The sequence below is a fragment of the Achromobacter sp. RW408 genome, assembly GCF_003184165.1.
Classification (GTDB): domain Bacteria; phylum Pseudomonadota; class Gammaproteobacteria; order Burkholderiales; family Burkholderiaceae_B; genus Achromobacter; species Achromobacter xylosoxidans.
The window spans coordinates 249,964-307,634 of sequence record NZ_QHHO01000049.1; the positions used below are offsets into that span (position 1 = coordinate 249,964).

The window sequence follows — 57,671 nt, forward strand, 5'->3', positions numbered from 1 at the left end:
CTGGCCAGCTTGAAGCGCGAGTTCTGATAGTCGATGACGCGGCGGCCGAAGACTTTGCGGTTGCGGGTGTACTCGGCGGCTTCGTCGATCATGCCTTCGAGCGAGGCGCCGGCGCGCAGCGCGATCGCCAGGCGCTCGCGCGCGAGTTCCTGGGTCAGGTATTCGAAGGCGTTGTTCTCGCGCCCCAGCAGGCAATCGACGGGCAGGCGCAGCCCGTCGAAATAGAGCTCGCAGGTGTCCTGGCAATGCTGGCCGATCTTGCTCAGCGGCGTGCCTTTGGTGAAGCCGGGCTGGTTTTCCTCGACGCAGAACAGCGACAGGCCGCGCGCGCCCAGGTCGGGATCGGTGCTGGCCAGCACGATCGCCAGACCGGCATTGACGCCGTTGGTGATGAAGGTCTTCTGGCCGTCCAGGACGTAGTGGTCGCCGTCGCGGCGCGCGCGCGTGCGCACCGCCTTCAGGTCGCTGCCCGCGCCCGGTTCGGTCAGGGCGATCGCGCCTATGATGTCGCCGCGCGCCATGGCGGGCAGCCAGCGTTCCTTCTGCGCGGTGGTGCCGAAGGCGTCCAGATACGGCGCCACCATGTCGGAATGGATCGAGAAGCCGATGCCGAGGAAATTCGCGCGCGCCAGTTCCTCGATCACGACGGCGGCATGGCCGAAATCGCCGCCGGCACCGTAGGGTTCGGGCAGGGCGCAGTTGAGCAGGCCTTCCGCGCCGGCGCGGCGCCACAGCGAGCGCGGCACGATGCCGGCCTTTTCCCATTCGGCGTAGTGCGGCGCGATCTCCTGGGCGACGAAGCGCCGGACCTGGTCGCGAAAGAGTTCGTGGTCGTCCCGGAATACGCGGCGCATGCGGCCTCCTTACTTGCCGTAGGAGTCCGTGGCGCTGGCCTGGCCGTGCAGGGTGGGCGCGGTGGCGCTGCCGGTCAGGAACAGGCTGTAGTGATCGCCGGGTTGCAGGGCCGGCAGGGCCAGCGAGGGCGAGAGCACGGTGCCGCAGCCCGCCGCCAGCGTGGCGCTGACGGGGTTGATGGCGCGCGCCATCGATGCACCCGGCTTGACGTCCTGGAACAGCGTGGGGCCGGTCGGGCTCACCTCGAGCTTGGCGCCGGGACAATCGGCCGCCAGGTTGTAGAAGCGCAGCTCGGCCTTGAGCGCGTCCTGGGCGCCATTGCTGTCGTCGATGGCCGTGTAGCTGACATTGACGCCGTCGCGCCGCACCACCAGCGTGGTGAAGGTGTCGGGCTTGACCTGCAGGCTGGCCGCCGGCTTGCCGTCGATCAGCAGGTTGAACGGCTGGTTGCCCTTGACGATGGCGTAGGTGCTGGCGGGCTGGGTCGGGCTGATTTCCTGCGATGGACCGTTGGCGATCTGCACGCGCACGGGGCCCGTTTCGGGATTGACGACCCGCACGAACGATGAGCCGGCCGGCGGACGGGCGGCATACAGCTGGGCGAGCACGCCTTCGGCCTGCGTGGCGGCGCTGGCGCCGGCCAGCGCCAGCGTCAATGCCAGGATGGGGAAATGGGTGCGACGGATCATGCTTGCGGCTCCGGTTTCTTGCTGAGGCGGGCGTCGAGATACATGCGCTCGAGCTGCTTGCGGTCGGCCTTGTCGGTGCTGGTCGTCGGGAAGCGGTGGCAGGCCACCAGTTCGGACGGGATCATGTAGGGGGGCAGCTTGCGGCCCAACAGGGCTTTCCAGTCCGCCAGCGCGGCGGGCAGCGGCTGCAGGCCCGCGGCGCCGGGCTCGGCCGGTTCGACGAATCCTATGAGACGGATGATAGCGCCATCGGGCCGCCGCAGCGCGACGGTGGCGCCCGCGCGCGCGCCGGGCAGGGCGGCGATGGCGGCATCGATCTCGGCCAGTTCGATGCGGTAGCCGTGCAACTTGATCTGGTCGTCGATGCGGCCGCGGAACGTCACCAGGCCGCGCGCATCGATCTCGCCCAGGTCGCCGCTGCGATAGCCGCGCTTGCCATTGCGCGTGAACATGCGCGAGGCGTTCAGGTCCGGGCGATTGAGGTAACCGCGCATGACGTGGTCGCCGGCAATGCTGATTTCGCCGTTCTCGATGAAGACCTCGGCATACGGCTTGGCGCGGCCGATGGGAAAGGGGTTGGGCGCTTCGGCACGCAGGGCGGGGTCGATCTCGACCCAGGTGGTGGAGCAGGTGGCCTCGGTGGGACCGTACGAGTTGATGATGCGAACGTCCGGAAAACGCTGCCACAGCTCCTCGGCCAGCGTCGGCGTGAGCGACTCGGCGCCGAATACGAAGGCGCGCAGCCGCGGCAGGTGGGCGTGGTCGAAATCCGGGTTGAACAGCTGCTGGCGCACGAACGACGGCGTCGAGGCCCAGACGTTGATGCCGGTGTCGGCCAGGTATTGCACGAAGCGGTCGCGCTGCGCGATCGTCTCGCGCGGGCACAGCACGCAGGCGCCGCCCAGTTCCAGCGCGCCGACCCAGTTGAACAGCGAGAAGTCGAAGCTGAACAGCATCTGGTCCATGAACGCGGGCGCCGGGCCGAGGTTCAGGCAGTCGCGGATCCAGCCTGCGAAGAGGGTGACGCTTTCGCGGCCGATCTGCACACCCTTGGGGTCGCCGGTGCTGCCCGAGGTGAACATGATGTAGGCCAGTCCGGCCTCGGCCAGCGGCGCGGGGCTGGCGCAACCGGCAGCGAAGGTGTTGGCCTGGGCGTCGTAGCGCAGGCCGGCGCGCACCAGTTCGCCGATGCGGGCGATGCGTTCGGGCGGGTTGATGACGTCGACCGGCACGAAGGGCACCCGCAGCCGCAGGCACCCCAGGATCGCCACCAGGAAGGCGGCTTCCTTGTGGCCGGAGATCACCAGCGGCACGCCGGCGGTGACCCCGGCGCGCAGCGCGTCCTGTTCCCAGGCCTGCGTGGCGGCGCGCAGCGCTGCCCAGGTCAACGCGCCCTGCGCGTCGACCACCGCGATGGCGTCGTCAGCGATGGCGGTATCGGCGAAATCGTAGGCGTTGAAATCGAAACGCATGATGCTGCCCCCAGGAAGACGTCAGGCGCGCGCGTGCTCCGCGATGAAGGTCGCCAGCGTGTGCACCGACTCCAGGTGCACGTCGATCTCGGTCGGCGGGATCTTGCAGCCGAACTGGCGTTCCACCGCCAACGCCACGTCCACCGCGGCCAGCGAATCCACCAGCCCGGATTCGATCAGCAGGGTATCGGGATCGACCTTGGTGAGGATGATGCCTTCGATCAGGTCGGCCACCTTGGCTTCGATATCGTTGATGTCCATAGCGTACTCCGCGACCGCGCCGCGGTCAGAATTGGAAATAGAGGAACCGGGTTTCCTTGTGCAGGTTGACCAGGCAGAAGAACAGCAGGGCCAGCATCGCGGCCAGCCAGGGCAGGTTGGGACGCCAGCGCATCCAGGGCGAAGGCGCTTCCTGCGGCTTGAACAGCGCCGGCGAGTAGCGGCCCAGGATCTGGTGCGCATTGGGCGCGAACCAGGCGATGCCCAGCAGCACCACAGCATAGATCAACTGCAGGTGGTGGCCGACCAGCACGCGCCAGGCATCGCCCCAGGCCAGGCCGCTGACGTGGGTGGCCAGGTCCAGCGTTTCCATGCCGCGCAGGCCGATCATGCCCTGCATCAGCAGCATGGCGTCGCCGACCCCGTGGGCGCGGAAGAACGCTTGCGCCACCAGCACCGCGACAAAGGTCAGCAGCACGCAGGCGGCTCGCTTGACCACGTTCAGGTTGCGCGCGGCGGCGGGCTTGCGGCCCACCACGAAGATGCGCCAGGCGTGGTTCACCGACAGGTACATGGCGTGCAGCAGGCCGAATACCAGGAACTGGAAGCCGGCGCCGTGCCAGACGCCGGCCAGCGCCATCGTGAACAGCGTCGGCGTGACGATGCTGGCCAGGAAACCGCCCACCGTGGCCACGCCCTGCGCCCCGACCGGCAGATTGCGATCGGTGCGCCATTTCGAAATGGCCATGGCCACCGGGTAGTAGAGATAGGCGGTCAGGTAGCGTGTGAGTGTCATGTGCCAACGCGCCCAGAATTCGATGATGCTGCCCGCCTTGTAGGGCGAGTTGAAATTCAGCGGGAAGCGGATGCCGAACATCTTGGCCAGGCCTAGCGCCATGTCCGAATAGCCGGAGAAGTCGAAATACAACTGCAAGGCATAGCACAGGCTGGCGCCCCACGAGCCCCAGAACTGCAGTTCGCCAGGCGCGGCGAAACCGGCATCGGCGTAAGGCGCGATGCCATCGGCCAGCAGCACTTTCTTGGCCAGGCCGATCACGAACAGCATGCCGCCCACCGACAGGTTCTCGGCCTTGAAGCGGTAATTCTCGGGCTGCGCGAACTGCGGCATCATCTCCTTGTGATGCAGGATCGGGCCGGCGATCAGATGCGGGAAGAAGGTCACGAACAGCACGTAGCTGAGCAGGCTGCGTTCCTTGACCACGCCCGCGCGGCAATCCAGCAGGTAGCCGATCTGGGTGAAGGTGAAGAACGAAATGCCCAGCGGCAGGATGATCGCGTCCATGGTCGAACTGGTCATGCCCAGGTCGGTCAGGAAATTGAGCAGCGTCGCGAAGTATTTGTAGTGGAACAGCAGCGCCAGGTCGGCGCCCACGCCCAGTCCCACGATCAGCCCCTGCAACCGGGGCCGTGCCGCGGTGTGCAGGATCAGCAGGCTGACCAGGAAGTTGAAAGCGATCGAACCCGCCAGCAGCACCACGAACTGCGGGTTCCACCAACCGTAGAAGACGAACGAGGTCAGGCACAGCCACAATGCCGCCAACCGCAGATTGAAGCGGCCCGCGCCGTAGTACACGGCCAGCGTGATGGGCAGGAAGATCAGCAGGAACAGATAGGAGTTGAATAGCATCTTCGGTCAGGGCAGTCGGGCCAGCACGGATTTCTCGTCGTCGGTCAGCGGCAGCGACAGCGCCATTTCCGAAAACTCCCAGATCACCAGCTTCAGGCTCTTGGGCCATTGCTCGCGCTGCTTGAGGGCCACCAGCAAGGCCCCGGAGAACTGCCCGCCATCCAGGCTCAGGTTCCAGACCTCGCGCCCCAGTCCCATGCCCAGCCGCTCGGCGAAATTGCTGCGGCGGCCGTTGGAGCTGCCAGCCAGCAACACCTCCACCGGTGGCGTGTCATCGAGCAGCCCGCCGCCGCGCACCGGTTCGATCTTCCGCGGCTCGGCCAGGTCCAGCTCGGGACGCCAGCCAGGTCGTGCCTGTTCCAGCCCTGCCAGCACGATCAGGTCGCCCATGCGCGGCTGCGGCGCACCCGCGGGATCTTCCTTGAAGGCCTGGGTGCCGGAGCCGCCCAGCAGCGGCAGGGCGGCCTGCGCCACGCGCGCGGCCGCGGCCTGCGCGCCGGTGGCGTTCATGTGCACGTCGGTGCGGAAGTAGCGCGGCGCTTCGGCCTGTGCCAGGGCGTCGCGCAGATCGACGAACGGCACGCCCTGCGCACGCAGGGCGGCATTCCAGTCGTCCAGCGTGCGCTGCATCGGCAGCGAGACGGTCTGGCCGCACAGGTGATCGGCCTCGATGCGCGACTTGTCGGGCACCGCCACCACCAGCAGTTGCACCTGCCGCTGGCGCAGTTGTTCGACCCAGTGGCGCATCAGGCGCAGGCGCTCATCGAAGACATGCACCCCGGGTTGCGGCCGCAGGCCGTCACGGTAGAACAGCCATTGCGGGCAGCCCATGGCCACCTGCTCGCCCAGGTCGCCGAGCAGGCGGTAGCGGATCGCGGCATTCCAGGTGTTGACCGCGCCCTGCGCCGGCAGCCGCAGCGACTGGTTCAGCACGGTCCCCGCGGTGCCGTTCATCCAGGCCGTGGGCGCGACGTCGGCGGCCCCCAGCCTGGCTTGCGCCAGGCACCAGGCGCCCCAGCCCAGGCCGAGCGCCAGCAGCACGCCGATCACGATCGCGTTGCGCCGATGGCCCGTCTCGGGCGGCGCCGCCTTGTCGGGTTGCGCCACGGCGCTATTGCCCCACCGCCGCCTTCATGCGGCCGCGCCAGGCGTCGGCGGTCATGATGGAGGCGTTGTCCCACAGCCCCTTGGCATCGGGGCCCTGCGCATAGGTGGGCTCGAACATCTGCCACACCAGCACCTGCGGCCTGTTCTGCTTGAAGGCGGGCGACTCCAGGTATTCCAGCAGCATGATCCAGTGGCCGACGTTGCCGGGCTTCCAGTTCACGGAAACCGGGCGATCCAGCAGATTGGACAGCTTCTGCGGAAAGCCGAAGTAGGGTTGCACCATGCTGTGGCCGGTCACGTGCACCGGGGCGGGCGCGTCATCGATCAGGCTCTGGTTGTCGGCCTGGCGGCGCACGGTGAAGGTCTCGCGCCCCGCCTGCTTGCGCTGTTCGGGCGTCAGGAACAGTTCGGCCAGATCGCCATAGCGGCGTTCGTTGACCACGCTGCCCAGCGCCATGCCGGTGCCCGGCTTGCCGGCCAGCGTCTTCACGTCCTGCCTGATGCGCTGGGCCAGGGCCTCGGCGGTGGCGTCGGCGGCGGCCTGGGTCCAGTGCTGGTCCGTGCGATAAAACACATCCTGGCCGCCATCCTTCAGGCGGCGCAGCACGGCCTCGTCGTCGATGGTGGAGATGCCGGCGGCCTTGAGCTTGTCCTGTATGGTCTGGTAGCGCTTCCTGACATCGGCGCTCAGCGTCGTGCCGTCCGGCAGCTTGTCCTGGTAGAACAGCGTTTTGTCTGGCAGTACCAGCACTTCCAGCTGGACGCCCCTGGCGGCGAGCGCGTCGCGGGTTTCGCGCACCAGCTGGGTGGCGGCGTCGATGCCGCGCGTATCCACCTGGGTCAGGCTGCCCCAGCCCGGGAACAGCCAGTTGTCCTTGCCTTGGATGACGATGGACGAGGCTCGCTGCGCCTGGGCGCCCGCGGCGGCCAGCGCCAGCAGCAAGCCGCACAGGGCCGACGCCAGGCGCGGGCGGCGGGGCAGGGGGCGGATAGCGGTAGTCATGTTTGCGGATTCCTTCATGGATACGGATCGGCGGGGCTCAGTAGGACAGGGTCAGGTTGATGAACAGGCCCTTGGCCCGGTCGGCCTGGCCGCCGCCGATGTTGAAACGGTATTGGGTGGTCAGGTCCAGGTAGGACCGTGGCGCGTTGTAGTGATCCTCGCGGAACCAGTAGCGCAGGTTGAAGCCGGGGCCCGCGCCCAGCGACCAGCTCGATCCGTTGCCTTGCAGCGGATGGGTGCTGCTGTCGCCCAGCTGGACACCGGTCACCTTGTTGTTGGTCCACAGCCAGTCGGCGCCGATCACCCCATAGGGAAAGAACACCAGCTTTTCGCTGATGGCGTCCAGGCGATAACTGCGCCCGATCCGCAATTCCCCCGCGCCGAACGCCTGGTCGCGCTTGAGCTTGCCGCGGACGCTGTCCGTGTCCTTGCCGGTGGCGTTGTCGCGCAGCCAGAACCGGGCCGGCATGTCCTGCCAGGAATACCCGGCCTGCACATAGCCTTCCATCGTGAACCAGTCGGGCCGGTCGATGCGCAACGTCGTGCCTTCGTACAGGCCGTAGGTGACGTAGGCGAGCCAGCCTCCGCTGCCGGCGTCCGCCTTGTAGTGGGCGGTCTGGTTGGCGCTGTTCAGGCCGCAGAACGTATCGGTCGAGCGCGGAGTGAGGATGCCGGTGCGCGTCGCCGTTCCGAGGTTGAACTGGCGCTCCAGGCCGAAGGTCAGCCCCACCTCGGTGGATGGCGTGAAGCGCATGCCGAGCGAGCCGACGGTGGTGGGGATGCCGGCGATGCCGTCGTTGTTCTGGCCCGCGACATCGATCACCCCTTCGCCGCAACGGTTCCTGACGGTCTGGCTCTTGGTGCGGCTGCCGTTGTCGTACAGCGTATTGGACAGCCGTCCATACAGTTCGAACGTGCGCGTCGATGAGTTGAGGAACTCGGACGGCCGCCAGAAAATCTCGGCGGTGCTGAACACCGCATCGCCCGGCACCGTGATCGCCGCGCCCCCGAGCCCGGAAGACGCCGGCCGCGCGCCGCGATAACCGGCGGAAACGTAGCCGCCCCATTCGCGCGACAGGCCGGCGATGCCGCTGCGCGTGTCGTAGCGCTGTTGCGGTGTCAATTCCAGTTTGCCGGCATCGGCCTCGTCGATGGCCTGTTTCAGTTTCTCCACGGCGCCGCGTTTGTCGCCGACGCCCGACAACGCATAGCCTTCGTCCAGGATCACGGTCGGCGGCGCCTTCCCGGTGGCGCGGGCCGCCTGGAAGTCCTCCAGCGCCAGCCGGGGTTTGCCCATGCGCTGGTGCAGGTAGCCGCGCTGCATCAGCAGGGCGGGGTCGTCGGGCTGCGCGGACAGCGCTTCGCCCATGCGTTTCTCGGCCTCGGCCAATTGCGCCGCGTTGCCCGCGGCCAGCGTGGTGGTCAGCAGGCGCTGCAATTCCTTGTTGGCGGGATCCTGCTCGGCGGCCTTGCGCGCCTGCGCAATGGCTTCCTGGTAGTCCTCGCGCGCATAGGCGGCGTAGGCCAGCGCCGCGGGGCCGCCGCTGCCGGCGGCGTCCGACGGCAGCAGTTCGCAGGACGTGCCGTAAGGCGTATCGCGGCAATCCTGCAGCGGCGCCGGGTAGTTGGCCAGCGTCAGCGTGGCCGGCACGGTGGGCGCCGAGCGCGCCCGCTTGATACGGGCTGCGGCGGCTTCGTCCTTGGCCCCGAGCGGCTCCAGCAGCGCCAGCGCGCGCTTGGTCTCGCCGCCGGCGAGCGCGGCGTCGGCCGCGATCAGGCGCACATTGCGGCGCTGGTCGTCGTCCAGCCAGTCCTGCTTGAGCGCGGCATCGAAATCGGCATTGGCCTCGTCGGTCTTGCCCTGGCGCTGGCGCAGGTAGGCGCGCATCACCAGTGCCACCGTGTTCTCGTCATCCTGCCCGAGCGCGTCGGTGGCGGCGTCCTCGGCCGCGCCCAGCTGGTTGTCCAGCATCAGCGCGGTCATCAACAGCAGGCGGTGGCTGGCGGTATCCGGGGCCAGCGCCACGGCCTCGCGCGCCAGCGGCACCGCGTCGCCGGGTCGGTTTGCGATCAGCGCCTGGTAGCCCTGTTCGGCGGGCTTGATGGCCAGGCGGCGTTGCATCGTGGCGCGGCGCGCGGTCAGGTCGTTCTTGTTGGGGGCGCCGAGCGCGATGGCCTTGTCCGCGGCGGCCTGCGCCTCGGCGTACTTGCCCTGGGCTTCCAGCGCATCCAGCCACAACATGGCCCACGGCCCCTGTTTGGGGTCGATGCTGAAGGCCTGCTCGGCGCCGCGCTGCGCGGCAACGTAGTCGCCGCGGTTGTAGTCGGCGTAGGCGCGCGTGGCTATCGGGAAGCCGCGACGATAGGCGGCGGTGGCGCCGGGCGCGCCGCCGCCCGCGGCGGCGGCCGGCGCGGTGCGCGGTCGCAGATTGGCGCGCGCCTGGCGCAAGGCGGGGGTATCGAGGCCGCTCTTGATGGCGTCGGCGGCGGCCTTGTCCGCCTCCCGCAGCTTGCCCTGCTTCTGCAGCGCGTAGATCAGGAGCAGGCGCAGCCGCTCCACGTCCGGGCGCAGTGCGATGGCCGATTCGGCCTGCTGCTGGGCCTGCGCGTAGTTGCCCGCGTCGTAGCTCTTGTAGCCCTCGTCGGCGAACTGATAGGCGGCGCCTTCCAGCGGCGCCTCGGCGGCGCGTGGCGCCGACTGCGCGGCGGCGGGCCCGGCGTGGCCGGCGCAGGCCAGCGCGGCGGACAGCAGGAAGGAACGGGTCAATGGCTTCATGGAGTCGCGGGTTTGTTTTCGCCGTGCGTCGGCGCGATATCGGCCTGGCCGCCTTGCTGGAAGTGGATCGCCTCTCTGAGCGTGCCTTCGTCCAGCCAGCCTTGTTCCATCAGGATTTCGCCCAGCGGCCGCTTGTCGCGCGACTGGATCTCCAGCGCCCGCGCCAGCTTGTCCTCGTCGATCGCCTGCCAGGACAGCAGCAGCTCGCCCAGGCGCTGGCGCTGTTGCGCCAGCTGGTCGGTGGACGGGAAATCGTGCATGGTCTTGTCCCAGGCAAGCCGCTTGCCCGTGATCAAGTGGCCGATGAACAGTTTCCAGGCGCGCGCCGCGGCCATGGCATTGATGAAGTTGCCGACGATCATGCGCGGGATCGACAGGATTGCGTGTTCCCAGCCATACATGCGACCGACGAAATAGGCGCGCTGCACCACCCGCAGCAGCAAGGCCACCGCGTTGATCCACATCAGCGTCACCAGCCAGCCGCCCGGGCGGAAGTAGGACGGGTAATACACGGTCCACCAGCCGAACAGGTCGGCCAGGTAGAACAGGAAGAAGTTGGCCAGCAGCAGGTATGCCAGGATCGCGATGAACGAGGTCACCAGGCCCTTGCGGTCGCGGAACAGCAGGTATTTGGTCGCCAGCGAACCGGTCCAGCCGACCTGCTGCCAGCCCTGCAGCCCGATGCCCAGCGTCCAGCGCGCCTTCTGCCGGTAGGCGGTGCGGAAGGTGTTGGGAAAATACTCCCGCACCCCAAGCGGCATGTGGATGGTCGACACCTTCTCCTTGCCCAGTCCGAACCAGGCGCGGCGCCGCGTCACGTACTCGACGCCGAACTTGCCGAAGATCTGCCGCATGCCGCGCTGCGCCAGCCGCGCGCCGATGTCGTAGTCCTCGGTCAGCGTGTCGGTGTTGAAGGGCTGGTTGTCGGTCTCGGCGGCCAGTTCGACCAGTGCGCGACGCGAGAAGCAGGTGCCCACGCCAGCCGAAGGCACCATCTTCGACAGGCTCTCGCGCACCACCAGGTCCTTGGTGTGCCATTCCGCGAACTCGTCCATGTAGGTGCCGGCCACCAGCTCGTACCAGTGGCGTTCCAGCGACGTCACCGGCAGCTGGATGAAGTCGATGCGCGGCAGCAGGTAGTTGTAGTACTTCAGTTCCAGCGGGTGCAGCACGTCCTCGCTGTCGTGCAGGATGACGCCGGCGAACGGCACGGGCTGGCGGGCGTCCTGCGCGAAGATGGCCTGCACGATCCAGTTCAGGCAGTCGGCCTTGCAGGTCGGGCCATCGTGCGGCACCTCCACCCTTATCAGCTGGCGATATCGCCGCCGCATGCGCTCGACTTCCTTGATGGTGCGTTCGTCGTTCTGGTAGGTGCCGGCGAAGATCATGTAGTTCTTGTATTCGAGCGTCGACACCATCGTCTCGAGCATCGAGGCGATGACGTCGTACTCGAGCCAGGCGGGCACCATGATCGCCAGCGGCTGTTCTTCCTTGGCGCGCAATTGCGCTGCCGTCAACGGCGTGTAGCGGCGCTTGACCGTCAAGGCGCGCCGCAGCTCGCGCACCCAGTACCAGCCGTCGATGAACAGGTCATCCAGGCTCGAAAGCAGGATGATCACGCCAACGACGGCGGTCACGATCTCGAGGCCGCGGTAGTAGTCGGCGATGAGATAGGGCCAGTAGAGCGAAGACATGGGCGGGCCGATCCGGGTTTATCGGGTTTCCTTGTTCTTCCTGCGGCTGACGCGCATCGCGACAATCAGGATAAGCAGCAGCACCAGCAGGCCGACGCTGATGGCGGGCACGCTCCACGAGATGTAGCGGCGCCATTCGAAGAAAGCGCTTTCCCCGGCGCCCGGCGGATGGCTGGCGTCGGGGTTGGCGCTGTCGATCCAGGCCACCGGGCCGGCGGCGCCAATCAGCGCGACGTTGCCGCGGTTCAGCACGAACGGCGCGTCCAGCATGCCGGCCCGCTGCCCCAGGGTGTGCCACAACACGCCGTCCTGGCCCGCGGCGCTGACCACTTCGGCCGAGCTCAGCTGTTCCAGGCCCGATATGTCCAGCCAGGTCGTGTCCTTGCCGTCCACGCGCAGTTGCTTGCGATCGGTGACCGTCACCATCGGCTTGGCGCCTTCCACCGGCACTTCCATCGCCAGGAAGGGGCGCGTCGGCTTGAAGGCCTGGCCGCCGGCGGCCACGGACAGTTCGGCGCGGGTCGTCGAAATGCCGCTGGCCGAAGCGATGCCGATCAGGCGCTTGAGGTTGTCGGGCGCGCTTGCCAGATAGCTGTCGGGTACGACGACCTGTGGCGTGCCGGCAAGCAGCGGCAGCAGGCCGACGAAGGTGCCGTCCGGTTCGGCCTTTTCCGGCTTGACGTAGCTGGTCGGCAGCACGTTCACCGGATACCCTTGCGGGATCTCGTTGCAGTCCACCGACACCGGCTGGCGCTGGAACGTGACGCGCACGGCGTTGGTGACCCCCAGCACGTAGCCGGGCACCCGGGCGGTCAGACGCTCGGGGCGACCGTCGGCATCCAGCTGTTTGGCGGCCAGCAGGATGCCGTTCCAGAAGACGGAGGCCACCGGGCGCGTCGACGAGGCGCCGGGCGCGGCCGAGACGTCCATGACCAATTCGCCGGGCATGCGGCCGTCCGCCGACACAGCGGCCAACGGGAACGTCGTGGTCCAGTCGCCGCTGGCGACCACGTTGAAGCTGTTGGGCGATCCGCCCAGCGCCGTCAGGCGCAGGCCGCCGTCCTTGAAGGTTTCCGGCGGCATCGCGGCCTTGACCCGCACCTGGCGCGTCACCAGGATGCGTCGCCAGGCCGTGTCGAACGCGCCCGCGCCCTGCGCGCCGGCATCGGCGGCCAATGCGATCACGGCTTGGCGGCCCATCGCGGCCAGGCGGATTTCCTTGGACTGCATGTCGGCGTTGGCCAGCGGCACGCGCCGCTCGCGCCAGGACTTGAAGGCCGCCGCGGCGTCGGCATCGTTGGCCAGCTGCGATTGCAACGCGTCCAGCGCTTCGTTCAACTTGCCGCGCAGCGTGGCATCGGCGATCACCACGTCACCGGCGACGGCGGGCGCGCCCATCACCAGCAAAGCGCCGATCTCGGCGGCATTGGCGATCTTGTGCTTGCCGTTGTCCGCCAGCGCGGCGAAGGCCGGCACCTGCGCCAGCCCGGCCGGCGCCTGCAGGCCGCGCGTGTCGATCTCGTCGCCCACCGAGGGGAAGGCGCGCACCGCGACGCGCTTGCCGGCGCGTTCCAGCGCCACGCCGACACGCCAGGCGCTGTCGAAGGCCTGCTGGTCCAGCTTGGCGCCGGCCACGATCAGGGTCGGCTTGCCGGGCAGCGTGCCCCAGGCATCATCCAGGTTGCCGATGGCCGAGGCATCGTAGCGGTAGGTCAGGCGCGTCTGCGGCGAGATGGTCAGCGCGTTGGCGGTGGCGCGGTTGCTTTCGCAGTGGCGCAGCGCGATTTCGGATTGCCAGTCCACGCCCACCCGCAGGAAGCCGGTCTCGCGGCGTCGCGGGTCCACCGTGTAGCCGTGCGCGATGCTGCCGTCGCCGTCGGCGATGCGTTGCGCATTGAGCGGCACGCCGTCGGCCCACAGCACCAGGCTGGTACGGCCCGGCTCGCCCTTGGTGTATTTGGCATCGAAGTTCAGCGTGGCGTCGGCGATCGGCACGCCGCGCGGCACCGGCACGTAGAACTCATGGCGCGCGTCGCTGTTGCTCAGGACCACCGGCTCGCTGATGCCCAGATCGGCCAGCGTGGTGTTGCGCGTCACCCAATCGTCGCCCTGCAACTGGCGCAGTGCGTCGCCGGCCGGGCTGGCCAGCGTCCCCAGCGGCAGCAACAGGCCGGCGGCCATCAGCGCGCGTCGAAGCGTCAGGGCGGAAAAGGAAGAGGGTTTTGGCATGGGAACTCCGGGCGGATATGCAGGGCAGGGCGTCAGGCCGCGGTGCCGGCGGCCGGTCCATGAGGATCGAATTCCGAAACCGGCCGGCTGCATAGCGCATCGACGATGCGCCCGCTGGCCTTGCCGTCCCCGTAGGGATTGATGCGGCGCGAAAACGAGGCATGCAGGGCGGGGTCGTCCAGCAGCCGGTTGACCTCGGTCAGGATGCGCTGCGTGTCGGTGCCTACCAGCGCCACCGTGCCCGCCTGCACGGCCTCGGGGCGTTCGGTCACATCGCGCATCACCAGCACGGGTTTGCCCAGGTAGGGGGCTTCTTCCTGCACGCCCCCCGAGTCGGTCAGGATCAAATAGGCGCGTTGCATGAACCAGACGAAGTCCAGGTAATCCAATGGGTCGATCAGGTGTACGCGTTCCAGTCCCGCCAGGTCCTTCATCACGACGTTGCGCACTTGCGGATTCAAATGCACGGGATAGACGATCTGCAGATCCTCGCGTCTGGCCAGTTCCGCCAGCGCGGCGCAGATGTTCTTGAAGCCGCCGCCGAAACTCTCGCGCCGGTGGCCGGTGACCAGCATCAGGCGGCGCCGCGCATCGAGCCAGTGGTAGCGGGCCTCGAGTCCGCGCGCCAGCGGCCCGTCCGGCGCCAGCTTGGCGCAGGTCAGCGCCAGCGCGTCGATCACGGTATTGCCGGTCACCGTGATGCGCCCGGCTAGGTTTTCGCGCAACAGATTGGCGCGCGACTCGGCGGTCGGGGCGAACAGCGCGTCGCCGATCGCATCGACCACGCGGCGGTTCATTTCCTCGGGGAAGGGCATGGCCAGGTTGCCGGTGCGCAAGCCCGCTTCGACATGGCCGATGCGTATCCGGCGATGGAATGCGGCCAGCGCGCAAGCCGACGCGGTGCTGGTGTCTCCATGCACCAGCACGTAGTCCGGTTGTTCTTTTTCCAATACCCCGTCCACTTGGCTGATCAACCGCGCATACAGACCGTTCAAGGTCTGGTTGGGCACCATGATGTCCAGGTCATGCCGGGTGCGCAGATCGAACAGTGCGAGCACCTGGTCCAGCATCTGGCGATGCTGTCCGGTCACGCAGACCACGCTGTCGATCTGGGATTCTTCCTGCAACGCGGCGACCAGCGGAGCCATCTTGATGGCTTCAGGACGCGTTCCGAATATGGAAAGTATCTTCATCGCAATCAAGCGGCCGGAGCCGGTGGCATTTTCTTGCGTTTATTATGTCTTGAAAGTATTCGTAATATGTGTCGGAAAATTTCCCGGACTTCCGTTCAGCTGACAGTGATTTATCGAAGCGCCCCGGGGGAAGATGAAAGCGGCCCACTCTCTCGACCCGTAAAATGGGGTCACATCATCTTTCAATATGCTGTCTATGACATATCGCCCCATGTCCCTGCGAGTTTCCTTTGGTTACGAACACGACAGGTCGTGTGCATCTACGTGATTCCTTGAAGGCGAAGTCGAAAATGCCTTGACCCCGTAGCGGCTTCACGCTTTTACATACATCCGGCGCGCCCTCATCTCCTGGCCGGCGCGGCAGCAACCCGGAGCGCCTGTCATATGAAGCCATCGAAACCACGATCCGCCGGCGGTCAGCGCCGCACTCGCGGCGCGCATGTCCGCGCCATGCCGGCCACGTCGGCAGCGCGGCGCCGAGGCCGCGCATGAGCGGCAATCACGAACACGGTGACGTGCGCGCGTTGCCCGAATCGCGTCTCTGGATCGCCTTCGCGCTGACCGGCACGTTCATGGTGATCGAGATCGTCGGAGGCCTCTGGACCGGCAGCCTGGCGCTCATCTCCGATGCCATGCACATGATGACGGACGCCATCGCGCTGCTGCTGGCGCTGATCGCGATCCGCGCGGGCCGCAAGGCCGCCGATCTGATGCGCACCTACGGCTATGCCCGCTTCGAGATCCTGGCTGCCGCGATCAATGCATTGGTGCTGCTGGGCGTGGCCTTCTACATCCTGTACGAAGCCTGGCGCCGTCTGGAGGCGCCGCCAGATATCCAGTCCGCCGGCATGCTGGCCGTGGCCATCGCGGGGTTGGCGATCAACCTGGTGTCGATGCGGCTGCTGGCCGGTTCCAAGGACGACAGTCTGAACGTGAAGGGCGCCTACCTCGAAGTCTGGGCCGACATGCTGGGCTCGGTCGCCGTCATCGCCGGGGCCGTGATCATCTGGTTGACGGGCTGGCGCTGGGTGGATTCGGCGCTGGCCGTGGCCATCGGCTTCATGGTCTTTCCCCGTACCTGGGTGCTGCTGCGCGAATGCATCAACCTGCTGCTCGAAGGCGTGCCGCCCGGCATGAGCCTGAGCGCGGTGCGCGACGCCATCGCCGGCACCGACGGCGTCGCCAGCGTGCATGACATTCACCTGTGGGCGATCACGCAGAAGCAGCCGCTCCTGACCGGCCACGTGGTGTTGGCGGCGGGCGCCGACGGCGAAACCGTCCGCCTGGAGATCGAGCGACGCCTGCAGGAAGATTTCGACCTGCACCACACGACGCTGCAGGTCGAACGTTCGGATCGTTCCGAGCAGGAACACATCCACTGAGCGACGCGAAAAAAAATGGCCGACCCGTGAAGGTCGGCCATTTGGCGCTATGGCGGAAATTTGGTGGAGCCGGGGGGAATTGAACCCCCGTCCGCAAGCCCTCCGCAACCAGTTCTACATGCGTAGTCGATCTATTTGGTTTTAACCCTGGACTTAGCCAACCGACAGGCCGGACCAGAGCGATTCACGTAATTTAAATTTGAACCGTGTGACCCCAGTTCAAACCGATTCCTTGTGAATGTCGCTGCTGCGGTTCGAGGGTTGCCCCCCTGGGAAGTTGCCTTCCTCCGCCTGACCCAAGGACAGATCAGTGCAGCGGCTCACCGCTTAAGCGGCGAGAGCGAAACGCTCGTCGTTGGCGTTTGTAGTGTTCCAGTGGTTTAACGAGCGTACTGGTGCTCGGCATGCCCTGAGTTGTTTCGCGACCCACGTCGAATCCGGATCGGCCCCAAGAACTTCTATTGTACTGGTAAACGCGATAGTCCGCTGCCTTTCCGCGCCCGCCCGCCCGAGCGTGGCGCGGATGCCTCAACGCCGTCCCGCCCGGGAGGGTGCATGGGTGGAGCAGGTGGCCGGCGCCACGCTTCAGGCGTTGGCGCAGGCCGCCTTGGAGGCAGGCCGCGCGCGCGAGGCCGCCATCAGCGCGAAAGCCAGGGCCACCGACAGGGCCACGATGACCGCCGCCGCCCAGCCCAGCGATGCCAGGCCGTACTGGTCGATCACGTGGCCGCCCACCACCGCGCCCAGGCCGATGCCGATGTTGGCGCCGGAGATGTTGAGCGAGGCGGCAAAGGCGGGCGCCTCGGGGGCCGACTTCATCAGCCGCACGTGGCAGACGATGAAAAGCGCCGCCTGGGCGATGCCCCAGACCGTCAAGGCCACGGCCAGCAGGCCATGCGACTGCATCACCGGGCCCACGAATGCCAGGCCCGCCGCCATCAGCGACGAAAACAGCGCGGTGGCGCCCAGCGGGCTGCGGTCGACCATGCGGCCGCCCAGCGTGTTGCCGACCAGGCCAACGGCGCCGAATGCCATCATGGTCCAGCCGACGATCTGGCCGTTGAAACCGGCCAACCGCTCCAGCATGTCCGCTAGATAGGTATAGGCGGTGAACATGCCGGTGAACACCAGCAGCGACAGCAGCACGTGGCCGACCACGATCGGGTTGCGCAGGATGCGCAGCTGCGTCACCAGCTTGACGCTCTCGGCGCGGATGCGGGTACTGGGGAAGGCCAGCAGCAGCAACAGCGCCTTGGCGAATGCCACCGCCGAGAGCACGCCGAAGGCCGCGCGCCAACCAAACGCATCGGAAATCAGCACGCCGATGGGAATGCCGAACACGGTCGCGGCGACGATGCCGAACGCCACCATCGAGATGGCGCGTCCGGCGCGGGCCGGCCCGACAAGTTCCACCGCCGTGGCGCTGGCCAGCGACCAGAACACCGGCAACGCCAGGGCGGGCACGAAGCGGGCCACCGCCATGACCCAGATGTTCGGCGCCGCCGCCGCCAGGGCGTTGGACAGGCCGAACAACACCAGCACGCTGATGAACAGGCGCTTGCGTTCGATGTTGGCCATCAGCGCGGTCAGCAGCGGACCGGTGGCGGCCACCGTGAAGGCGAACAGCGACACCAGCAGCCCCGCCTGGGATACCGTCACGTCGAGGTCGCGGGCCAGGCTGGGCAGCAGGCCGACAATCAGGAATTCGGTGGTCAGAATGGTGAAACCGGCGGCAGAAAGTAGCAGGATGGGCAAAAGCATAGGCAATTCCAGGTGCGCGCGACGCCGTGAGGCAACGCGCGGTGGGCGGATGAATGGTCTAACAGGTCTAGGTTGCGCGCCGGGGAGACGTCGGCGCGCGGGCGCATGAGGGCGGCAAACCGTCGATGCGTAACGAGAAATGCCGTGCGGGCGTTGCCACGCGGCATCCGGCATTGGCCGGGAAAGGCAATCGGGAGGCACCCGGATTGCCTTGCATGAAACGTACTTTAATTCACCGGCGGGTAGGGATAAACCCTTTTGCACCGGATAAATTGTTCGGTCAGGTCAACCAATCCGACCGAACCCTTGTCATCCGGACCGCGCGTCGCCGTGACGGGCGGCGATGCGGGTCGCGGGGGATCGGCGCGGATGCCGGTGCATCAACGCAGATCGCGCGGCAGCAGCGGCTCGATCGCGGACCACAGCTCGGCCGGCGTGTTGGCGCAGGTTTCCGCTTCCCAGCTGATGATGTCGTCGTCTTCGCCGACGTAGCCGTAAGCTGCCGCCACCGCCGGCATGCCGGCCGCGTGCGCGGCCTGGATGTCGCGCAGGTCGTCGCCGACGTAGACGCAGCGGTCGGTGGCGAAGCCGGCCTCGCGCGCGGCGTGCTGCAGGGGCAGCGGGTGCGGCTTGGCGTGGGCGGTGGTGTCGCCGCAGACGAGCACGGCGCTGTCGCGGGTCAGGTTCAGGTGCTCGACGATCGGCAGCGTCAGGTAGGTGACCTTGTTGGTCACGATGCCCCACGACAGGCCGCGCTGGCGGATGTCGGCCAGCAGCGCCTCGATGCCGGGGAACAGCTTGCTGTGGACGGTGGAACTGGCGGCGTAGTCTTCCAGGAACTGCAGGCGGGTCGGTTCGTACTCGTCGTCGCCCGGCTTCAGGCCGAGCGCCACGCGCAGCAGGCCGCGCGCGCCCTGCGAGGCGACCGGACGCAGCGTTTCGTAGGGCAGCGGCTCCAGGCCGCGGCGGGTACGCTGCTGGTTGGCGGCGGCGGCCAGGTCAGGGGCGGTGTCGGCCAGCGTGCCGTCGAAGTCAAACAGGATCAGGGCGCTCATTTGCGGGTAGCCATCAGGTAGTTGACCGAGGTGTCGGAGGTCAGCGAATAGATTTGCGTGATCGGGTTGTATTCCATGCCGCGCATGCCCACCGGTTCCAGGCCGGCGCCGCGGGCGGCGGCGGCCAGTTCGCTCGGCTTGATGAACATGTCGTAGGTGTGGGTGCCGCGCGGCAGCAGGCGCAGCACGTATTCGGCGCCGATGATGGCGAACAGGAACGACTTGGGGTTGCGGTTCAGGGTCGAGAAGAACACCCAGCCGCCCGGCTTGGTCAGCGCCGCGCAGGCGCGCACGATGGAGGCGGGATCCGGCACGTGTTCCAGCATTTCCATGCAGGTGACCACGTCGTACTGGCCGGGCTGCTCGGCCGCCAGCTGTTCCACCGGCACCTTGCGGTACTCGACTTTCACGCCCGATTCCAGCCCGTGCAACTTGGCGATCTTGAGCGACTTGTCGGCCAGGTCGATGCCGGTGACCTGCGCGCCGCTGCGCGCCATGGCCTCCGACAGGATGCCGCCGCCGCAGCCGACGTCCAGCACCTTCTTGCCGGCCAGGCTGCCCACGCTTTCCTGGATCCATTCCAGGCGCAGCGGATTGATGGCATGCAGGGGCTTGAACTCGCTTTCAGGGTCCCACCAGCGGCTGGCCAGCGCGCCGAACTTGTCCAGTTCGGCCTGGTCGGCGTTGACGGTGGCTTGGGCGGTATCGGAGGTGTGGGTGCTCATGGGCGGTCCAGCGTAAGGCGGCACTCTATATATAGAGCGGGACGGCGGCGCCGGTGGGCGCCGGGGTGATTGCACCGCATTGGTGCAAGCCAGGCGAAAAAAAGGGCCTCGCTATGCGAGGCCCTTTATTGTAGCTAGTCCGGCAATTACTTGCGGCTACCCACGATTTCGATTTCAACGCGACGGTTCTGGGCGCGGCCTTCCTTCGTCTTGTTGGAAGCGATCGGGTTCTTTTCACCCTTGCCTTCCGTGTAGATACGGTTCGGATCGATGCCCTTGCTGACCAGGTAGGCCTTGACCGAAGCGGCACGACGCTCGGACAGCTTCTGGTTGTAGGCGTCCGTGCCGATCGAGTCGGTGTGGCCAACGGCGATGATCGTTTCCAGCTCGATACCGCGAGCTTGCTGGGCGACTTGGTCCAGCAGCTGACGGCCTTCGGGCTTCAGCGTCGACTTGTCGAAGTCGAAGAACGTGTCAGCGTTGAACACGACCTTGGCCGCCATCGGGGCCGGCTTCGCCTTTTGTTGGGCAACCGGAACGCCGTCGCAGCCGGGGATGCCGGTGGCCGGGGTCCAGAACGCATCGCGCCAGCACAGTTCGTTCGTACCGTTCTTCCAAACGTTACCGAACGGATTGCGCCAGTTGTCCACCGTCTGGGGATAGGTCTGGGCCGAGGCTACACCCGAGGCCGTGACGGCGGCGAAGGCGAGCGCCAGAGCGAATTTGGAGGGTTTGTTCATGTTTCTCCTCGTTGAGCTTGAAGCTGGATAAGTGACTCGCAGCGAACCCCCGCCGCATATCAGGAAAACGGGGCCAGTATAGCAACGCCAAGAGCTGGTTCAAAGGAATAGCTACTGGGTTTCCTGCGTGCTGGAAACAATCTTAAGGCATTTGGGGGGCTTTGGCTTCCCTGGACAGCCGCATTGGTGCTGGATATGACGTTTTCCGCGCTCCATCCGTTTGCCATGTTGGTTTTTGACAACAGGCTCGCGGGACCTTGGCGAACGCGTCGGTGCCGCTTGCCGCCGACATCCGGTTGCGGGGCCGCGCCGATGGCCGCTCGGGGCCCTTGGGGCCGCGATCCCAATCGAATGATAGAATTTCCTGTTTACCCGGCCCGGGTTCCTCCTTACACGATTCTGTCGTTATATATATGGATTCCTTTGCCAAGGAGACGCTTCCGGTATCGCTGGAAGAAGAGATGCGCCGCAGTTACCTCGATTACGCGATGAGCGTGATCGTCGGGCGGGCGCTACCGGATGTGCGGGACGGGCTCAAGCCCGTCCACCGGCGCGTGCTCTACGCGATGCACGAGCTCAACAACGACTGGAACCGCGCCTACAAGAAGTCGGCGCGTATCGTCGGGGACGTCATCGGTAAGTACCACCCCCACGGCGACCAGTCCGTCTACGACACCATCGTCCGCATGGCGCAGGATTTCTCCATGCGCTACATGCTGGTCGACGGCCAGGGCAACTTCGGCTCCATCGACGGCGACAACGCCGCGGCGATGCGCTACACCGAAATCCGTCTGGCCAAGATCGCCCACGAGCTGCTCGCGGACATCGACCAGGAAACGGTCGACTTCGGTCCCAACTACGACGGCAGCGAGCAGGAACCGCTGCTGCTGCCCTCGCGCCTGCCGAACCTGCTGGTCAACGGCAGCTCGGGCATCGCCGTCGGCATGGCCACCAACATCCCGCCCCACAACCTCCAGGAAGTGGTCGACGGTTGCCTGTACTGCCTGCGCAATCCGGCGTGCTCGGTCGATGAACTCATGGAGATCATCCCGGCGCCGGATTTCCCCACGGGCGGCGTCATCTACGGCATGTCGGGCGTGCGTGAAGGCTATCGCACCGGTCGCGGCCGCGTCATCATGCGCGCCAAGACCCACTTCGAAGACATGGAAAAGGGCAACCGCCAGGCCATCGTGGTCGACGCGATTCCCTACCAAGTCAACAAGAAGACGCTGCAGGAACGCATCGCCGAGCTGGTCAACGACAAGAAGATCGAAGGCATCTCCGACATCCGCGACGAGTCCGACAAGGACGGCATGCGCCTGGTGATCGAGCTCAAGCGCGGCGAAGTGCCCGAGGTGGTGCTGAACAACCTCTACAAGAACACGCAGCTGCAGGACACCTTCGGGATGAACCTGGTGGCGCTGGTCGACGGCCAGCCCCGCCTGCTCAACCTGAAGCAGATGATCGACTACTTCCTGCAGCATCGCCGCGAAGTGGTCACGCGCCGCACGGTGTTCCAGCTGCGCAAGGCCCGCGAACGCGGCCACGTGCTGGAAGGCCTGGCCGTGGCGCTGGCCAACATCGACGACTTCATCGCCATCATCAAGGCCGCGCCGACGCCTCCCGTCGCGCGCCAGGAACTGATGGCCAAGTCGTGGGATTCTTCGCTGGTGCGCGAAATGCTGTCGCGCGCCGACGGCGACACGCCGGGAGGCCGCGCGGCCTTCCGTCCGGACGACCTGGGCGCCGAGTTCGGCCTGCAGGGCGACGGGCTGTACCGCCTGAGCGATACCCAGGCCCAGGAAATCCTGAACATGCGCCTGCAGCGCCTGACCGGCCTGGAGCAGGACAAGATCGTCGGCGAATACAAGGACATCATGTCCACCATCGCCGACCTGCTGGACATCCTGGCCCGTCCCGAGCGCATCACCACCATCATTGGCGAGGAACTGCAGGCGATCAAGGCCGAGTTCTCGACCGGCGCCAAGGACACGCGCCGCTCGGAAATCGAGCTCAACGCCACCGAACTCGACACCGAAGACCTGATCACGCCCACCGACATGGTCGTGACGCTGTCGCACGGCGGCTACATCAAGAGCCAGCCGCTGTCCGAGTACCGTTCGCAGAAGCGCGGCGGCCGCGGCAAGCAGGCCACGGCGATGAAGGAAAACGACTGGATCGACCAGCTGTTCATCGCCAACACCCATGACTTCCTGCTGTGCTTCTCGAACCGCGGCCGGGTCTACTGGCTCAAGGTCTGGGAAGTGCCGCAAGGCACGCGCAACTCGCGCGGCAAGCCCATCGTCAACATGTTCCCGCTGGCCGAAGGCGAGAAGATCACGGTGGTGCTGCCGGTCAAGGAATTCAGCGAAGACCACTATGTCTTCATGGCGACCTCGCGCGGCACGGTCAAGAAGACCCCGCTGTCCGACTTCTCCAACCCGCGCAAGGCCGGCATCATCGCGGTCGACCTGGACGACGGCGACTACCTGATCGGCGCCGACCTCACCGACGGCAAGCACGACGTCATGCTGTTCTCGGACGCCGGCAAGGCCGTGCGCTTCGACGAGAACGACGTGCGCCCGATGGGCCGCAATGCCCGCGGCGTGCGCGGCATGATGCTCGAGGACACGCAGAACGTGATCGCGCTGCTGGTGGCCGGGGATGAAACGCAGAGCGTGCTGACGGCCACCGAAAATGGCTACGGCAAGCGCACCCCGATCACCGAGTACACGCGCCACGGCCGTGGCACCAAGGGCATGATCGCCATCCAGACCAGCTCGCGCAACGGCAAGGTGGTTGGCGCCGTGCTGGTGATGCCTTCGGATGAAATCATGCTGATCACCACCGGCGGCGTGCTGGTGCGTACCCGCGTCGCGGAAATCCGCGAAATGGGCCGCGCCACGCAGGGCGTCACCCTCATCAACGTCGATGACGGCAGTTCGCTGTCCGGCGTGCGCCGGGTCGTCGAAAGCGATGCCGACGATGACAGCGAAGACCTGGACGACGGCCAGGAAGAGGGTCAGGAAGAGGGCAACGGCGACGCCGGTGCAACGGATTCGACGGAACCTACGGAGCAATAATGGCCCGCCCCTGGAACTTCTCGGCAGGCCCCTCGGCCTTGCCCGAGGTGGTACTGCAGCAAGCCGCTGCGGAAATGCTGGACTGGCACGGCAGTGGCATGTCCGTGATGGAAATGAGTCATCGCGGCAAGCACTTCGTGCAGATCTGCGACGAAGCGGAAAGCGACCTGCGCGATCTGCTCGGCCTGTCCTCGGACTACGCGGTGATGTTCATGCAGGGCGGAGGTTCCGGGGAGAACGCCATCGTTCCCATGAATCTCATGGGACGGCGCGGCACGCCGGCGGCCGACTTCGTCGTGACCGGCCACTGGTCGTCGCGTTCCCACAAGGAAGCCGGCCGCTACGGTGACGCGCAGGTCGCGGCCACCAGCGGCCAGGCGACGCAGCTGGACGGCCGCGAGCAGGCGCCGTACACCTGGGTGCCGCCGGTCGACACCTGGAAGGTGCGCAAGGAATCGGCGTACCTGCACCTGTGCAGCAACGAAACCATCGGCGGCGTCGAATTCCTGGATTGGCCCGACACGGCCGCGCTCGGCGCGCCCGACGTGCCGCTGGTGGTCGACGCTTCCTCGCATTTCCTGTCGCGTCCGATGGACGTGAGCCGCTGCGGCATGATGTACGCGGGCGCCCAGAAGAACGCCGGCCCGGCCGGCGTCACCATGGCCATCTGCCGCCGCGACCTGATCGGCCACGCGCTGCCGATCTGCCCGTCGGCGTTCGACTACGCCAACGTGGCCGCCGAGCATTCGCGCTACAACACCCCGCCGACCTTCGCGATCTACATCGCCGGCCTGGTGTTCAAGTGGGTCAAGGCCAATGGCGGCGTGGCCGGCATGGAAGCGGCCAACAAGGCCAAGGCCGAACTGCTCTACGGCTACCTCGATAGCACCAGTTTCTACCGCAATCCGATCCACGCCCCCGTGCGTTCGCGCATGAATGTGCCGTTCGTGCTGCGCGACGAATCGCTCAACGACGCCTTCCTGCAGGGCGCCGACGCCGCCGGCCTGACGCAGCTCAAGGGCCACAAGAGCGTGGGCGGCATGCGCGCCTCGATCTACAACGCGGTGCCGCTGGCCGCCGTGGCCGCGCTGGTCGAGTACCTGAAGGAATTCGAGCGCCGCTATGGATGATGACCTGCAGCGCAAGCTGCGCCCCCTGCGCGACCGCATCGACGCCATCGATGCGCAAATCCTGGATCTTCTTTCGCAGCGCGCCCGCGCCGCGCAGGAAGTGGGCGAGGCCAAGCATGCCGCCCATGCCGACGGTCCGGTGCTGCGCCCCGAGCGCGAAGCCGAGGTCATCCGTCGGCTGCAACAACTCAACCCCGGCCCGTTTCCGGCGGCCGGCGTGGCCTCGGTCTGGACCGAGATCATCTCGGCCTGCCGCGGCCTGGAGCGCGGCATGACCGTCGCCTACCTGGGGCCGCAGGGCTCGTTTTCCGAGCAGGCCGCGCTGGAGCATTTCGGCCATGCGGTGCAGAAGCTGCCGTGTGTGTCGTTCGACGAGGTCTTCCGCGCCGTCGAGGCGGGGCAGGCCGACGTCGGCATGGTGCCGGTCGAGAACTCCACCGAAGGCGCGGTCAACCGCAGCCTGGACCTGCTGCTGAACACGCCCCTGCGCATCCTGGGCGAGCGCTCCCTGGTGATCCGCCATTGCCTGATGTCGCAGTCGGGCAAGATGGACGGCATCAAGACGATTTCCGCGCATCCGCAGGCGCTGGCCCAGTGCCAGGGCTGGCTGACGCGCAACTATCCCGACCTGGAACGGGTGGCCGCCGCCAGCAATTCCGAGGCCGCGCGCGTGGCCGCGTCGGATCCGACCATCGCCGCCATCGCCGGTGAAGTGGCCGCGCCGGCCTGGAACCTGCAGGTCGTCAGCGCCGGCATCCAGGACGATCCGCACAACCGCACGCGCTTCCTGGCCATCGGCAACATCGAGCCGCTGGTCAGCGGCAAGGACAAGACCAGCCTGATCCTGGCGGTGCCGAACCGCGCCGGCGCGGTCTATGAAATGCTGGCGCCGCTGGCCGCCAACGGCGTGTCGATGACGCGCTTCGAGTCCCGGCCGGCCCGCACCGGCGAGTGGGAATACTATTTCTACGTCGATGTCCTGGGACATCGCAACGATCCGAATGTCGCGCTCGCCCTGGATACCCTGCGGGCGCAGGTCGCCTACCTGAAAGTGCTGGGTTCCTACCCGGCGCCGTGAGCCCTTCCATGACCAACACCTCCAAGCCTCTCGCCGCTCCCGCGCACGTCAGCGCCATCGCGCCTTACCAGGCAGGCAAGCCCATCGAGGAACTGGCCCGCGAATTCGGGCTGGATCCGGCCGGGATCGTCAAGCTGGCGTCCAACGAGAACCCGCTGGGCATGCCGCAGTCGGCGCGCGCCGCCATGCTGGCCGCCGCCGAGTCGCTGGCGCGCTATCCGGACCCCAACGGCTTCGATCTGAAGGCCGCGCTGGCCGCGCGCTACGACGTGCCGATGAACTGGATCACGCTGGGCAACGGCTCCAACGACATCCTGGAAATCGCCGCGCTGGCATTGCTGGAGCCGGGTACGTCGGCGGTCTACGCGCAGCATTCCTTCGCGGTCTACCGCCTGGCCACGCAGGCCCGCGGCGCGCGCCACATCGTGGTGCCGGCCAAGGACTACGGCCATGACCTGGACGCCATGTTCGACGCCATCGCCGACGACACGCGCCTCTTGTTCATCGCCAACCCCAACAACCCCACCGGCACCTTTGTGCCGGGCGACCAGGTGGCCGCGTTCCTGGAGCGCGTCCATGCCGCGCATGGCGATCGCGTCACGGTGGTGCTGGATGAGGCCTACAACGAATACCTGGAACCGCAATTCCGGTTCGACAGCACCGCGCTGGTGCGCCGCTATCCCAACCTGATCGTCTCGCGCACCTTCTCCAAGGCCTACGGCCTGGCGGGCCTGCGCGTGGGCTTCGCGGTGGCCCAACCGGCCCTGACCGACCTGCTCAACCGCGTGCGCCAGCCGTTCAACGTCAACACGCTGGCACAGGCCGCCGCCGTGGCCGCGCTGGCCGATGCCGCCTACCTGGAACAGGCGTACACGTCCAACAAGGCCGGCAAGGCGCAACTGTGCGAAGCCTTCGACCGCCTCAAGCTGCGCTACGTGCCCAGCTACGGCAACTTCGTGCTGGTGCACGTGGGCGACGCGCCGCGCATCAACCTGGCGCTGCTCAAGCGCGGCGTGATCGTGCGTCCGGTGGCCGGCGACGGCCTGCCCGAGTGGCTGCGCGTGTCCATCGGCCTGCCGCAGGAAAACGCCCGCTTCATCGACGCGCTGACCGCCATCCTGTCCGAATGAACGGCGCTTCCTCCAAGCCGAATCAGGGGGCCGCTGGCCCCCTGATTCCTGTGCTGGCCGTCGTCGGCGTGGGCCTGATCGGCGGTTCCTTCGCCGCGGCCTTGCGCCGGGCGGGGCAGGTGGGACGGGTGCTGGGCGTGGGCCGCAATGCCGCGTCGCTGGCGCGCGCGGTGGAACTGGGCCTGATCGACGAAGCCGTCAGCGCCGAAGACGCCGCCGCCCACGCAGACCTGGTGTTCCTGGCCACGCCCGTGGGCGGCCTGCGGGACATGCTGGCGCGCATGCTGCCGCATCTGCGCGATGCCACGCTGCTGACCGATGGCGGCAGCACCAAGGCCGAGGTGGTCGATGCCGCCCGCCTGGCGCTGGGCGCGCGCATCGGCCAGTTCGTGCCGGGCCATCCCATCGCCGGCGCCGAGCGCAGCGGACCCGAGGCCGCCGATGCCGGCCTGTATCAGGGCCGTTGCGTCATCCTGACGCCGCTGGCCGAGAATAGTGCCGCCGCCATTGCCCTGGTGCGCGATGCGTGGCTGGCTTGTGGCGCGCAGGTGATCGACATGGACGCCGGCGCGCATGACCGGGTGCTGGCGTCGGTCAGCCACCTGCCGCACCTGTTGTCGTCGGTGTACATGGAGCAGGTCGCCACCGCGGCCGACGCCGCCACGCGGCTGGCGCTGGCGGGCAGCGGCTTTCGCGACTTCACCCGCATCGCGGCGGGATCGCCCGAGATGTGGCGCGATATCTTTCTATCCAACCGCGACGCCATGCTGGCGGAGCTGGCGGCCGTGCGCGCCGTGCTGGATCGGGCCGAGCGCGCGATCGATGGCGGCGATGGCGCGGCCTTGCTGGCGCTGCTGGACACGGCGGCGCAGGCGCGCCGCAACTGGCGCAAGGAGTAAACCCACATGGGCGCTTTGCCTTTCCTGGATCTGCCGCGGGTGCGGCGCGCGCAGGGCGTCATGGCCTTGCCCGGTTCCAAGAGCATTTCCAACCGCGTGCTGCTGTTGGCGGCCATCGCCGACGGCGAGACCGCCATCACCGGACTGCTGGATTCCGATGACACCCGCGTCATGCTGGCCGCCTTGCGCCAGCTGGGCGTGGCGGTGTCCGAACTGGCCGAGGGCCGTGTCACCGTGCGCGGCGTGAGCCGCTTCCCGGTCGAAAGCGCCGACCTCTTCATGGGCAACGCCGGCACCGCCATCCGGCCGCTGACGGCGGCGCTGGCGCTGATGGGCGGCGACTATCGCCTGTCCGGCGTGCCGCGCATGCACGAGCGTCCCATCGGCGACCTGGTCGATGCGCTCAAGGCGCTGGGCGCTCGGATCGACTATCTGGGGCAGCCCGGCTATCCGCCGCTGCACATCGGCCGCGGCGCAATCGCCACGCCGGCCGTGACGCAGGTGCAGGGTTCGGTTTCCAGCCAGTTCCTGACCGCCTTGCTGATGGCCGCGCCATTGCTGGCCGGCCAGAGTGGCCAGCCGGTGGTGATCGAGGTGCTGGGCGAGCTGATCTCCAAGCCCTACATCGAGATCACGCTGAACCTCATGGCGCGTTTCGGCGTCACCGTGCAACGCGATGGCTGGGGTCGTTTCACCATCGCCGGCGGCGCCCGCTATCGCAGCCCGGGCCAGATCGCGGTCGAGGGCGATGCCTCCACCGCCTCGTATTTCCTGGCGCTCGGCGCCATCGGCGGCGGACCGCTGCGGGTGACGGGCGTGGGCGCCGACAGCATCCAGGGCGATGTGAAATTCGCCGACACGCTGGCCGCCATGGGGGCGACGGTGGCATACGGCGACGGCTGGATCGAGGTGACCGGCGTGCGCGTGGCCGAGGGCGGGCGCCTGAAGGCCTTCGATACCGATTTCAACCTGATCCCCGACGCCGCCATGACGGCCGCCGCGCTGGCGCTGTACGCCGATGGCCCGTGCCGGCTGCGCAACATCGGCAGCTGGCGCGTCAAGGAAACCGACCGCATCCACGCCATGCAGACCGAGCTGGAAAAGCTGGGCGCGCAAGTGGAATCGGGGCCGGATTGGTTGCGGGTCACTCCGCCGGCTGACGGCGCCTGGCGCGACGCGCATATCGGCACCTGGGACGATCACCGCATGGCAATGTGCTTCTCGCTGGCCGCGTTCGGCCCGGCGGCGGTGCGGATTCTGGATCCGGGTTGCGTCAGCAAGACGTTCCCGGGTTACTTTGATGTCTATGCCGGCCTGGTGTCGGCATAGCGACCACGGGCCGCGCGGCCCATTTTCCTTACATGACTTCGACTGAACCGACCGTGACTTCCGCCGCTCCCGTCATCACCATCGACGGCCCCACCGCCTCGGGCAAGGGCACCGTGGCCCACCGCGTCGCCAAGGCGCTGGGGTGGGCGGTGCTGGACAGCGGCGCGCTGTACCGGTTGACGGCCCTGGCGGCGATCAACCGCGGCGTCGATGCGGCCGACGAGCCCGCCGTGGCGCGCGTGGCCGAGACGCTGGATGTGCGGTTCGACGGCCCCCACGTCTACCTGGAGGGCGCCGACGTCGGCCATGAAATCCGTCGCGAGGAAGTGGGCAATTTCGCCTCGCGCGTGGCGGCGTTCCCCGGCGTGCGGCAGGCGCTGCTCGAACGCCAGCGCGCGTTTCGCCTGCTTCCCGGGCTGGTGGCGGATGGCCGCGACATGGGCACGGTGGTGTTTCCTGATGCGTCCCTGAAAGTCTTCCTGGTGGCCGATGTGGTCGCGCGGGCCGAGAGGCGGCGTAAGCAGTTGATCGAAAAGGGAATTTCTGCTAATCTAGACGACCTTTTGCGGGATATGCGCGAGCGGGATGCCCGCGACACGCAGCGCGCCACGGCGCCGCTTGCTCCCGCAGCGGATGCACATGTGCTGGATTCGTCGAATCTGACGATTGCGGAAACCGTGCAGGCAATACTGGATTTCTGGCAGGCCAACCCCACGCATTGAGGGGCGGGCACCTTCGCCAGTCGTTTTTTTATCGGCCCTGTCCTGGCCAGGCGACACCCCCACGGGACACCCCGCAAGGGCAAACCGGCAGGCAGGTATTTTGACTCCACTGTGGCGGGCAATCCGCTGCGGTGTGTTTTTAACGGCCATTTCGGCCCAATGGATTTCAACCCCATGTCTTCCGTTTCCACTACCGCCACCGGCGGCGAAAGCTTCGCCGACCTTTTCGCACAAAGCCTCAAGAGCCAGGACATGAAGTCCGGCGAGGTCATCAGCGCCGAAGTCGTGCGCGTCGACCATAACTTCGTCGTCGTCAACGCCGGCCTGAAGTCCGAAGCGCTGATCCCCCTGGAAGAGTTCCTGAACGACCAGGGCGAGCTCGAAGTGCAACCCGGCGATTTCGTCTCGGTGGCCATCGATTCCCTGGAAAACGGCTACGGCGACACCATCCTGTCGCGTGACCGCGCCAAGCGCCTGTCGGCCTGGCTGCAACTGGAAAAGGCCCTGGAAAACGGCGAGCTGGTCACCGGCACCATCACCGGCAAGGTGAAGGGCGGCCTGACCGTCATGACCAACGGCATCCGCGCGTTCCTGCCGGGTTCGCTGGTGGATCTGCGTCCGGTCAAGGACACCACCCCGTACGAAGGCAAGACCCTCGAATTCAAGGTCATCAAGCTCGACCGCAAGCGCAACAACGTCGTGCTGTCGCGTCGCCAGGTGCTGGAAGCCAGCATGGGCGAAGAGCGCCAGAAGTTGCTCGAAACCCTGCACGAAGGTGCGGTGGTCAAGGGCGTGGTCAAGAACATCACCGACTACGGCGCGTTCGTGGACCTGGGCGGCATCGACGGCCTGCTGCACATCACCGACATGGCCTGGCGCCGTGTGCGTCACCCGTCCGAAGTCCTGCAAGTGGGTCAGGAAGTCGAAGCCAAGGTCCTCAAGTTCGACCAGGAAAAGAGCCGCGTCTCGCTGGGCGTCAAGCAGCTGGGCGAAGATCCGTGGGTGGGCCTGGCTCGCCGCTACCCGCAAGGCACCCGCCTGTTCGGCAAGGTCACCAACCTGACCGACTACGGCGCGTTCGTTGAAGTCGAAGCCGGCATCGAAGGCCTGGTGCACGTCTCCGAAATGGACTGGACCAACAAGAACGTCGATCCGCGCAAGGTCGTGACCCTGGGCGAAGAAGTCGAAGTCATGGTCCTGGAAATCGACGAAGACCGTCGTCGCATCTCGCTGGGCATGAAGCAGTGCCGCCAGAACCCGTGGGAAGAGTTCGCCACCAACTTCAAGCGTGGTGACAAGGTCCGCGGCGCCATCAAGTCGATCACCGACTTCGGCGTGTTCGTCGGCCTGCCCGGCGGCATCGATGGCCTGGTTCACCTGTCCGACCTGTCGTGGACGGAAACCGGCGAAGAAGCCGTGCGCAACTTCAAGAAGGGCGACGAGATCGAAGCCGTGGTCCTGGGCATCGATACCGACAAGGAACGCATCTCGCTGGGCATCAAGCAGCTGGAAGGCGACCCCTTCAACAACTTCGTTGCCACGTTCGACAAGGGCGCCGTGGTTCCGGGCACCATCAAGTCGGTCGAAGCCAAGGGCGCCGTCGTGACGCTGTCCGTGGACGTCGAAGGCTACCTGCGCGCTTCCGAGATCTCCTCGGGCCGCGTCGAAGATGCCACCACCGTGCTGACCGCCGGCGAGAACATCGAAGCCATGATCGTCAACATCGACCGCAAGACGCGTTCGATCCAGCTGTCGATCAAGGCCCGCGACAACGCCGAAACCGCCGAAACGATCCAGCGCATGTCCGACGCCAGCGCTTCGTCCGGCACCACCAACCTCGGCGCGCTGCTGAAGGCCAAGCTGGACCAACAGCGCAACGACGGTTAATTCGTGACCAAGTCGGAGCTGATCGCCGCCTTGGCGGCCCGCTATCCTCAGCTGGCCGCCCGCGACACCGATTACGCGGTCAAGACCGTGCTCGATGCGATGACCCAGGCCCTGGCCTCGGGCCAGCGCATCGAGATCCGCGGTTTTGGCAGCTTCTCGCTGTCGCAGCGGTCTCCCCGTATCGGCCGCAATCCGAAATCCGGCGAACAAGTGCTGGTGCCTGGCAAACAGGTGCCGCACTTCAAGGCGGGCAAGGAATTGCGCGAGCGGGTGGACTTGGTCGGCGGCAACGACGAGGACGCTCAATCCTCTGGATCGAGCGAACCGATGCCGTCCATGGCAGGCTTGCACGCCATGCATTGACAGCACCGGCCAGTAAGCTGCCTTCGGGCAGATCGGACCGCGAGCAACGCCCCTTGAGAAATCAAGGGGCTTTGTTTTTGGGCGTCCTTCCGGACACGCCGGCGCCCTTCGAGGAAACCCCGTTGAAGGCCGTACACGAGGTGTGGAGGTCGCTTACAATTGATCCTCTCGAATTCTTAGGAGCATGCGTCATGCGCTACCTTGTCTGGGCCCTGCGATTGCTCGTGTTCGTGGCGGTATTGATGTTCGCGTTGAAGAACACCGATCCCGTCGCCGTGAAGTTCTACGCCGATTACGTGGTGCAGGATGTGCCGCTGATCGTCGTCATGCTGGTGGTGTTCGTGGTCGGCGCGCTGTTCGGCCTGCTGCTGACCGTGCCCGCCGCCATGCGCCGCCGCCGCGAGGCCATCCGCCTGCGCCGCGAACTCGACCGCGTGCAGGCTGCCGTCAACGGCACCACGCCGGCCGTGCCGCCCGAAGCGGTCGCTCCCATGTCGCCCCTGTGACGGCGCCGCGTCGTTCGCACTCCGTCATTTCCGCATTGAATCTACGCAAGAGCCCGCACAGTGGATTTTGAACCTTGATGGTTGATATTCGTGCCGGTGTTGTTCGCGCTCGGCTGGCTGGCCGCGCGCTTCGACATCCGGCAGATGCTGCGGGAAACCCGCAGCCTGCCCGATTCCTATTTCCGGGGCCTGAACTTCCTGCTCAATGAGCAGCCCGATCGCGCCATCGATGCTTTCGTCGAAGTGGCCAAGCTCGATCCCGAGACCACCGAACTGCACTTCGCGCTGGGCAGCCTGTTCCGTCGCCGCGGCGAAATGGAACGCGCCATCCGGGTGCACCAGAGCCTGCTGAACCGTTCCGACCTGCCGGCCGCCGAGCGCGAACACGCGCAGCACGAGCTGGCGCAGGACTTCCTCAAGGCCGGCATGCTCGATCGCGCCGAAAGCGGCTTCGAGCAGCTCAAGGACACCCGCTACGCCTTGCCCGCGCTGCGATCGCTGATCCGCATCTACGAATCCGAGCACGACTGGCCGCGCGCCATCGAGGCCGTCAAGACGCTGCATGGCCTGGTCGACGAGCCGGTGCCGCAGATCGTCCATTACTACTGCGAGCAGGCCGCGACGGCGCTGGCGGCCAAGCCGCCCAACATCGACGCCGCGCATGCCGCCCTGGATGCCGCCGACCACGCCTTGTCGACCGCCGATGCCGGCATGTCGAGCAAGGGCGCCATGGTGCGCACCGCGATGCTGCGCGCCCGCCTGGCCCTGATCGAGCAGGATCCCAAGCGCGAGCGCCTGTATCTGGAGTCGGTCATGACCGACGCCCCGGAATACGTCGGCCTGGTGGCCGAGCAGTTGCTGGCCAACTATCGGGCCGCCGGACAGGTCGAGGCCGGCCTGGAACTGCTGCAGCGCCAGTACACGCGCCATGCGTCGCTCGACCTGTTCAACGTCGTGTTCCGCGAATTGCGCGTGCAGCAGGGGTCGGCGACGGCCTGGGCTTTCGCGCGCGGCGCCTTGCGCAACCATCCTTCGCTGCTCGGGCTGGACCGCTTGCTGGAAGCCGAGCTCGCCAATCCCGAAGGCGCCAGCGAACAGGGCCCCGTTCCCGGGGCGGACCTGACGCTGCTGCGCAGCCTGATCCACAAACATACGCAACGACTGGACCGCTATGCGTGCCGGAGCTGCGGTTTTCAAGCGCGCCGCTTCTATTGGCAGTGCCCTGGCTGCAATGCCTGGGAAACCTACGCGCCGCGCCGTCTGGAAGAACTTGAATGAGCCAATTTCCCGTCGAATCCATTTCGCATAGCCGGGTGCTCGTGGTGGGCGACGTCATGCTGGACCGCTACTGGTTCGGCGAGGTGGAGCGAATTTCGCCTGAAGCGCCGGTGCCGGTGGTGCGCGTGGCGCGCCGCGAGGATCGCCTGGGCGGCGCGGCCAACGTGGCGCGCAACGTCGCGGCATTGGGCGGCCACGTCACCCTGGTCGGCGTGCTGGGCGAAGACGAGGCGGGTGACAGCGTGCGGCGCCTGGCCGCGGAGGCCGGCGTCCAGGCCGACCTGATCACCGACCGCAGCCTGCATACCACGCTCAAGATGCGGGTGTTGGGTCGCCAGCAGCAACTGCTGCGGGTCGACTTCGAGCAGCATCCGCAGCAGGAGGCGCTCGACAGCATCGACGCCGCATTGGCGCGCCACCTCGCCAATCACGATATCGTGGTGCTGTCCGATTATGCCAAGGGGGTGCTGGCACGGGTCGAATCGCTGATCGGCCTGGCCCGCAGCGCGGGGATCCCCGTGCTGGTCGATCCCAAGGGGGACGATTACTCCCGTTACCGTGGCGCCACGCTGGTCACGCCCAACCGCTCGGAAATGCAGCAGGCCGTGGGCCGCTGGAATAGTGAATCCGAACTGACCGACCGCGCGCAGCGCCTGCGCGCCGACCTGGATCTGGAAGCCCTGCTCGTGACGCGTTCGGAGCAGGGCATGACTTTGTTTACCGACACGGGCCGCGAGCACATCGACGCGCAGGCTCACGAGGTGTTCGACGTGTCCGGCGCGGGCGATACCGTGCTGGCGACGCTGGCCGTCTCGCGCGCCATCGGCCTGCCATGGAAAGATGCCATGGGCTGGGCCAACCGGGCCGGCGGCATCGCCGTGGGCAAGCTGGGCACGTCCGTCGTCACCGCCGCCGAACTGGCAGGAGAACTCTCATGATCGTCGTTACCGGAGCCGCGGGCTTCATTGGCAGCAACCTGGTGCGTGGCCTGAATCGCCGCGGCATCGTGGACATCATCGCGGTGGATGACCTGACCGAAGGCGACAAGTTCGTCAACCTGGTCGATTGCAAGATCGCCGACTACCTCGACAAGGACGACTTCCGCCGCCGCGTCGCCGATGGCAGCCTGCCGGAAATCCGCGCGGTGCTGCACCAGGGCGCCTGCTCGGACACCACCGAGCGCAACGGCCGCTACATGCTCGACAACAACTACCGCGTCACGCTGGAACTGTTCGAGTTCTGCCAGGCGCGCCGCATCCCGTTCCTGTATGCTTCGTCGGCCGCGGTCTATGGCGGCTCGTCGGTCTACGTGGAAGACCCCGGCAACGAGGGCCCGCTCAACGTCTACGGCTATTCCAAGCTGCTGTTCGACCAGGTGTTGCGCCAGCGCATGGACAGCCTGACCGCGCAGGTCGTGGGCCTGCGCTACTTCAACGTCTACGGCCCGCACGAACAGCACAAGGGCCGCATGGCCTCGGTGGCCTTCCACAACATGAACCAGTTCCTGGAACATGGCCATGTGCGCCTGTTCGCCGGTTGGGACGGCTATGTGGACGGCGGCCAGAGCCGCGACTTCATTTCGGTGGAGGACGTGGTGGCGGTGAACCTGCACTTCCTCGACCATCCGGAACAGTCGGGCATCTTCAACTGCGGCACCGGCCGCGCCCAGCCGTTCAACGACGTCGCGGCGGCCGTGGTCAACACGCTGCGCGCCGAGCGCGGCGAAGCGCAACTGACGCTGGCGCAACTGGTGGAACTGGACCTGATCCGCTACATCCCGTTCCCCGACGACCTGAAAGGCCGCTACCAAAGCTACACCCAGGCCGACGTGAGCCGCTTGCGCGCCGCCGGTTTCAGCGCGCCCATGCGCGACGTGCAGACCGGCGTGTCCGAGTACGTGCGCTACTGGCGCGCCCGCAAGTAGGCGGCACATGGCGGCCCGCAAGCGCCGCCTGCTCGAGCGTGACAAAGCCGCCGTGCCACAGGCGGCTTTTTTCCTGTCTACGTGATTGCCGGGGTGGATGAAACCGATCACTGCTTGCCCGCCTGTGTGCCTGGACGGGCCATGATCAGGACGTGGCGCAACAGCCGTTGCCCCGCGCTTTTTCCGGAGACCTGTTCATGAATCCCTTCCTGCATTCCACTGTCGCCCGCCGCCTGCCGGCCTTGCCGTGGCACCGCCCGCGTACGGCCACCTCCGCGCGTGCGCGGACCGGCTTGCGCCAGGCGCTGGGCGTCGCCCTGCTGGCGGCCGGCGTGGCGCACGCGCCGGCGCAGGCGCTCGACCTGAATGACGCCACCGCGCAGCAACTCGCGGGCATCCGCGGTATCGGTCCGCGTACCGCGCAGACCATCGTCAGCGAACGTGAGCGCGCCGGCCGGTTCGAATCGCTGGAAGACCTGGCCGAGCGGGTGCGCGGCATCAGCCAGAAAAAGGCCCAGGCCCTCGGGGCGGCCGGCCTGACGGTGAGCGCGTCCGGCGCCGCGTCGACGGCAGCTGGCGCCCCCGCCAAGGCGGAGTCCGCCGCCAAGCCCCTCGCACCACGGGAGCGTGGGGCCGGCACGGCCAGGCCTGGCGGCGCTGGCGTAGCCGCCGCCAAGGCGGCCGCAGCCAAGCCGACGGCGGCAGGCCGACCTGCTGCGGTATCTCCGCCGCGCCCCTGATCCGCAAAGGCCGGCGCTTCGCCATCCACCGGATAGGCGCGAGGAGGCCTTCCCGCGTTGGCCGGCCTTGGGGCAGGGGGGCCGCCCCGTGGCGTGAACCCCTGGCACGAGCGCGGCTTTTGGCGGCGCCCGGCGCCGGGCGGGGTTATGATCGGCAGCATGACTACTACCTATCCCACTATCGAGCAGACCGTCGGCAATACGCCGCTGGTGCGCCTGCAGCGCATTCCCGGAGCCGCCGGTGCGGCCCGAGGCAACGTCATCCTGGCCAAGCTGGAAGGCAATAACCCCGCCGGTTCGGTCAAGGATCGGCCGGCGCTGTCCATGATCAGGCATGCCGAGGAGCGCGGCGACATCAAGCCGGGCGACACGCTGATCGAGGCGACCAGCGGCAACACCGGCATCGCGCTGGCCATGGCGGCCGCCATGCGTGGCTACCGCATGATCCTGATCATGCCCGACAACCTGTCGGTGGAACGGCGCGCGGCCATGACGGCCTATGGCGCCGAGCTGATCCTGACGCCGGCCGACAAGGGCGGCATGGAATACGCCCGCGATCTGGCCACCGAAATGCAGGCGGACGGCCGCGGCGTGGTGCTGGACCAGTTTGCCAACCCCGACAATCCGCGCGCGCATATCGAGACCACCGGTCCGGAAATCTGGACGCAGACCGAAGGCCGCGTCACGCACTTCGTCAGCGCCATGGGCACGACCGGCACCATCATGGGCGTGTCCACCTACCTGAAGTCGCGCAACCCGGCGGTGCAGGTGGTGGGCGCGCAGCCGGCCGAGGGTTCGTCGATTCCCGGCATCCGCAAGTGGCCCGAGGCCTACCTGCCCAAGATCTTCGACCGCAGCCGAGTGGACGCCTACGAATCGATCGAGCAGGCCGAGGCCGAGGTCATGGCGCGCCGCCTCGCGGCCGAAGAGGGCATCTTCGGCGGCATTTCGTCGGCCGGCGCGCTGGTCGCGGCTTTGCGCGTGGCCGAGCGCGTCAATGACGCGACCATCGTGTTCATCGTCTGCGATCGCGGCGACCGCTACCTGTCCACGGGCGTCTTCAACGCCTGAGGCCGCGCGCCGGCGCCGTTGCCCGCGCCCAGGAAAAACGCCCCACGTCCCGGAAACCGTCCGGGACGTGGGGCGTTTGCGTTGCGAGGCCCGGCCATGCGGCGCGGACTGTCGCCAGGGCCTTATTCGGGCTGGATGTTGGCGTCCTTCATGACCTTGATCCAGCGCGCGCTTTCGGCCAGGTTGAAGGCTTCGGCTTCCTGGTAGGTCATGGTGCTGGGCAGGGTGCCCTGCGACTTCAGCGCCTCGACCACCTTGGGCGATTGCGAGGCCTCGATCATGACCTTGTTGAGCTTGGCGACGATGGGCTCGGGCGTGTCCTTGGGCACCCACATGCCGTACCAGGTGACGATGTCGAAACCGGGCAGGCCATTTTCGGCGATGGTCGGCACGTCGGGCAGTTCGGCCAGGCGGGCCTTGGTGGTGACGGCGATCGGGCGCACCTTGCCGCTCTGGATCAGGGGCAGGGCGGGGGCCAGCGGCGCGTACATCAGGTCGACGTGGCCGCCGGCGACGTCGGTCAGGGCCGGGCTGCTGCCACGGTAGCCGACGTGCGAGATGGACGCCTTGGTGGTGGTGTTGATCAGCTCGCCGGCCAGGTGCGGCAGGGTGGCCACGCCGGGCGAGGCGAAGCTCAACGAGCCCGGTTGGGCCTTGGCCTGCGCGATCAGCTCGCCGAAGGTCTTGAACTTCGAATCAGGCGGTACCACCGCTACCATCGGCACCGTGCCCAGCACGCCGACCATGCGGAAATCCTTGATCGGGTCGAACGTCAGGCTCTTGAACTGGGCGGGGTAGATGCCCTGCACCGACGGATTCATCAGCACGGTGTAGCCGTCGGCCGGCGCGCGCGCCACCTGGGCGGCGCCGATGGTGCCGCTGGCGCCGGGCCGGCTTTCGATCACCAGCGGCTGGCCCAGGATCTCGCCCATGCGCACCGCGATCACGCGGCCCACCACGTCGGTCGGGCCACCGGCGGCCCACGGCATGATCACGCGGATCGGCTTGTCGGGATAGGCATCCTGGGCCTGCGCGCCAGCCAGGGGCAGGGCGCCGATGGCGATTGCCGAGCATGCCGCGGCGAGCAAAGTGCGCTTGTTCATCTGCTGTCTTCTCCTACAAAGGTAAGGTTGGCCGAGGGCAGGGCCGCGTACAGCAGCGCCTTGACCTCTTTGAGTTGCTGCCCAGTGGTGGCTTCGTTCTTCTGCATGCGCCCCAGGGGGCCGGCCACCACGATGGCAAAGGGTTGTTCATAGGCCTTGAAGCCCAGCGAGATGGACATCACGTCCTCGACGTTTTCGCCGAGCGAGCGTTGCCAGCCGCGCTGGATGCCGGCCTGCAGGTCGCGCTCGAAGGCGGCCTGGCTGGTGAGGGTGGTCTCGGTGTACGAGGCGAACCCGGGATAGGTCTTGAACCACTTCTGGCGTTCGTCCTCGGACAGCACCGATAGCAGGGCCTTGCCCGAGCTGGTGGCGTGCACCGCCTTGAATCCGCCCGCCTGGTGTGAGAAGCGGATGGTCTGCTTGGATTCGGCGACGATCAGATAGACCACCTTGTCGTCCGCCAGCTTGGCCAGCAGGGCGGTTTCGCCGGTCAGGTCGCGCACCCGCGCCAGCACCGGCTCGATCACCGCGTTCAGCGGGTCGCTGCGGCAGATCAGGGTGGCGACGTGGATCAGCTTCTGCGTCGGGTAATAGCCGTGTTTCTTGCCGATCTCGTAGAGATAGCCGCGCGCCACCATGGTCTTGAGCAGGCCATGGCAGCTGGACAGCGGAATCTCCATCTGCGCGGCGATTTCGCTGTACAGCAATGGCTTCTGCGCCTCGGCAAAGAGGTTCAGGACATCGAGGACTCTGGCAGCTGTTTTCACATCCATGATGTTATTATCCTATATGTGATAAATTTGTGTCAAATTCTTAATTCCTGGCCAAGGAGCCGCGCCATATGAGATGGAAGAACCGTCCCGAGGGATCGAACTGGGGGGACTTCGGCCCTGATGACCAACGGGGCTGCCTGAATTACATCACTCCCGCGAACGTGATGAAGGGAATCCAGGAGGTTCGCGAAGGTTTGAGCTTCTGCCTGTCGCTGCCGCTGGACTATCCCGGCGGCAATGGCGTCAACGTGCGCCGCCATCCGCCCAAGCTGCGCCCCACCGAACGCGACGGCGACCAGTACCTGAACTTCCCCTTGGGCCGCCTGCGCCCGGGATGCGTCGACGTGCTGAGCGACGACATTGTCGAGATGAGCCTGCAGTATTCGACCCAGTGGGATTCGCTGGCGCACGTGGGCGCGTTGTTCGACGCCAATGGCGATGGCCTGCCCGAGCGCGTCTACTACAACGGCTACCGTCCCAACGAACACGTGGTCGGCCCGGTGGACTACGACGTCGACAACGGCTTCGCCAAGACCGACCTGGGCCAGGGCGGCGCCTCCCATGCCAAGAAACTGGACATCACCCAGCTGGCCGAGTCCTGCCTGCAGAGCCGCGGCGTGATGGTCGACCTGGCGCGCCACTATGGACGCGAGCAGAAGTCGGTGGGCTACGACGATCTGATGCGCATCATCGAGGCCGATGGCATCGAGATCGAGCAGGGCGATATCGTGCTGTTCCACACGGAATTCGGCGATGCGCTGCTGGAGAAGCAGCGCCAGCCGGATCACCACACCCTGCATGAGATCTGCGCCGGGCTGGATGGCAGCGACGAGAAGCTGCTGCAGTGGATCACCGATTCCAAGGTGGCCGCCATGGCGTCGGACAACCACGCGCTGGAAATCTACCCGACGCAGAAGCCGAACGCGTGCTGCGCGGCATTGCCGCTGCACCACCACTGCATTTTCAAGCTCGGCCTGCCGATCGGCGAGATGTGGTATCTGGGCGCGCTGGCCCGCTGGCTGACCGCCAACGGCCGCAGCCGCTTCCTCCTGACCGCGCCGCCGCTGAATCTGCCGGGCGCGGTGGGTTCGCCCGCCACGCCGGTGGCCACGGTCTGAGCCAGGGGATGACCTGGACCGGGCCAACCCGGAATGGGCAGGGCCGGGACATGCCATTCCAGCCGCCCGGGGCCTGCCGGGCGTGGGCGCGGCGGGCGCCGCGCCTTCAGCGGCCGACGCGCGCCTCGATTTCGCTGGCCAGGTCGGCCACCGCGGTGGCGTAGAAGTAGCTGCGGTTGTATTTCGTCAGCGCGAAGAAGTTGGGCGTGCCGACGCGGTACTGGGCGGTGCCGCGGGCTTCCTCCACCAGGTCGACAACGCCCATGGGCTGGCTGCTCCAGCCATTGGCCGAGGCGCCGGGCTGCAGGCGCGCGCCGGCCGCGGTCAGCGTGCCCCAGGTCTGCTTGGGTTCCAGTCCGCCATCCACCAGGGCGGTGGGATCGGCCGGCAGAGTCACCGGCGCGAACACCGGCAGGCCGCGTTGCCAGCCGTGCTGCGACAGGAAACTGCCCACCGACATGATGGCGTCGCGGGTGTTGTTGGTCAGGTCGATGTGGCCGCTGTCGTCCCCATCCACCGCGTAGTGCTTGATGCTGGTGGGCATGAATTGCGGCATGCCGATGGCGCCGGCATACGAGCCGCGGGTTTCCATGTCCAGCTTGCCTTTCATCGCCAGCGTCAGGAAGTCGGCCAATTGGCCGCGGAACATGGTGGCGCGCTCGGGCTTGGCGGGGTCCGGATAATCGAAGGCCAGCGTGGTGAGCGCGTCCAGCACGCGGAAGTTGCCCATGTTGCGGCCATACAGTGTTTCAACACCGATGATCGACGCAATGATCGGGGCCGGCACGCCGAAGCGTTGCGCCGCCTGGTTGAGCTGGTCGCGATGTTCGTTGTAGAACTCCACGCCCCAGCCGATGCGCTTGGGCTCGACGAAGCGCGAGCGGTAGGTCAGCCAGCTGCGCCAGATTTTCTTGCCGGGCGGAGAGGGCGCGATCAGCCGCGCCACAGTGGCGTTGTAGCGCGCGCTTTCGAGCGCCGCGACCATGGGCTTGAGCGGCAGGTCGCGTTCGGCGGCCAGGCCTTCGACGAAGGCGCGCACCTCCGGCCGCAGGGCGCCGCTGGGCGTCAGGGCCGCCGGGCCGTCATCGGCGGGTTCGGAGCCGAGTGTCGGCGTACTGGGTCCGATGCGGATGGGGGTGGTGCCGGTGGTGGCCGCCGGCGGCTGGCCGGCGGCTGGATTGGGGGCGGTGGGAGCGGTGGTGGAGCACCCGGCCAGCAGGGCCGAAAGCGTGCCGAGTTGCAGTAATCGCCGACAGATGAACATAATCTTCCTTATGGAGACCATGTATCTTACCCACCCGGCATGCCGCTTGCATGAAATGGGCAGTTGGCATCCGGAGAGCCCGCAGAGGCTGGACGCCATTTCCGACCAATTGCTTGCCAGCGGCTTGATGCCCTATCTGGATGACCGGCAGGCGCCGCAGGCGTCCCGCCACGACGTGCTGCGGGTGCACACTGTCCAGTACCTGGACAGTCTGCGCGAGCATACGCCGGAACACGGGTATTACCCGATAGATCCGGACACCCTGATGAACCCCCATACCTACGAAGCCGCGCTGTACGCGGCGGGCGCGGGCGTGGCGGCCGTTGATGCGGTGATGGGGGGCGAGGCCCGCACGGCTTTTTGTGCGGTGCGTCCGCCCGGGCACCATGCCTGCCGCTCGCAGGCCATGGGCTTCTGCTTTCTGAACAACGTGGCCATCGCGGCCCGCCACGCCATGGAGTTCCACGGCCTGGCGCGGGTGGCCATCGTCGACTTCGACGTGCACCACGGCAACGGCACCGAGGACGTCTTCGCCGGCGACGAGCGGGTGCTGATGTGCAGCATTTTCCAGCACCCGTTCTTTCCCAACAGCGGCACCGAGCAGCCGGCGGCCAACATGGTCAATGTGCCGGTGGCGGCCTATACGGCGGGCGCCGCAGTGCGCACCATCGTCACCGACACCTGGCTGCCGCGACTCGAGGCGCACCGCCCCGAACTCATTCTGATTTCGGCCGGATTCGACGCCCATCGCGAGGACGATATGGGTCAAATGGGGCTGGTGGAGGCCGATTATGCATGGATCACCGAGCAGCTCGTGGACGTGGCCGAACGCCACTGCCAGGGCCGGATCGTCAGCACGCTCGAAGGCGGTTACAACCTGTCCGCCCTGGGCCGCAGCGTCGTGGCCCATATACGGGCGCTGGCGAAGCTGTAGAATCAGGAAAAAATTGTGCAATGCGATCCCGGCGGATCGTTAACTCCCCCCGGGTAATTATTTCCATTTGGAGGCAGCGGGATGAAGGTGTTGGTACCTGTCAAGCGCGTCGTTGACTACAACGTCAAGGTGCGCGTCAAGTCTGATCAGACCGGCGTGGATATCGCCAATGTGAAGATGTCGATGAACCCCTTTGACGAGATCGCCGTCGAGGAAGCCACCCGCCTGAAGGAAAAGGGCGCCGTGGCCGAAGTCGTGGCGGTTTCTTGCGGCGTTGCGCAATGCCAGGAAACGCTGCGCACCGCCATGGCCATCGGCGCCGACCGCGGCGTGCTGGTCCAGACCGACGCCGAACTGCAACCGCTGGCCGTGGCCAAGCTGCTCAAGGCGCTGGTCGACAAGGAACAGCCGCAGTTGGTGATCCTGGGCAAGCAGGCCATCGATGACGACGCCAACCAGACCGGCCAGATGCTGGCCGCGCTGCTGGACTGGCCGCAAGCCACGTTCGCCAGCAAGGTCGAGCTGGCCGATGGCAAGGCCACCGTCACGCGTGAAGTGGACGGCGGCCTGGAAACGCTGACGCTCAAGCTGCCGGCCATCATCACCACCGACCTGCGCCTGAACGAGCCGCGCTACGTCACGCTGCCGAACATCATGAAGGCCAAGAAGAAGCAGCTGGACACCGTCACCCCCGAAGAACTGGGTGTCGATCCGGCGCCGCGCCTGAAGACGCTCAAGGTCAGCGAGCCGCCCGCTCGCAAGGCCGGCATCAAGGTGGCCGATGTCGCGGCCCTGGTGGATAAACTCAAGAACGAAGCGAAGGTGGTTTGAGATGACGACGCTGGTTATTGCCGAACACGATAACGCCCAGCTCAAGGGCGCAACCCTGAACGCCGTCGCCGCCGCCGCCAAGATCGGAGGCGACGTCCACGTGCTGGTCGTCGGCGCCAATGCCCGCGCCGTGGCCGACCAGGCCGCGCAGGCGGCCGGCGTGGCCAAGGTGCTGCTGGCCGACGCGCCGCAACTGGCCGACGGCCTGGCCGAGAACGTCGCCGCCCAGGTGCTGGCCGTGGCCTCGGGCTACAGCCACATCCTGTTCCCGGCCACCGCCTCGGGCAAGAACGTCGCGCCGCGCGTTGCCGCCAAGCTCGACGTTGCCCAGATCTCCGACATCATCGGCGTGGAATCCGCCGATACCTTCCAGCGCCCCATCTACGCCGGCAACGCCATCGCCACCGTGCAATCGGCCGATCCGGTCAAGGTCATCACCGTGCGTACCACCGGCTTTGACGCCGTGGCCGCGCAGGGTGGCTCGGCCGCCGTGGAAGACGTCGCCGCCGTGGCCGATTCCGGCCTGTCGAGCTTCGTCGGCCGCGAAGTCGCCAAGAGCGACCGTCCGGAACTGGCCGGCGCCCGCGTGGTCGTGTCCGGCGGCCGTGGCCTGGGCAGCGCCGAGAACTTCAAGATCCTGGATCCGCTGGCCGACAAGCTCGGCGCCGCCCTGGGCGCGTCGCGCGCCGCAGTCGACGCCGGCTACGCGCCCAACGACTGGCAGGTCGGCCAGACCGGCAAGATCGTCGCGCCGCAGTTGTACGTGGCCGTCGGTATCTCGGGTGCCATCCAGCACCTGGCCGGCATGAAGGATTCCAAGGTCATCGTCGCCATCAACAAGGATCCCGAAGCGCCAATTTTCGGCGTGGCCGATTATGGCCTGGTGGGTGATCTGTTCCAGGTGGTGCCCGAACTGACCGGCGCGCTGTAAGCCTTCGCCTGATATTCATACCCGGGCCCGCGGACGTTATGTCCGCGGGCTTTTTCTTGTCCGCCTGACAATCGAAACCATTTGATATTTACCGAGCAAATCTTTTGATCTTTTGAAGGATTCTGATAATGTATGCCGCGCGCAGCTAGGATTCGCGCAAGTGCTTGGCCTGTACATAACGAAGGAGATTCGGGATGGAATGGTTATTTGACACTCTGCGGAAATACCCTGAACTGGCAATATTCCTTACCCTCGGGCTGGGGTATTGGATAGGCGCCAAGAAGATATTCGGATTCAACCTGGGGGCGGTGACCGGCACCTTGCTGGTCGGTGTGCTGGTCGGCCAGCTCAATATCACGATCGCCCCGATCGTCAAACAGGTCTTCTTCCTGCTGTTCCTGTTTGGCCTGGGTTATGGCGTCGGGCCGCAATTCTTTCGCGGCATGAAAAGCGATGGCCTGCCGCAGGTCATCTTCGCCGTCATAATCTGCGTCATTTGCCTGCTGGTGACCTGGGGCACGGCCGTCGGTTTCGGTTTCGATGCCGGAACGGGGGCGGGCCTGCTGTCCGGCGCGCAGACCATTTCCGCGGTGATGGGCGTGGCGACCGACACCATCAACGGCCTTGGCATCGACGCGGCCACCAAGAAGAAATGGATCGACAGCATTCCGGTGGCGTACGCGGTCTGCTACATCTTCGGCACCGTCGGCAGCGCCTGGCTGCTGGCTTCGCTGGGTCCCAAGCTGATGCGCGTGGACATCGTCAAGGAGTGCAAGGAGTACGAGGCCAAGATGTCCGGCGGCGCCGATTCGATGGAGCTGTCCGGCTATCGCAAGTTCATCTCGCGCGCCTACAAGCTCGATCATCCCGAATTGGCCGGCAAGACGGTGGGCGAGCTGGAGTCGCGCTTTGTCGAGGCGCGCGTGTTCATCGAGCGCATCCGCCGCGGCGACCAGATCCTCGATACCGATTCGACCACCGTGCTGCAGGCCGGCGACGTGCTCGGCGTGGTTGGCCGGCACGACGCGCTGGTGCTGCAGGCGGCCGGGATCATCGGCGCCGAAGTCGAGGACCGTGACCTGATCAACCTGCCCGCCGAGATCGTCGAGGTCGTGCTGACCAACAAGAACCTGGCGGGCAAGACCGTCAAGGAAATCGCCGAAATGGAGCAAGTGCGCGCACTGGGGCGTGGCGTGTTCCTGCGCAAAGTGGTTCGCGGCGGCCATGAGATGCCGATCAATTGGGGGCTCAAGCTCGATCGCGGCGACCGCCTGTTCATCCTTGGCGCCAAGCGCGATGTCGAGCGCGTGGTCGGCAAGGTGGGGTACGTGGACCGCGCCACCGAGCAGACCGACATGGTGTTCGTGGGCTTCGGCATCCTGCTGGGCGGGCTGTTCGGCACGCTGGTGCTGACCGTGGGCGGCATTCCCATCACGCTGTCGACCTCCGGCGGCTCGCTCATCGCCGGCCTCATCTTCGGCTATCTGCGCTCGGTGCATCCGACCTTCGGACGGGTGCCTGAGCCGGTGCACTGGTTCCTGACGTCGGTCGGCCTTACTGCCTTCGTGGCGGTGGTCGGCATCAGTTCGGGGCCGGGGTTCGTGCAGGGCTTCCAGCAGCTGGGCGCCAAGCTCTTCATCGCCGGCATCATCGCCACCAGCGTGCCGATGATATTGGGGGTGTACATCGCCCGCTACGTGTTCAAGTTCCATCCGGCCATCGTGCTGGGCGTCTGCGCCGGCGCCCGCACCACCACCGCCGCCATCGGCCAGATCACCGAGACCGCGAAGAGCCAGGTGCCGGCGCTGGGCTACACGGTGCCCTACGCCATCGGCAACACCCTGCTCATCATCTGGGGCATCGTCATCGTCATGCTCATGACCTAGGGGCCGTTTCCGCCGAAGGCAATCTCGTCCGTCAATCGCAAACCAGGAGTAACTGAACAATGGCTTCCACCGCGCCTCTCACCGTCAGCCTGGCCTCGGCCCTGAAAACCACACGCTCGCGCCAGCGCGACCTGGAGCAACTGTCGCCCTTTGAACTTAAGGATTATCTGATCACGCTGGCCAAGGACACCCAGCAGACGGCCGCGCTGACCATGTTGAACGCGGGCCGCGGCAATCCCAACTGGATTGCCACCGAACCGCGCGACGCCTTCTTCCTGCTGGGCCAGTTCGCCATGAAGGAAGCGCGCCGCGTGCGCGACGATGTGATCCTGGCGGGCATGCCGCCCAAGAAGGGCTGCGCCGATCGCCTGCGCAAGTTCCTGTCCAAGAACAAGGGCGCGGCGGGCGCGGACTTCCTGGCCGGGGTGCTTGAGTACGGCGTGAAGATCAAGAACTTCGTGCCCGACGAATGGATCCATGAGCTGACCGACAGCGTCATCGGCGACAACTACCCGGTGCCGCCGCGTGCCCTGGTGCACCTGGAGCAGGTGGTGCATGACTACCTGATCAAGGAAATGTGCGACGGCCGGCCGCCCAAGGGCAAGTTCGACCTGTTCCCGGTCGAGGGCGGCACGGCGGCCATGTGCTACATCTTCGATTCGCTCATGCAGAACGGGCTGCTCAAGCAGGGCGATACCATCGCGCTGTTCCTGCCGACCTTCACGCCCTACATCGAGATCGCGCACCTGGAGCGCTTCCAGTTCAAGATCGTCGCTATCAACGCCAGTAGCGTGCGCGCCGACGGCACCCACGACTGGCACTATCCGGCCTCGGAAATCGCCAAGCTCGAGAATCCGAAGATCAAGCTGGCGGTGACCGTCAACCCCAGCAATCCGCCGTCGGTGGCCTTCAGCCCGGTCGAGATGAAGCAGATCGTGGGACTGATCCGCAAGAATCCGGACCTGGTGCTGGTGACGGACGACGTGTACGGCACCTTCGTGCCGAACTTCCGCTCGCTGATGGCCGAAGTGCCGCACAACACCATCTGCGTGTATTCGTTCTCGAAGAACTTCGGCTGCACCGGCTGGCGCCTGGGTGTGATCGCGACCCATGAAAAGAACACCATGGACCGCCGAATCGCCGAACTGCCGGCATCGTGGAAGAACCGCCTGAACAAGCGCTATGGCGCCATGACCATGGAGCCCGAGAAGCTCAAGTTCATCGACCGCATGGTGGCCGACAGCCGCAACGTGGCGCTGAACCACACCGCCGGCCTGTCGCTGCCGCAACAGGTGCAGATGGGCTTTTTCGCCCTGTCGCACCTGCTGGACCTGAAGGACGCGTACAAGCACCTGACCATGCGGATCGTGCGGGCGCGGCGCGATGCGCTGTGGCGCGGGCTGGGCGTGCCGTTGCCGCCCGAGGATCCGATGCGCGGCTGGTACTACGTCGAACTGGACTTCATGGTCTGGGCCAAGAACACCTATGGCGACGCCTTCTGCAAATACATGACGTCCAACTACGAGCCGGTCGACTTCCTGTTCCGCCTGGCCGAGAAGTCGGGCGTGGTGCTGATGGACGGCGGCGGGTTCGGCGGGCCGCCCTGGTCCATCCGCATTTCGCTGGCCAACCTGGATGATGGCGACTATTCCAAGATCGGCAAGCACATGGTCGACGCCGCCACGGAATACGTCGAGGCCTGGAAGGCCGGCCAACTGGTGCGTTCGGGTCCGACCGCCGGCAAGGGCCAGAAGGTCAAGCCCGCCGCCGCCAAGCGCAAGGCCGCCGGCAAGCAAGCCGCCAAGAAGGCGGTGAAGCAGGCGGTCAAGAAGGCCGCCAAGGCCGAGCGCTCGGCCACCAAAGGGGCGAAGTAGCCGCCATCGTCCGCCAGATCCAGGGTGACATGACCTCATGACGTGCTCAGTCGGGTTTTTCAATAATGTTCCCATCGCGGTGCTGTTCCTGACGGTGGGGTTGGGATACCTGATCGGCAAGCTCAAGATCGGGCCGATCCAGCTGGGGGGCGTGTGCGGCACGCTCATCGTTGCCCTGCTGATCGGCCAGACCGGCTGCCAGATGCGCGGCGATCTGAAGGAGGTCGCGTTCGCCCTGTTCATCTTCGCCATGGGCTATTCGGGCGGACCGCAGTTCTTCGCCAACCTGAACCGGTCCAGCCTGCGCTACATCGTGCTGCCCATCATCGAGGCGCTGCTGGTGCTGACCATCGTGCTGCTGGCGGTGCCGCTGTTCGGGCTGGACGCGGGCACGGCGGCTGGACTGGCTGCGGGGGCGGCAACCGAGTCGGCCGTGGTCGGGACCGCGGCGGAGGCGCTCAAGCACCTGGGCCTGGCCGACGCCGACGTGCAGCGCATGGAGGCCAATATCGCCACCGCCTACACGCTGACCTACCTGGTGGGCCTGATCAGCATCGTGTTCTTCACCAGCCAGGTGGCGCCCGCCCTGTTGCGCATCAACCTGCGCGAGGCCTCCAAAGCGCTTGAGGAAAAACTGGGCGGGGGGCCGGGCGAGACCGACGAGAACCTGCTGCCGACCCTGCCGCGGCTGGTGGGCCGCTCGCACGTGGTCAAGGACGCGGACGGCAGGACGGTGGGCGAGGTCGAAGCCGAATTGGGCGGACGCACCGCCATCAGCCGCATCCTGCGCAATGGCGAGGCGATCGAGCCCACGCCTGAGGACCGGCTGGCCACCGGCGATATCGTCGTCGTGCTGGGTCTGCGCCGCTTTGCGCTGCGGGCCGGCTCGGTCGTCGGGCCGGAAATCCAGTTGCCGGAGGCGCATGCCGATGACCTGCAGCTGGCCGAGCTGCAGGTCATCGTCAACAGGAAGACGGTCAATGGCCGCACCCTGGGTGAATTGGCCAAGGGGCCGCGCGCGCAGCGGGCCCGGGGCGTGTTCCTGCAGTCGATCCAGCGGTCCGGCCATATGCTGCCGCTCACGCCTGCCACCGTGGTGCAGTATGGCGACCTGGTGACGCTGGTGGGCGCGGAGCCCGAGCTGTCGCAGGCAGGCGCGGGGCTGGGCAACGAACTGCGGCGCAGCGGCGTTACCGACCTGGTGTTCCTGGCCTTCGGCATTCTCGCGGGCCTGATGATCGGCGCGCTGGGGGCACGCCTCTGGGGCATTCCGGTGTCGCTGGGCAGCGGCGGCGGCGCTCTGGTGAGCGGCCTGGTGTGCGGTTGGATCAACGCCAAGCGACCCGCATTGGGGCACATGCCGGACCAGGCGGTGCAATTGCTCAAGGATCTGGGCCTGGCGGTGTTCGTCGCCTGCGTCGGCCTGTCGGCCGGGCCGGAGGCGGTGGCGCTGATCCGCGAGCATGGCGCGGTGCTGCCGCTGATCGGCCTGCTGGTATCGCTCGGGCCGGCCTGCCTGTCGCTGTGGGTCGGACACAAGATACTCAAGATAGAGGGGCCGCTGCTGGTCGGCGCCATCGCGGGCCAGCACGTCAGCACTCCGGCGATCAGCGCCATCCTGGGGGCCAGCGGCAGCGCGGTGCCGCTGTTGGGTTACACGGTGACCTACGCCATCGCCAACGTGCTGCTGCCGGTGCTGGGGCCGATCATCGTGTCGCTGGCGCATCACCTCGGTGGATGAGGCCGGCAGGGCGCGTCGCGCCATGAGGCGGAGCGAGGGTTTAACATAGGCTAGGGAAACTACCGAGACCGCCAGCGACCGCGCCATGCCTGTCGCCCAAGGCGGCATCCCATCGCACCCCGCCGCACCCGCCGTCACGGGCGCAGGCTCATGGAGACAAGATGCCCTACCTTACCCCGCTGCAGGATTTCCGCTTCGCGCTGAAGGAACTGGCCGGCCTGGACGACGTCCTCAAGCTGCCCGGATTCGAAGAGGTGACGCCCGATCTGGTGGACGCCATCCTGGAAGAAAACGGCCGATTCGTCGAGCAGGCAATCGCGCCGCTGAACGTGCCCGGCGATACGCGCCCGCCGGTCTGGAACGATGGCCAGGTCACCGCCACGCCGGGCTACGCGCAGGGCTTCAAGGATTACGCGGCCGGCGGCTGGCAGGGGCTGCAGCATCCGCAGGCCTGGGGCGGGCAGGGCCTGCCCAAGCTGGTGGCGGCCGCGCCCGGCGAGAACATCCAGGCGGCCAGCCTGGCGTTCTCGCTGTGCCCGATGCTGACCGACGGCGTGATCGAGGCCATCCTCACCGTCGGCTCGGAAGAACAGCGCAAGAAGTTCGTGCCCAATCTCATCGGCGGCAAATGGACCGGCACCATGAACCTGACCGAGCCGCAGGCCGGCTCGGACCTGGCCCAGGTCGCCACCCGCGCGGTGCGCCAGGAAGACGGCAGCTACCGCCTGTCGGGCCAGAAGATCTTCATTACCTACGGCGAGCACGATCTGGCCGAGAACATCATCCACCTGGTGCTGGCGCGCACGCCGGACGCGCCGCCCGGGGTGAAAGGCATCTCGCTGTTCATCGTGCCGAAGTTCCTGGTCGGGGCCGATGGCTCCCTGGGGCCGCGCAACGATGTCTGGTGCGCGTCGCTGGAGCACAAGCTGGGCATCCACGGCAGTCCCACCGCCGTGCTGCTGTACGGATCCGGCAAGGGCGAGGCGGGCGAGGGCGCGGTCGGCTACCTGGTGGGCGAGTTGAATCGCGGCCTGGAATACATGTTCATCATGATGAACGCGGCCCGCTATTCGGTCGGGCAGCAGGGCATCGGCGTGTCCGAGCGGGCATACCAGCACGCGCTGGCCTACGCGCGCGAACGGGTGCAGGGACGCGCCGTGGAAGGTTCCAGCGCCGCCGTCGCGATCGCGCGCCATCCGGACGTGCAACGCATGCTGCTGACGATGAAGGCGCTGACCGAGGCGGCGCGCGCCGTGTCCTACGTGACGGCGGCGGCCCACGACAAGGGCACTCACCATCCCGACCCGGAGCAGCGGGCCCGCAACCGCGCTTTCTACGAATACATGGTGCCCATCGTGAAGGGGTTTGCCACCGAGTCGGCGGTGGAGGTGGCCTCGCTTGGCGTGCAGGTGCACGGCGGCATGGGCTACATCGAGGAGACCGGGGCGGCCCAGTATTACCGCGATGCCCGCATCCTGCCGATCTACGAGGGCACCACCGCGATCCAGGCCAATGACCTGGTCAGCCGCAAGACCCAGCGCGATGCCGGTGCCACCGCCTACGCCGCCATTGCCGCCATGCGCGAGACGCTGCGGGCGGTCGAGGCCGAGTCCTCGCGCGCCGCGGCGTCCGAGCGCGACGGCCTGCGCCTGCTGCGCGACAACCTCGACAGCGCGATCCAGGCCTACGAGTCGGGGGTGGAATTCATCCTGGAGCAAACGGCGGTGAACATTCGCGCCGTCTATGCCAGCAGCGTGCCGTACCTGATGCTGGCCGGCGTGGTGCATGGCGGCTGGCAGATGGCGCGCGCCGTGCTGGCGTGCCGCCGGCACCTGGCGGCGGGATCGACCGATCCGTTCCATCGCGAGAAGCTGGCGACCGGATTGTTCTACGCCGCCCACATTCTGCCGCGCGCCCTGGCGCTGTCGGCGGCGGTGCGCGCCGGCGTGGTGGCGGACGCCTGCGGCGCCGCCGCGAATATTGCATAAGGTTATATGTCTTGCGTATTTCCCCTGCAACAGGTTTGATGGAAGAATCGTTTTGGAGGGCGGCACAGGCCGCCGCCGAAACGTTTTTCCAGCCGGCCGCCGGACAGGGCGGCCGGTCGATTCCGCAACCCGAGTCCGCAAGCAGGAGACACCATGAGCCATCTACGCCTGGGCGACACCGCGCCCGATTTCGAGCAGGAATCCTCCGCCGGCCCGATCCGTTTCCATGAGTATCTGGGCAATAGCTGGGGCGTGCTGTTCTCGCATCCGGCCGACTTCACGCCCGTCTGCACCACCGAACTGGGCTACACCGCCAAGCTGGCCGACGAATTCGCCAAGCGCAACGTGAAAGTGCTGGCGCTGTCGGTGGACGGCGCCGACTCGCACACCAAGTGGATCGAGGACATCAACGACACCCAGTCGACCAAGGTCAATTTCCCGATCCTGGCCGACAAGGACCGCAAGGTGTCCGAGCTGTACGACATGATCCACCCCAACGCCAATGCCACGCTGACGGTGCGCTCGGTCTTCATCATCGACCCGAACAAGAAGGTGCGCCTGATCATCACGTATCCCGCCAGCACCGGCCGCAACTTCAACGAGATCCTGCGCGTCATCGACTCGCTGCAGCTTACCGACAGCCACAGCGTGGCCACGCCGGTCAACTGGGAAGATGGCGACGACGTCATCATCGTGCCGTCGCTGCAGGACGAAGCCGTGATCAAGCAGAAGTTCCCCAAGGGCTACAAGGCGGTGCGTCCATACCTGCGCATTACGCCCCAGCCGAATAAGTAAATAAGAAATCCGTTTATGGGGCGGCCAGCGCCGCCCGTCCGGACGGCGCCCGAAAAAGCGCCAGCAAAGCCGCGTATTCCCTGGGAATGCGCGGCTTTTTCACGCCTTGCGGCGGGCGCGCTATATGCCTGGAAGCGATGAGCAATCAAAGAATGATTCGTTCCGTTCAGAACAGGCCGCCGGCACACTTGCTTCCACATTGCCAAACACGCGAAGGGAGCAAGGAATGTCTTTCAGGAAAGCCGGATGGTTGGCCGCCTTGGCCGCAGTGACGATGTCTCTTGCCGCGATCGCGCCGGCGCAGGCGCAGCAGAAGCAGACGCTGTTGAACGTGTCCTATGATCCGACGCGCGAGCTGTACCGCGCCATCGACGACGCCTTCATCAAGCAATACAAGGAAAAGGCCAACGTCGACCTGACCATCCGCCAGTCGCACGGCGGTTCCGGCCGCCAGGCGCGCTCGGTCATCGACGGCCTGGAAGCCGACGTGGTGACGCTGGCGCTGGCCTACGACATCGATGCCATCGCCGACCGCGGCCTCCTGCCCGAAAACTGGCAGGCGCGCCTGCCGCAGAACAGCTCGCCCTACACCTCGACCATCGTGTTCCTGGTGCGCAAGGGCAATCCCAAGCACATCAAGGACTGGGACGACCTGGTCAAGGACGGCGTACAGGTGATCACGCCCAACCCCAAGACCTCGGGCGGCGCCCGCTGGAACTACCTGGCTGCCTGGGCCTACGCGCTGGAAAAGAACGGCGGCAGCGAAGACAAGGCGCGCGCCTACGTCGGCGACCTGCTCAAGCACGTGCCGGTGCTGGATACCGGCGCCCGCGGCGCCACCACCACCTTCGTCGAACGCGGCGTCGGCGACGTGCTGCTGGCGTGGGAGAACGAGGCCTTCCTGGCGCTGGAAGAATTGGGTCCGGACAAGTTCGACATCGTGGTGCCGTCGCTGTCGATCCTGGCCGAGCCGCCCGTGGCCATCGTCGACAAGATCGTCGACAAGAAGGGCACCCGCGCCGCGGCCCAGGCCTACCTGGAATTCCTCTACACCCCGGCAGCCCAGGAAATCATCGCCAAGAACTACTACCGGCCGATCGACAAGACCGTGGCCGCCAAGTACGAAAGCAAGTTCCCCAAGGTCAAGCTGGTGACCATCGACGACAAGATCTTCGGCGGCTGGCGCAAGGCGCAGAAGGACCACTTCAGCGACGGCGGCACCTTCGACCAGATCTACCAGCCGCAGAAGAAGTAAGCGGACAACCAGCGGACGACGGCCATGACTACAGCCTCGATTCCGACCGCAAAGGGCGCGCGGGCGCCTTTTGCCGTTCGGCGCAACAGCCCGGGCGTGCTGCCCGGTTTCGGCATTTCCATGGGCTACGCGGTGCTGTACCTGAGCGTGCTCGTGCTGATTCCCCTGGCGGCGCTGCCGATCAAGAGCGCCTCGCTGGGCTGGCAGGGCTTCTGGGACGCGGTGACGGCGCCACGGGTGCTGGCGTCGTATCAACTCACCTTCGGCGCCTCGCTGCTGGCGGCGTTGGTGAACCTGGTGTTCGGCACCATCGTGGCCTGGGTGCTGGTGCGCTACCGCTTTCCGGGCAAGAAGATCCTGGACGCGCTGGTGGACCTGCCGTTCGCGCTGCCCACCGCCGTGGCCGGCATCGCCCTGACCGCGCTGTACGCGGAAAAGGGCTGGCTGGGCGCGCCGCTGGCCAACTGGTTCGGCCTGAAAGTGGCGTTCACGCCGCTGGGCATCGTGATCGCGCTGATTTTCATCGGCGTGCCGTTCGTGGTGCGCACGGTGCAGCCGGTGCTGGAAGACATCGAGCGCGAGATTGAGGAGGCCGCCGCCAGCCTGGGCGCGGACCGCTGGCAGACGATCCGCCGCGTGCTGCTGCCGAGCCTGGTGCCGGCGCTGATGACCGGCTTCGCGCTGGCGTTCGCCCGCGCGGTGGGCGAGTACGGTTCGGTGGTGTTCATCGCCGGCAACATGCCGATGGTGTCCGAGATCACGCCGCTGCTGATCATCGCCAAGCTGGAGCAGTTCGACTATGCCGGCGCCGCCGCCATCGCCACCGTGATGCTGGTGCTGTCGTTCGTGCTGCTTTTCGTCATCAATCTGCTGCAGGGCTGGCAGGCCCGTCGTGGCCTCGGGAGACAGGCATGAGCTTTGTTGACCGTCCCGCCCACCTGACCGAGCCGCGCTGGGTGCGCGGCATCCTGCTGTTCCTGGCGCTGGGTTTTCTGGCACTGTTCCTGCTGGTGCCGCTGGCCGCGGTGTTCTACGAGGCTTTCCGCAAGGGCTGGCAGCTGTACCTGGAGGCCATTGTCGAGCCCGATGCGCTGGCCGCGATCCGCCTGACGCTGGTGGTGGCGGCGATCGCGCTGCCGGTCAACCTGGTGTTCGGCGTGGCCGCCGCCTGGGCCATCACCAAGTTCCAGTTCCGCGGCAAGCAGTTCCTGATCACGCTGATCGACCTGCCGTTCTCGGTGTCGCCGGTGGTGGCCGGCCTGGTGTTCGTGCTGCTGTTCGGCACGCAGGGCTGGTTCGGCGACTGGCTGCAGGCGCACGACCTGAAGATCGTCTATGCCGTGCCGGGCATCATCCTGGCCTCGCTGTTCGTGACCTTCCCCTTCGTCGCGCGCGAGCTGATCCCCCTGATGCAGGCGCAGGGCAGCGAGGAAGAGCAGGCCGCGCTGACGCTGGGCGCGAGCGGCTGGCAGATCTTCTGGCGCGTGACGCTGCCCAACATCAAGTGGGGCCTGCTGTACGGCGCCATTCTCTGCAATGCGCGCGCCATGGGCGAGTTCGGCGCGGTCTCGGTGGTGTCGGGCCAGATCCGCGGCCTGACCAACACCATGACCCTGCACGTGGAGATTCTCTACAACGAATACCAGTATTCGGCGGCGTTCGCGGTGGCCTCGCTGCTGGCGCTGCTGGCGTTGGTGACGCTGGTGGCCAAGAACGTGATCGAGTGGCGCAACGCGCGCTACCTGAAGGCGGCGGAGCTGCCGGTCGAGTATCCCGGGCCCGCGACGGCCATCAAGCCGGCCGTCGCCTGACGCGGCCGGCCAGACGGAGACAAGCATGAGTATCGAAGTACGCAATCTTTCCAAGCGCTTCGGCCAGTTCCGGGCGCTCAACGACGTTTCGCTGCACATCGAGACGGGCGAGCTGGTGGCGCTGCTGGGGCCTTCGGGCTGTGGCAAGACCACGCTGCTGCGCATCATCGCCGGGCTGGAGTCGGCCGACACGGGCAGCGTGCTGTTCGCCGGCGAGGACGCCACCGCGGTGGACGTGCGCCAGCGCCAGGTCGGCTTCGTGTTCCAGCACTACGCGCTGTTCAAGCACATGACGGTGTTCGAGAACGTCGCCTTCGGGTTGCGCGTCAAGCACCGTTCGCAGCGGCCGCCGGAAGAGCAGATCCGGCGCAAGGTGCATGACCTGCTCAATCTGGTGCAACTGGACTGGCTGGCGGACCGCTACCCGGCGCAGCTGTCGGGCGGCCAGCGCCAGCGCATCGCCCTGGCGCGCGCGCTGGCGGTGGAGCCGCGCGTGCTGTTGCTGGACGAGCCTTTCGGCGCGCTCGATGCCAAGGTGCGCAAGGAACTGCGGCGCTGGCTGCGCCGCCTGCACGACGAGCTGAATGTGGCCAGCGTGTTCGTCACGCACGACCAGGAAGAGGCGTTGGAGGTGGCCGACCGCGTGGTGCTGATGAATGCCGGCAAGATCGAACAGGTCGGCACGCCGCGCGAAGTCTGGGAAGGGCCGGCCACGCCCTTCGTCTATGGCTTTCTGGGCGACGTCAACCAGTTGCAGGGCGTGGCCAGCCGCGGCGTCTGGGAAGGGGCGGGCCTGTCGTTGCCGGCGCCCGAGCTGGCGCAGGCCGAGGCGCAGCGCGCCACCGCCTATGTGCGGCCGCACGAATTCGACATCGAGCGCTATCGGGCCGGCGCCGCCGGCATTCCAGTGCGCCTGTCCCATGCCTACCTGGCCGGCCCCAGTGCCTACCTGGAACTGGCCAGCGAGGATTCCGACGCCGTCATCGAGGCCGAGGTGCCCGAGCACCTGTACCGGGAGCTCGGCCTGCGCGATGGCGACGTGCTGCTGGCCCGCCCGCGCCGTGCCCGTATCTTCGCGGTGCAAGCATGACGGCGGCCGCACTCGATACCGGCCTGGAGCCGGTCCTGGCAGCACGCTGGGACGAACTGCAGGCGCGGCTGGCCGACATCCAGCGGCGCTATCCCGATGCGGCACTGGCGTCGTCGCTGGCGGCCGAGGACATGGTGTTGACGCACGCCATCTACAGCGCCGGCCTGAGCCTGGAAGTCTTCACGCTCGACACCGGCCGGCTGCACGCGGAAACGCTGGGTGTGCTGGACGCGGTGCGCGAGCGCTATGGGCGCGAGGTCACCGTGTACCGGCCCGACGGCGACGCGGTCGAACGCCACGTGGCCGAGCATGGCGCCTATGCCTTCTACGAAAGCGTCGAGCTGCGCAAGGCCTGTTGCCAGATCCGCAAGGTCGAGCCGCTCAAGCGCGCGCTGGCCGGGCGCGGCGCCTGGATCACCGGGCAGCGGCGGGCGCAGTCGGCCACGCGCGGCGAGCTGCACCTGGAAGAAGACGACGCCACCTTCGGGCTCTACAAGTTCAACCCGCTGGCCGAATGGAGCGAAGCGGACGTCTGGAGCGTGATCCGCGCCCTCGGCATTCCGTACAACCCGCTACACGACCAGGGCTA

The 57,671-nt window shown here is 66.8% G+C and carries 48 protein-coding genes and 1 other RNA gene (1 of these 49 running past the window's edge); 30 read left to right on the plus strand and 19 right to left on the minus strand.

Going from position 1 to position 57,671, the window contains the following annotated elements; translation table 11 throughout:
• The 11 genes from DK459_RS20625 to wecB all read right to left on the minus strand — a co-directional run.
• A partial coding sequence (locus tag DK459_RS20625; RefSeq protein ID WP_110135249.1) for an acyl-CoA dehydrogenase family protein occupies positions 1-854 on the minus strand: 854 nt, incomplete at its 3' end.
• Between the two features lie 9 nt (positions 855-863).
• On the minus strand, positions 864-1,544 hold the full coding sequence (locus DK459_RS20630; RefSeq protein WP_110135032.1) for an alginate O-acetyltransferase AlgF: 681 nt from the start codon (positions 1,542-1,544) through the stop codon (positions 864-866).
• Positions 1,541-3,016 (minus strand): AMP-binding protein, encoded by a 1,476-nt coding sequence (locus DK459_RS20635; RefSeq protein ID WP_026383731.1) that lies wholly within the window; start codon positions 3,014-3,016, stop codon positions 1,541-1,543. The genes DK459_RS20630 and DK459_RS20635 overlap by 4 nt, the downstream gene beginning before the upstream one ends.
• A gap of 21 nt (positions 3,017-3,037) precedes the next feature.
• Positions 3,038-3,277: an acyl carrier protein gene (locus DK459_RS20640; RefSeq protein WP_054445434.1), complete on the minus strand. Its 240-nt coding sequence runs from the start codon at positions 3,275-3,277 to the stop codon at positions 3,038-3,040.
• Positions 3,278-3,302: 25 nt separating this feature from the next.
• Entirely contained in the window at positions 3,303-4,883 is a 1,581-nt protein-coding gene (locus tag DK459_RS20645; protein WP_054445435.1) for an MBOAT family protein, read from the minus strand.
• 6 nt (positions 4,884-4,889) lie between these two features.
• Positions 4,890-5,990: a cell division protein FtsQ gene (locus DK459_RS20650; RefSeq protein WP_110135033.1), complete on the minus strand. Its 1,101-nt coding sequence runs from the start codon at positions 5,988-5,990 to the stop codon at positions 4,890-4,892.
• A 4-nt stretch (positions 5,991-5,994) separates the two neighbouring features.
• Complete coding sequence (locus tag DK459_RS20655; RefSeq protein WP_006384425.1) at positions 5,995-6,993, minus strand: twin-arginine translocation pathway signal; 999 nt, start codon at positions 6,991-6,993, stop codon at positions 5,995-5,997.
• A 37-nt stretch (positions 6,994-7,030) separates the two neighbouring features.
• Entirely contained in the window at positions 7,031-9,769 is a 2,739-nt protein-coding gene (locus DK459_RS20660; RefSeq protein ID WP_110135034.1) for a hypothetical protein, read from the minus strand.
• Positions 9,766-11,463 carry a glycosyl transferase family protein gene (locus DK459_RS20665; RefSeq protein ID WP_054448081.1) on the minus strand — a complete coding sequence of 566 codons (1,698 nt, stop codon included), beginning with the start codon at positions 11,461-11,463 and terminating at the stop codon, positions 9,766-9,768. Before DK459_RS20665 ends, DK459_RS20660 begins: the two co-directional genes overlap by 4 nt.
• Before the next feature lie 18 nt (positions 11,464-11,481).
• Positions 11,482-13,692 (minus strand): cellulose biosynthesis cyclic di-GMP-binding regulatory protein BcsB, encoded by a 2,211-nt coding sequence (locus DK459_RS20670; protein WP_053498467.1) that lies wholly within the window; start codon positions 13,690-13,692, stop codon positions 11,482-11,484.
• A 32-nt stretch (positions 13,693-13,724) separates the two neighbouring features.
• Positions 13,725-14,885 (minus strand): non-hydrolyzing UDP-N-acetylglucosamine 2-epimerase, encoded by a 1,161-nt coding sequence (gene wecB, locus DK459_RS20675; RefSeq protein WP_110135035.1) that lies wholly within the window; start codon positions 14,883-14,885, stop codon positions 13,725-13,727.
• Between the two features lie 488 nt (positions 14,886-15,373).
• Between wecB and DK459_RS20680 the strand changes: the two genes are divergently transcribed.
• Positions 15,374-16,267: a cation diffusion facilitator family transporter gene (locus DK459_RS20680; RefSeq protein ID WP_054496655.1), complete on the plus strand. Its 894-nt coding sequence runs from the start codon at positions 15,374-15,376 to the stop codon at positions 16,265-16,267.
• 61 nt (positions 16,268-16,328) lie between these two features.
• On the opposite strand, the gene ssrA is transcribed toward DK459_RS20680, so the two are convergent.
• The 5 genes from ssrA to ompA form a co-directional block, all read right to left on the minus strand.
• Positions 16,329-16,717, minus strand: a transfer-messenger RNA (tmRNA) gene (ssrA, locus tag DK459_RS20685).
• 135 nt (positions 16,718-16,852) lie between these two features.
• A complete protein-coding gene (locus tag DK459_RS20690; protein ID WP_006388252.1) occupies positions 16,853-18,028 on the minus strand; it encodes an MFS transporter in 1,176 nt (391 codons plus the stop codon).
• A gap of 380 nt (positions 18,029-18,408) precedes the next feature.
• A complete protein-coding gene (locus tag DK459_RS20695; RefSeq protein ID WP_006388253.1) occupies positions 18,409-19,083 on the minus strand; it encodes an HAD-IA family hydrolase in 675 nt (224 codons plus the stop codon).
• Positions 19,080-19,808 carry a bifunctional 2-polyprenyl-6-hydroxyphenol methylase/3-demethylubiquinol 3-O-methyltransferase UbiG gene (gene ubiG / locus DK459_RS20700; RefSeq protein WP_006388254.1) on the minus strand — a complete coding sequence of 243 codons (729 nt, stop codon included), beginning with the start codon at positions 19,806-19,808 and terminating at the stop codon, positions 19,080-19,082. Before ubiG ends, DK459_RS20695 begins: the two co-directional genes overlap by 4 nt.
• Positions 19,809-19,954: 146 nt before the next feature.
• A complete protein-coding gene (gene ompA / locus DK459_RS20705; RefSeq protein WP_006388255.1) occupies positions 19,955-20,548 on the minus strand; it encodes an outer membrane protein OmpA in 594 nt (197 codons plus the stop codon).
• A gap of 413 nt (positions 20,549-20,961) precedes the next feature.
• Between ompA and gyrA the strand changes: the two genes are divergently transcribed.
• The 15 genes from gyrA to cysM all read left to right on the plus strand — a co-directional run bounded on the left by gyrA (position 20,962) and on the right by cysM (position 37,688).
• A complete protein-coding gene (gene gyrA / locus DK459_RS20710; protein WP_006388256.1) occupies positions 20,962-23,631 on the plus strand; it encodes a DNA gyrase subunit A in 2,670 nt (889 codons plus the stop codon).
• Complete coding sequence (gene serC / locus DK459_RS20715) at positions 23,631-24,761, plus strand: 3-phosphoserine/phosphohydroxythreonine transaminase (protein ID WP_006388257.1); 1,131 nt, start codon at positions 23,631-23,633, stop codon at positions 24,759-24,761. The genes gyrA and serC overlap by 1 nt, the downstream gene beginning before the upstream one ends.
• On the plus strand, positions 24,754-25,839 hold the full coding sequence (pheA, locus tag DK459_RS20720) for a prephenate dehydratase (protein ID WP_020924595.1): 1,086 nt from the start codon (positions 24,754-24,756) through the stop codon (positions 25,837-25,839). Before serC ends, pheA begins: the two co-directional genes overlap by 8 nt.
• A gap of 8 nt (positions 25,840-25,847) precedes the next feature.
• A complete protein-coding gene (gene hisC / locus DK459_RS20725) occupies positions 25,848-26,969 on the plus strand; it encodes a histidinol-phosphate transaminase (protein ID WP_054437359.1) in 1,122 nt (373 codons plus the stop codon).
• The gene (locus tag DK459_RS20730) at positions 26,966-27,868 is read left to right on the plus strand and encodes a prephenate dehydrogenase/arogenate dehydrogenase family protein (RefSeq protein ID WP_006388260.1); all 903 of its coding nucleotides are present in this window, start codon (positions 26,966-26,968) and stop codon (positions 27,866-27,868) included. Before hisC ends, DK459_RS20730 begins: the two co-directional genes overlap by 4 nt.
• Positions 27,869-27,874: 6 nt before the next feature.
• Positions 27,875-29,197, plus strand: a complete 1,323-nt coding sequence (aroA, locus tag DK459_RS20735; RefSeq protein WP_024068176.1) for a 3-phosphoshikimate 1-carboxyvinyltransferase — start codon at positions 27,875-27,877, stop codon at positions 29,195-29,197.
• A gap of 32 nt (positions 29,198-29,229) precedes the next feature.
• On the plus strand, positions 29,230-29,919 hold the full coding sequence (cmk, locus tag DK459_RS20740; protein WP_026382779.1) for a (d)CMP kinase: 690 nt from the start codon (positions 29,230-29,232) through the stop codon (positions 29,917-29,919).
• A gap of 174 nt (positions 29,920-30,093) precedes the next feature.
• The gene (rpsA, locus tag DK459_RS20745; RefSeq protein WP_026382780.1) at positions 30,094-31,806 is read left to right on the plus strand and encodes a 30S ribosomal protein S1; all 1,713 of its coding nucleotides are present in this window, start codon (positions 30,094-30,096) and stop codon (positions 31,804-31,806) included.
• Positions 31,807-31,809: 3 nt separating this feature from the next.
• On the plus strand, positions 31,810-32,169 hold the full coding sequence (locus DK459_RS20750; RefSeq protein ID WP_006388263.1) for an integration host factor subunit beta: 360 nt from the start codon (positions 31,810-31,812) through the stop codon (positions 32,167-32,169).
• A 191-nt stretch (positions 32,170-32,360) separates the two neighbouring features.
• Complete coding sequence (locus DK459_RS20755) at positions 32,361-32,675, plus strand: lipopolysaccharide assembly protein LapA domain-containing protein (protein WP_006388264.1); 315 nt, start codon at positions 32,361-32,363, stop codon at positions 32,673-32,675.
• Positions 32,676-32,756: 81 nt separating this feature from the next.
• On the plus strand, positions 32,757-33,953 hold the full coding sequence (gene lapB / locus DK459_RS20760) for a lipopolysaccharide assembly protein LapB (RefSeq protein WP_194957051.1): 1,197 nt from the start codon (positions 32,757-32,759) through the stop codon (positions 33,951-33,953).
• The gene (gene rfaE1, locus DK459_RS20765) at positions 33,950-34,891 is read left to right on the plus strand and encodes a D-glycero-beta-D-manno-heptose-7-phosphate kinase (RefSeq protein ID WP_006388266.1); all 942 of its coding nucleotides are present in this window, start codon (positions 33,950-33,952) and stop codon (positions 34,889-34,891) included. The genes lapB and rfaE1 overlap by 4 nt, the downstream gene beginning before the upstream one ends.
• Entirely contained in the window at positions 34,888-35,877 is a 990-nt protein-coding gene (gene rfaD, locus DK459_RS20770) for an ADP-glyceromanno-heptose 6-epimerase (protein ID WP_110135036.1), read from the plus strand. Before rfaE1 ends, rfaD begins: the two co-directional genes overlap by 4 nt.
• Before the next feature lie 197 nt (positions 35,878-36,074).
• Positions 36,075-36,617, plus strand: coding sequence for a DUF655 domain-containing protein (locus tag DK459_RS20775; protein ID WP_065423303.1), 543 nt, complete (start codon positions 36,075-36,077; stop codon positions 36,615-36,617).
• A gap of 159 nt (positions 36,618-36,776) precedes the next feature.
• Complete coding sequence (gene cysM / locus DK459_RS20780) at positions 36,777-37,688, plus strand: cysteine synthase CysM (RefSeq protein WP_026382781.1); 912 nt, start codon at positions 36,777-36,779, stop codon at positions 37,686-37,688.
• A 122-nt stretch (positions 37,689-37,810) separates the two neighbouring features.
• Here the strand turns inward: cysM and DK459_RS20785 are convergent, their stop codons facing one another.
• The gene (locus DK459_RS20785; protein ID WP_006388269.1) at positions 37,811-38,791 is read right to left on the minus strand and encodes a tripartite tricarboxylate transporter substrate binding protein; all 981 of its coding nucleotides are present in this window, start codon (positions 38,789-38,791) and stop codon (positions 37,811-37,813) included.
• Complete coding sequence (locus DK459_RS20790; protein WP_024068178.1) at positions 38,788-39,564, minus strand: IclR family transcriptional regulator; 777 nt, start codon at positions 39,562-39,564, stop codon at positions 38,788-38,790. The genes DK459_RS20785 and DK459_RS20790 overlap by 4 nt, the downstream gene beginning before the upstream one ends.
• A gap of 68 nt (positions 39,565-39,632) precedes the next feature.
• Here DK459_RS20790 and DK459_RS20795 point away from each other — a divergent pair, with 68 nt between their 5' ends.
• Positions 39,633-40,682 (plus strand): cyclase family protein, encoded by a 1,050-nt coding sequence (locus tag DK459_RS20795; RefSeq protein WP_006388271.1) that lies wholly within the window; start codon positions 39,633-39,635, stop codon positions 40,680-40,682.
• Between the two features lie 106 nt (positions 40,683-40,788).
• Here DK459_RS20795 and mltB read toward each other — a convergent pair whose 3' ends face one another.
• Entirely contained in the window at positions 40,789-41,946 is a 1,158-nt protein-coding gene (gene mltB, locus DK459_RS20800; RefSeq protein ID WP_006388272.1) for a lytic murein transglycosylase B, read from the minus strand.
• Between the two features lie 10 nt (positions 41,947-41,956).
• On the opposite strand from mltB, the gene DK459_RS20805 reads away from it, so the two are divergent.
• The 13 genes from DK459_RS20805 to DK459_RS20865 form a co-directional block, all read left to right on the plus strand.
• Positions 41,957-42,880: a histone deacetylase family protein gene (locus DK459_RS20805; RefSeq protein ID WP_006388273.1), complete on the plus strand. Its 924-nt coding sequence runs from the start codon at positions 41,957-41,959 to the stop codon at positions 42,878-42,880.
• 81 nt (positions 42,881-42,961) lie between these two features.
• Positions 42,962-43,711 (plus strand): electron transfer flavoprotein subunit beta/FixA family protein, encoded by a 750-nt coding sequence (locus DK459_RS20810; RefSeq protein ID WP_006388274.1) that lies wholly within the window; start codon positions 42,962-42,964, stop codon positions 43,709-43,711.
• 1 nt (position 43,712) lies between these two features.
• Positions 43,713-44,642: an electron transfer flavoprotein subunit alpha/FixB family protein gene (locus DK459_RS20815; protein ID WP_006388275.1), complete on the plus strand. Its 930-nt coding sequence runs from the start codon at positions 43,713-43,715 to the stop codon at positions 44,640-44,642.
• A gap of 194 nt (positions 44,643-44,836) precedes the next feature.
• Positions 44,837-46,528 carry an aspartate-alanine antiporter gene (gene aspT, locus DK459_RS20820; protein ID WP_110135037.1) on the plus strand — a complete coding sequence of 564 codons (1,692 nt, stop codon included), beginning with the start codon at positions 44,837-44,839 and terminating at the stop codon, positions 46,526-46,528.
• A gap of 59 nt (positions 46,529-46,587) precedes the next feature.
• The gene (locus DK459_RS20825; protein WP_110135038.1) at positions 46,588-48,402 is read left to right on the plus strand and encodes a bifunctional aspartate transaminase/aspartate 4-decarboxylase; all 1,815 of its coding nucleotides are present in this window, start codon (positions 46,588-46,590) and stop codon (positions 48,400-48,402) included.
• 37 nt (positions 48,403-48,439) lie between these two features.
• Positions 48,440-50,143 (plus strand): aspartate-alanine antiporter, encoded by a 1,704-nt coding sequence (aspT, locus tag DK459_RS20830; RefSeq protein ID WP_047992263.1) that lies wholly within the window; start codon positions 48,440-48,442, stop codon positions 50,141-50,143.
• 161 nt (positions 50,144-50,304) lie between these two features.
• Positions 50,305-52,131 carry an acyl-CoA dehydrogenase gene (locus DK459_RS20835; protein ID WP_054472005.1) on the plus strand — a complete coding sequence of 609 codons (1,827 nt, stop codon included), beginning with the start codon at positions 50,305-50,307 and terminating at the stop codon, positions 52,129-52,131.
• Between the two features lie 153 nt (positions 52,132-52,284).
• Complete coding sequence (locus tag DK459_RS20840) at positions 52,285-52,926, plus strand: peroxiredoxin (protein ID WP_020924580.1); 642 nt, start codon at positions 52,285-52,287, stop codon at positions 52,924-52,926.
• A gap of 226 nt (positions 52,927-53,152) precedes the next feature.
• Positions 53,153-54,181 carry a sulfate ABC transporter substrate-binding protein gene (locus DK459_RS20845; protein ID WP_045952804.1) on the plus strand — a complete coding sequence of 343 codons (1,029 nt, stop codon included), beginning with the start codon at positions 53,153-53,155 and terminating at the stop codon, positions 54,179-54,181.
• Positions 54,182-54,205: 24 nt separating this feature from the next.
• Positions 54,206-55,096 carry a sulfate ABC transporter permease subunit CysT gene (gene cysT, locus DK459_RS20850; protein WP_006388284.1) on the plus strand — a complete coding sequence of 297 codons (891 nt, stop codon included), beginning with the start codon at positions 54,206-54,208 and terminating at the stop codon, positions 55,094-55,096.
• Positions 55,093-55,992: a sulfate ABC transporter permease subunit CysW gene (gene cysW, locus DK459_RS20855; protein WP_006388285.1), complete on the plus strand. Its 900-nt coding sequence runs from the start codon at positions 55,093-55,095 to the stop codon at positions 55,990-55,992. The genes cysT and cysW overlap by 4 nt, the downstream gene beginning before the upstream one ends.
• Positions 55,993-56,017: 25 nt before the next feature.
• Positions 56,018-57,082 carry a sulfate/molybdate ABC transporter ATP-binding protein gene (locus DK459_RS20860; protein WP_020924577.1) on the plus strand — a complete coding sequence of 355 codons (1,065 nt, stop codon included), beginning with the start codon at positions 56,018-56,020 and terminating at the stop codon, positions 57,080-57,082.
• Positions 57,079-57,671, plus strand: partial view of a phosphoadenylyl-sulfate reductase gene (locus DK459_RS20865; RefSeq protein WP_047992267.1) — the 5' portion only. It continues 154 nt past the right edge of the window; 593 of the gene's 747 nt are visible here — the first part of the coding sequence; it begins with the start codon at positions 57,079-57,081; its stop codon lies off the right edge, out of view. Before DK459_RS20860 ends, DK459_RS20865 begins: the two co-directional genes overlap by 4 nt.

What these genes read in the sequence shown, in the direction of transcription:
- DK459_RS20630 (WP_110135032.1), bottom strand. Translation starts at nt 1,544, where the DNA reads ATGATCCGTCGCACCCATTTCCCCATCCTGGCATTGACGCTGGCGCTG.
- DK459_RS20635 (WP_026383731.1), bottom strand. Translation starts at nt 3,016, where the DNA reads ATGCGTTTCGATTTCAACGCCTACGATTTCGCCGATACCGCCATCGCT.
- DK459_RS20640 (WP_054445434.1), bottom strand. Translation starts at nt 3,277, where the DNA reads ATGGACATCAACGATATCGAAGCCAAGGTGGCCGACCTGATCGAAGGC.
- DK459_RS20645 (WP_054445435.1), bottom strand. Translation starts at nt 4,883, where the DNA reads ATGCTATTCAACTCCTATCTGTTCCTGCTGATCTTCCTGCCCATCACG.
- DK459_RS20655 (WP_006384425.1), bottom strand. Translation starts at nt 6,993, where the DNA reads ATGACTACCGCTATCCGCCCCCTGCCCCGCCGCCCGCGCCTGGCGTCG.
- DK459_RS20660 (WP_110135034.1), bottom strand. Translation starts at nt 9,769, where the DNA reads ATGAAGCCATTGACCCGTTCCTTCCTGCTGTCCGCCGCGCTGGCCTGC.
- DK459_RS20665 (WP_054448081.1), bottom strand. Translation starts at nt 11,463, where the DNA reads ATGTCTTCGCTCTACTGGCCCTATCTCATCGCCGACTACTACCGCGGC.
- DK459_RS20670 (WP_053498467.1), bottom strand. Translation starts at nt 13,692, where the DNA reads ATGCCAAAACCCTCTTCCTTTTCCGCCCTGACGCTTCGACGCGCGCTG.
- wecB (WP_110135035.1), bottom strand. Translation starts at nt 14,885, where the DNA reads ATGAAGATACTTTCCATATTCGGAACGCGTCCTGAAGCCATCAAGATG.
- DK459_RS20680 (WP_054496655.1), top strand. Translation starts at nt 15,374, where the DNA reads ATGAGCGGCAATCACGAACACGGTGACGTGCGCGCGTTGCCCGAATCG.
- DK459_RS20690 (WP_006388252.1), bottom strand. Translation starts at nt 18,028, where the DNA reads ATGCTTTTGCCCATCCTGCTACTTTCTGCCGCCGGTTTCACCATTCTG.
- DK459_RS20695 (WP_006388253.1), bottom strand. Translation starts at nt 19,083, where the DNA reads ATGAGCGCCCTGATCCTGTTTGACTTCGACGGCACGCTGGCCGACACC.
- ubiG (WP_006388254.1), bottom strand. Translation starts at nt 19,808, where the DNA reads ATGAGCACCCACACCTCCGATACCGCCCAAGCCACCGTCAACGCCGAC.
- ompA (WP_006388255.1), bottom strand. Translation starts at nt 20,548, where the DNA reads ATGAACAAACCCTCCAAATTCGCTCTGGCGCTCGCCTTCGCCGCCGTC.
- gyrA (WP_006388256.1), top strand. Translation starts at nt 20,962, where the DNA reads ATGGATTCCTTTGCCAAGGAGACGCTTCCGGTATCGCTGGAAGAAGAG.
- serC (WP_006388257.1), top strand. Translation starts at nt 23,631, where the DNA reads ATGGCCCGCCCCTGGAACTTCTCGGCAGGCCCCTCGGCCTTGCCCGAG.
- pheA (WP_020924595.1), top strand. Translation starts at nt 24,754, where the DNA reads ATGGATGATGACCTGCAGCGCAAGCTGCGCCCCCTGCGCGACCGCATC.
- hisC (WP_054437359.1), top strand. Translation starts at nt 25,848, where the DNA reads ATGACCAACACCTCCAAGCCTCTCGCCGCTCCCGCGCACGTCAGCGCC.
- DK459_RS20730 (WP_006388260.1), top strand. Translation starts at nt 26,966, where the DNA reads ATGAACGGCGCTTCCTCCAAGCCGAATCAGGGGGCCGCTGGCCCCCTG.
- aroA (WP_024068176.1), top strand. Translation starts at nt 27,875, where the DNA reads ATGGGCGCTTTGCCTTTCCTGGATCTGCCGCGGGTGCGGCGCGCGCAG.
- cmk (WP_026382779.1), top strand. Translation starts at nt 29,230, where the DNA reads ATGACTTCGACTGAACCGACCGTGACTTCCGCCGCTCCCGTCATCACC.
- rpsA (WP_026382780.1), top strand. Translation starts at nt 30,094, where the DNA reads ATGTCTTCCGTTTCCACTACCGCCACCGGCGGCGAAAGCTTCGCCGAC.
- DK459_RS20755 (WP_006388264.1), top strand. Translation starts at nt 32,361, where the DNA reads ATGCGCTACCTTGTCTGGGCCCTGCGATTGCTCGTGTTCGTGGCGGTA.
- rfaE1 (WP_006388266.1), top strand. Translation starts at nt 33,950, where the DNA reads ATGAGCCAATTTCCCGTCGAATCCATTTCGCATAGCCGGGTGCTCGTG.
- rfaD (WP_110135036.1), top strand. Translation starts at nt 34,888, where the DNA reads ATGATCGTCGTTACCGGAGCCGCGGGCTTCATTGGCAGCAACCTGGTG.
- DK459_RS20775 (WP_065423303.1), top strand. Translation starts at nt 36,075, where the DNA reads ATGAATCCCTTCCTGCATTCCACTGTCGCCCGCCGCCTGCCGGCCTTG.
- cysM (WP_026382781.1), top strand. Translation starts at nt 36,777, where the DNA reads ATGACTACTACCTATCCCACTATCGAGCAGACCGTCGGCAATACGCCG.
- DK459_RS20785 (WP_006388269.1), bottom strand. Translation starts at nt 38,791, where the DNA reads ATGAACAAGCGCACTTTGCTCGCCGCGGCATGCTCGGCAATCGCCATC.
- DK459_RS20790 (WP_024068178.1), bottom strand. Translation starts at nt 39,564, where the DNA reads ATGGATGTGAAAACAGCTGCCAGAGTCCTCGATGTCCTGAACCTCTTT.
- DK459_RS20795 (WP_006388271.1), top strand. Translation starts at nt 39,633, where the DNA reads ATGAGATGGAAGAACCGTCCCGAGGGATCGAACTGGGGGGACTTCGGC.
- mltB (WP_006388272.1), bottom strand. Translation starts at nt 41,946, where the DNA reads ATGTTCATCTGTCGGCGATTACTGCAACTCGGCACGCTTTCGGCCCTG.
- DK459_RS20805 (WP_006388273.1), top strand. Translation starts at nt 41,957, where the DNA reads ATGGAGACCATGTATCTTACCCACCCGGCATGCCGCTTGCATGAAATG.
- DK459_RS20810 (WP_006388274.1), top strand. Translation starts at nt 42,962, where the DNA reads ATGAAGGTGTTGGTACCTGTCAAGCGCGTCGTTGACTACAACGTCAAG.
- DK459_RS20815 (WP_006388275.1), top strand. Translation starts at nt 43,713, where the DNA reads ATGACGACGCTGGTTATTGCCGAACACGATAACGCCCAGCTCAAGGGC.
- aspT (WP_110135037.1), top strand. Translation starts at nt 44,837, where the DNA reads ATGGAATGGTTATTTGACACTCTGCGGAAATACCCTGAACTGGCAATA.
- DK459_RS20825 (WP_110135038.1), top strand. Translation starts at nt 46,588, where the DNA reads ATGGCTTCCACCGCGCCTCTCACCGTCAGCCTGGCCTCGGCCCTGAAA.
- aspT (WP_047992263.1), top strand. Translation starts at nt 48,440, where the DNA reads ATGACGTGCTCAGTCGGGTTTTTCAATAATGTTCCCATCGCGGTGCTG.
- DK459_RS20835 (WP_054472005.1), top strand. Translation starts at nt 50,305, where the DNA reads ATGCCCTACCTTACCCCGCTGCAGGATTTCCGCTTCGCGCTGAAGGAA.
- DK459_RS20840 (WP_020924580.1), top strand. Translation starts at nt 52,285, where the DNA reads ATGAGCCATCTACGCCTGGGCGACACCGCGCCCGATTTCGAGCAGGAA.
- DK459_RS20845 (WP_045952804.1), top strand. Translation starts at nt 53,153, where the DNA reads ATGTCTTTCAGGAAAGCCGGATGGTTGGCCGCCTTGGCCGCAGTGACG.
- cysT (WP_006388284.1), top strand. Translation starts at nt 54,206, where the DNA reads ATGACTACAGCCTCGATTCCGACCGCAAAGGGCGCGCGGGCGCCTTTT.
- cysW (WP_006388285.1), top strand. Translation starts at nt 55,093, where the DNA reads ATGAGCTTTGTTGACCGTCCCGCCCACCTGACCGAGCCGCGCTGGGTG.
- DK459_RS20860 (WP_020924577.1), top strand. Translation starts at nt 56,018, where the DNA reads ATGAGTATCGAAGTACGCAATCTTTCCAAGCGCTTCGGCCAGTTCCGG.